The sequence below is a fragment of the Myxococcus virescens genome (genome assembly GCF_900101905.1).
Taxonomy (GTDB): domain Bacteria; phylum Myxococcota; class Myxococcia; order Myxococcales; family Myxococcaceae; genus Myxococcus; species Myxococcus virescens.
The window spans coordinates 21060-78363 of the sequence record NZ_FNAJ01000009.1; the positions used below are offsets into that span (position 1 = coordinate 21060).

At 65.8% G+C, this 57304-nt stretch carries 53 protein-coding genes, 1 tRNA gene and 1 pseudogene (1 of these 55 running past the window's edge); 24 read left to right on the plus strand and 31 right to left on the minus strand.

All coding sequences use genetic code 11. The features are described from left to right. The 17 genes from BLU09_RS24035 to BLU09_RS38895 form a co-directional block, all read right to left on the minus strand. Positions 1-215 (minus strand): hypothetical protein (locus BLU09_RS24035; RefSeq protein ID WP_090492080.1); only part of this gene is annotated, 215 nt, incomplete at its 3' end. Next, positions 212-736, minus strand: a complete 525-nt coding sequence (locus BLU09_RS24040) for a hypothetical protein (protein WP_090491847.1) — start codon at positions 734-736, stop codon at positions 212-214. The genes BLU09_RS24035 and BLU09_RS24040, both read right to left, overlap by 4 nt. Continuing rightward, positions 736-1374 (minus strand): hypothetical protein, encoded by a 639-nt coding sequence (locus tag BLU09_RS24045; RefSeq protein ID WP_090491848.1) that lies wholly within the window; start codon positions 1372-1374, stop codon positions 736-738. Before BLU09_RS24045 ends, BLU09_RS24040 begins: the two co-directional genes overlap by 1 nt. Before the next feature lies 1 nt (position 1375). Then, entirely contained in the window at positions 1376-1753 is a 378-nt protein-coding gene (locus tag BLU09_RS24050; RefSeq protein ID WP_090492081.1) for a hypothetical protein, read from the minus strand. 8 nt (positions 1754-1761) lie between these two features. Beyond that, positions 1762-1989 carry a hypothetical protein gene (locus tag BLU09_RS24055; protein ID WP_026114327.1) on the minus strand — a complete coding sequence of 76 codons (228 nt, stop codon included), beginning with the start codon at positions 1987-1989 and terminating at the stop codon, positions 1762-1764. A 101-nt stretch (positions 1990-2090) separates the two neighbouring features. After that, complete coding sequence (locus tag BLU09_RS24060) at positions 2091-2702, minus strand: phage major capsid protein (protein ID WP_090491849.1); 612 nt, start codon at positions 2700-2702, stop codon at positions 2091-2093. Between the two features lie 45 nt (positions 2703-2747). Beyond that, positions 2748-3440: a hypothetical protein gene (locus tag BLU09_RS24065; RefSeq protein WP_090491850.1), complete on the minus strand. Its 693-nt coding sequence runs from the start codon at positions 3438-3440 to the stop codon at positions 2748-2750. Then, a complete protein-coding gene (locus BLU09_RS24070; protein ID WP_090491851.1) occupies positions 3437-4789 on the minus strand; it encodes an XkdF-like putative serine protease domain-containing protein in 1353 nt (450 codons plus the stop codon). The genes BLU09_RS24065 and BLU09_RS24070 overlap by 4 nt, the downstream gene beginning before the upstream one ends. After that, complete coding sequence (locus BLU09_RS24075) at positions 4782-4967, minus strand: hypothetical protein (protein WP_090491852.1); 186 nt, start codon at positions 4965-4967, stop codon at positions 4782-4784. Before BLU09_RS24075 ends, BLU09_RS24070 begins: the two co-directional genes overlap by 8 nt. A 54-nt stretch (positions 4968-5021) precedes the next feature. Further along, the gene (locus BLU09_RS24080; protein ID WP_090491853.1) at positions 5022-6101 is read right to left on the minus strand and encodes a head morphogenesis protein; all 1080 of its coding nucleotides are present in this window, start codon (positions 6099-6101) and stop codon (positions 5022-5024) included. Further along, positions 6082-6363 (minus strand): hypothetical protein, encoded by a 282-nt coding sequence (locus BLU09_RS24085; RefSeq protein ID WP_090491854.1) that lies wholly within the window; start codon positions 6361-6363, stop codon positions 6082-6084. The genes BLU09_RS24080 and BLU09_RS24085 overlap by 20 nt, the downstream gene beginning before the upstream one ends. Then, a complete protein-coding gene (locus BLU09_RS24090) occupies positions 6360-8159 on the minus strand; it encodes a phage portal protein (protein ID WP_090491855.1) in 1800 nt (599 codons plus the stop codon). The genes BLU09_RS24085 and BLU09_RS24090 overlap by 4 nt, the downstream gene beginning before the upstream one ends. Further along, a complete protein-coding gene (locus BLU09_RS24095) occupies positions 8156-8359 on the minus strand; it encodes a hypothetical protein (protein WP_090491856.1) in 204 nt (67 codons plus the stop codon). Before BLU09_RS24095 ends, BLU09_RS24090 begins: the two co-directional genes overlap by 4 nt. 350 nt (positions 8360-8709) lie before the next feature. Continuing rightward, positions 8710-9096: a type II toxin-antitoxin system RelE family toxin gene (locus BLU09_RS24105; protein ID WP_244171989.1), complete on the minus strand. Its 387-nt coding sequence runs from the start codon at positions 9094-9096 to the stop codon at positions 8710-8712. Between the two features lie 595 nt (positions 9097-9691). Beyond that, positions 9692-9955, minus strand: coding sequence for a PRC-barrel domain containing protein (locus BLU09_RS24110; RefSeq protein ID WP_244171990.1), 264 nt, complete (start codon positions 9953-9955; stop codon positions 9692-9694). A 91-nt stretch (positions 9956-10046) separates the two neighbouring features. Continuing rightward, a complete protein-coding gene (locus BLU09_RS24115) occupies positions 10047-10865 on the minus strand; it encodes an acyl-CoA desaturase (protein ID WP_090491858.1) in 819 nt (272 codons plus the stop codon). Between the two features lie 209 nt (positions 10866-11074). Further along, a complete protein-coding gene (locus BLU09_RS38895) occupies positions 11075-11617 on the minus strand; it encodes a phage terminase large subunit family protein (RefSeq protein WP_244171991.1) in 543 nt (180 codons plus the stop codon). 418 nt (positions 11618-12035) lie between these two features. On the opposite strand from BLU09_RS38895, the gene BLU09_RS38900 reads away from it, so the two are divergent. After that, the gene (locus tag BLU09_RS38900) at positions 12036-12605 is read left to right on the plus strand and encodes a hypothetical protein (RefSeq protein ID WP_167371146.1); all 570 of its coding nucleotides are present in this window, start codon (positions 12036-12038) and stop codon (positions 12603-12605) included. Here the strand turns inward: BLU09_RS38900 and BLU09_RS24130 are convergent. Continuing rightward, positions 12521-13057, minus strand: a complete 537-nt coding sequence (locus BLU09_RS24130; RefSeq protein ID WP_090491861.1) for a hypothetical protein — start codon at positions 13055-13057, stop codon at positions 12521-12523. The two genes, BLU09_RS38900 and BLU09_RS24130, sit on opposite strands and share 85 nt — an antisense overlap. A 129-nt stretch (positions 13058-13186) precedes the next feature. Between BLU09_RS24130 and BLU09_RS24135 the strand changes: the two genes are divergently transcribed. Next, a complete protein-coding gene (locus BLU09_RS24135; RefSeq protein WP_090491862.1) occupies positions 13187-13801 on the plus strand; it encodes a tyrosine-type recombinase/integrase in 615 nt (204 codons plus the stop codon). A gap of 1039 nt (positions 13802-14840) precedes the next feature. On the opposite strand, the gene BLU09_RS24140 is transcribed toward BLU09_RS24135, so the two are convergent. The 6 genes from BLU09_RS24140 to BLU09_RS24165 form a co-directional block, all read right to left on the minus strand. Further along, positions 14841-15818, minus strand: coding sequence for an AT hook motif domain protein (locus BLU09_RS24140; RefSeq protein WP_090491863.1), 978 nt, complete (start codon positions 15816-15818; stop codon positions 14841-14843). An 8-nt stretch (positions 15819-15826) separates the two neighbouring features. Continuing rightward, positions 15827-16657, minus strand: coding sequence for a hypothetical protein (locus tag BLU09_RS24145; protein ID WP_090491864.1), 831 nt, complete (start codon positions 16655-16657; stop codon positions 15827-15829). Next, complete coding sequence (locus BLU09_RS24150; RefSeq protein WP_090491865.1) at positions 16633-16971, minus strand: hypothetical protein; 339 nt, start codon at positions 16969-16971, stop codon at positions 16633-16635. The genes BLU09_RS24145 and BLU09_RS24150 overlap by 25 nt, the downstream gene beginning before the upstream one ends. Continuing rightward, positions 16968-17627 (minus strand): 3'-5' exonuclease, encoded by a 660-nt coding sequence (locus BLU09_RS24155; protein WP_090491866.1) that lies wholly within the window; start codon positions 17625-17627, stop codon positions 16968-16970. Before BLU09_RS24155 ends, BLU09_RS24150 begins: the two co-directional genes overlap by 4 nt. Then, positions 17627-18802 carry a RecB family exonuclease gene (locus tag BLU09_RS24160; protein ID WP_090491867.1) on the minus strand — a complete coding sequence of 392 codons (1176 nt, stop codon included), beginning with the start codon at positions 18800-18802 and terminating at the stop codon, positions 17627-17629. Before BLU09_RS24160 ends, BLU09_RS24155 begins: the two co-directional genes overlap by 1 nt. Before the next feature lie 130 nt (positions 18803-18932). After that, complete coding sequence (locus BLU09_RS24165; protein WP_090491868.1) at positions 18933-19553, minus strand: hypothetical protein; 621 nt, start codon at positions 19551-19553, stop codon at positions 18933-18935. A gap of 1623 nt (positions 19554-21176) precedes the next feature. On the opposite strand from BLU09_RS24165, the gene BLU09_RS24170 reads away from it, so the two are divergent. The 5 genes from BLU09_RS24170 to BLU09_RS24190 all read left to right on the plus strand — a co-directional run bounded on the left by BLU09_RS24170 (position 21177) and on the right by BLU09_RS24190 (position 29368). Further along, positions 21177-22043, plus strand: coding sequence for a sigma-70 RNA polymerase sigma factor region 4 domain-containing protein (locus BLU09_RS24170; RefSeq protein ID WP_186818042.1), 867 nt, complete (start codon positions 21177-21179; stop codon positions 22041-22043). Between the two features lie 104 nt (positions 22044-22147). Then, positions 22148-22489: a hypothetical protein gene (locus BLU09_RS24175; RefSeq protein ID WP_020478973.1), complete on the plus strand. Its 342-nt coding sequence runs from the start codon at positions 22148-22150 to the stop codon at positions 22487-22489. 5 nt (positions 22490-22494) lie between these two features. Beyond that, positions 22495-23232 (plus strand): hypothetical protein, encoded by a 738-nt coding sequence (locus BLU09_RS24180; protein ID WP_090491869.1) that lies wholly within the window; start codon positions 22495-22497, stop codon positions 23230-23232. Positions 23233-23318: 86 nt separating this feature from the next. Then, entirely contained in the window at positions 23319-26138 is a 2820-nt protein-coding gene (locus BLU09_RS24185; protein ID WP_090491870.1) for a DEAD/DEAH box helicase family protein, read from the plus strand. A gap of 26 nt (positions 26139-26164) precedes the next feature. Continuing rightward, entirely contained in the window at positions 26165-29368 is a 3204-nt protein-coding gene (locus BLU09_RS24190) for a hypothetical protein (RefSeq protein WP_090491871.1), read from the plus strand. A 798-nt stretch (positions 29369-30166) separates the two neighbouring features. On the opposite strand, the gene BLU09_RS39070 is transcribed toward BLU09_RS24190, so the two are convergent. Further along, complete coding sequence (locus BLU09_RS39070) at positions 30167-30313, minus strand: hypothetical protein (RefSeq protein ID WP_186818049.1); 147 nt, start codon at positions 30311-30313, stop codon at positions 30167-30169. A gap of 97 nt (positions 30314-30410) precedes the next feature. Here BLU09_RS39070 and BLU09_RS24205 point away from each other — a divergent pair, with 97 nt between their 5' ends. The 5 genes from BLU09_RS24205 (at position 30411) to BLU09_RS24225 (ending at position 33775) form a co-directional block, all read left to right on the plus strand. After that, entirely contained in the window at positions 30411-30953 is a 543-nt protein-coding gene (locus BLU09_RS24205; RefSeq protein WP_090491873.1) for a DUF2924 domain-containing protein, read from the plus strand. Then, entirely contained in the window at positions 30950-31150 is a 201-nt protein-coding gene (locus BLU09_RS24210) for a hypothetical protein (RefSeq protein WP_090491874.1), read from the plus strand. The genes BLU09_RS24205 and BLU09_RS24210 overlap by 4 nt, the downstream gene beginning before the upstream one ends. Beyond that, positions 31147-32694 (plus strand): recombinase family protein, encoded by a 1548-nt coding sequence (locus tag BLU09_RS24215; protein WP_090491875.1) that lies wholly within the window; start codon positions 31147-31149, stop codon positions 32692-32694. Before BLU09_RS24210 ends, BLU09_RS24215 begins: the two co-directional genes overlap by 4 nt. A gap of 242 nt (positions 32695-32936) precedes the next feature. Further along, positions 32937-33113, plus strand: coding sequence for a hypothetical protein (locus tag BLU09_RS39495; protein WP_244171994.1), 177 nt, complete (start codon positions 32937-32939; stop codon positions 33111-33113). A 116-nt stretch (positions 33114-33229) separates the two neighbouring features. Beyond that, positions 33230-33775, plus strand: a complete 546-nt coding sequence (locus BLU09_RS24225) for a PspA (RefSeq protein WP_090491877.1) — start codon at positions 33230-33232, stop codon at positions 33773-33775. Positions 33776-33842: 67 nt separating this feature from the next. Here the strand turns inward: BLU09_RS24225 and BLU09_RS24230 are convergent, their stop codons facing one another. Both BLU09_RS24230 and BLU09_RS24235 read right to left on the minus strand, forming a co-directional pair. Further along, on the minus strand, positions 33843-34394 hold the full coding sequence (locus BLU09_RS24230; protein WP_143043190.1) for a hypothetical protein: 552 nt from the start codon (positions 34392-34394) through the stop codon (positions 33843-33845). A gap of 524 nt (positions 34395-34918) precedes the next feature. Beyond that, positions 34919-35299, minus strand: a complete 381-nt coding sequence (locus BLU09_RS24235) for a DUSAM domain-containing protein (RefSeq protein ID WP_090491879.1) — start codon at positions 35297-35299, stop codon at positions 34919-34921. Positions 35300-35554: 255 nt separating this feature from the next. Between BLU09_RS24235 and BLU09_RS24240 the strand changes: the two genes are divergently transcribed. After that, positions 35555-36724 carry a serine/threonine-protein kinase gene (locus tag BLU09_RS24240; RefSeq protein ID WP_090491880.1) on the plus strand — a complete coding sequence of 390 codons (1170 nt, stop codon included), beginning with the start codon at positions 35555-35557 and terminating at the stop codon, positions 36722-36724. Positions 36725-36731: 7 nt separating this feature from the next. Continuing rightward, on the plus strand, positions 36732-37115 hold the full coding sequence (locus BLU09_RS24245) for a hypothetical protein (RefSeq protein WP_090491881.1): 384 nt from the start codon (positions 36732-36734) through the stop codon (positions 37113-37115). A 195-nt stretch (positions 37116-37310) separates the two neighbouring features. Here the strand turns inward: BLU09_RS24245 and BLU09_RS24250 are convergent, their stop codons facing one another. Next, positions 37311-37658 (minus strand): helix-turn-helix domain-containing protein, encoded by a 348-nt coding sequence (locus tag BLU09_RS24250; RefSeq protein ID WP_090491882.1) that lies wholly within the window; start codon positions 37656-37658, stop codon positions 37311-37313. Positions 37659-37709: 51 nt separating this feature from the next. Then, a complete protein-coding gene (locus BLU09_RS24255; RefSeq protein ID WP_244171995.1) occupies positions 37710-38027 on the minus strand; it encodes a helix-turn-helix domain-containing protein in 318 nt (105 codons plus the stop codon). 258 nt (positions 38028-38285) lie between these two features. Here BLU09_RS24255 and BLU09_RS24260 point away from each other — a divergent pair, with 258 nt between their 5' ends. From BLU09_RS24260 to BLU09_RS38355, 7 genes and pseudogenes are all read left to right on the plus strand, one after another. Continuing rightward, a complete protein-coding gene (locus tag BLU09_RS24260; RefSeq protein WP_090491884.1) occupies positions 38286-40229 on the plus strand; it encodes a serine/threonine-protein kinase in 1944 nt (647 codons plus the stop codon). A gap of 73 nt (positions 40230-40302) precedes the next feature. Next, positions 40303-41223 (plus strand): DUF2381 family protein, encoded by a 921-nt coding sequence (locus BLU09_RS24265; protein ID WP_090491885.1) that lies wholly within the window; start codon positions 40303-40305, stop codon positions 41221-41223. 626 nt (positions 41224-41849) lie between these two features. Further along, entirely contained in the window at positions 41850-43346 is a 1497-nt protein-coding gene (locus BLU09_RS24270; protein WP_167371147.1) for a hypothetical protein, read from the plus strand. After that, positions 43336-44967 carry a CdiA C-terminal domain-containing protein gene (locus tag BLU09_RS24275; protein ID WP_244171996.1) on the plus strand — a complete coding sequence of 544 codons (1632 nt, stop codon included), beginning with the start codon at positions 43336-43338 and terminating at the stop codon, positions 44965-44967. The genes BLU09_RS24270 and BLU09_RS24275 overlap by 11 nt, the downstream gene beginning before the upstream one ends. 67 nt (positions 44968-45034) lie before the next feature. Continuing rightward, a complete protein-coding gene (locus tag BLU09_RS24280; protein WP_090491888.1) occupies positions 45035-45490 on the plus strand; it encodes a SitI3 family protein in 456 nt (151 codons plus the stop codon). 198 nt (positions 45491-45688) lie between these two features. Next, a pseudogene (locus BLU09_RS24285) lies at positions 45689-45918 on the plus strand (hypothetical protein); the annotation flags it as partial. A gap of 669 nt (positions 45919-46587) precedes the next feature. After that, a complete protein-coding gene (locus tag BLU09_RS38355) occupies positions 46588-50895 on the plus strand; it encodes an NACHT domain-containing protein (protein ID WP_143043191.1) in 4308 nt (1435 codons plus the stop codon). A 186-nt stretch (positions 50896-51081) separates the two neighbouring features. Here BLU09_RS38355 and BLU09_RS38360 read toward each other — a convergent pair whose 3' ends face one another. Then, positions 51082-52941 carry a hypothetical protein gene (locus BLU09_RS38360; protein ID WP_143043192.1) on the minus strand — a complete coding sequence of 620 codons (1860 nt, stop codon included), beginning with the start codon at positions 52939-52941 and terminating at the stop codon, positions 51082-51084. 1296 nt (positions 52942-54237) lie between these two features. Then, positions 54238-54310: transfer RNA gene (locus tag BLU09_RS24295), tRNA-Asn, on the minus strand. A 138-nt stretch (positions 54311-54448) separates the two neighbouring features. On the opposite strand from BLU09_RS24295, the gene BLU09_RS24300 reads away from it, so the two are divergent. From BLU09_RS24300 to BLU09_RS24310, 3 genes are all read left to right on the plus strand, one after another. Beyond that, positions 54449-55645 (plus strand): RsmB/NOP family class I SAM-dependent RNA methyltransferase, encoded by a 1197-nt coding sequence (locus BLU09_RS24300; protein WP_186818004.1) that lies wholly within the window; start codon positions 54449-54451, stop codon positions 55643-55645. A 108-nt stretch (positions 55646-55753) separates the two neighbouring features. Then, positions 55754-56665 (plus strand): S66 peptidase family protein, encoded by a 912-nt coding sequence (locus BLU09_RS24305; protein WP_090491891.1) that lies wholly within the window; start codon positions 55754-55756, stop codon positions 56663-56665. Continuing rightward, on the plus strand, positions 56662-57304 hold the 5' portion of the coding sequence (locus BLU09_RS24310) for a serine hydrolase domain-containing protein (RefSeq protein WP_090491892.1). 539 nt of this gene lie beyond the right edge of the window; 643 of the gene's 1182 nt are visible here — the first part of the coding sequence; the start codon lies at positions 56662-56664; the stop codon falls past the right edge of the window. The genes BLU09_RS24305 and BLU09_RS24310 overlap by 4 nt, the downstream gene beginning before the upstream one ends.

A 57304-nucleotide genomic window follows, 5' to 3' on the forward strand; every position in this document is an offset into this window, starting at 1 on the left:
ACGCCCTCCTCGTTGACGTAGGCGCAGGTGAAGGCGGCGCTGCTGTGCTCGCTGACGGCGTCGCAGTCGGCCAGCGTCTGCCAGTTGCCGTCGCCGTTGCAGATTTCGGCGACGTTGCCGGCGCACCGCGTGGACACCGGCGCGCACCCGTCCGGCGCGAGGCAGCGAGGGAGGAAGGCGGTAGCGAGAAGAGAAGTGAGCAACAGTGCTTTCATGCGAGTCCTCGGGCTTGGGGCCTGTCGTTGAAGGTGACGAGAAAGAGATTCCGGCGAGGACTCCGGCGGTGGAGGCCGAAGCCCATGGGGCGCGCCTCCGTCACGTACAGCCCAGGAGGCGTCCTCACGGCCTGCACGAGGGCGCCCGCGACATCGTAGAGAGCGCCCAGCCTGTCGCTGGGGCGGATGAGGGCGTCGCCCGTGGCCGCGTCGACGAGGCCGAGGCGCTCCAAGTCGCGGAAGTGGAAGACGAGCTCGAAGTTCGTCCGGGGGCTGTTGCCGGAAGGAGTCATGCGCAATGACTCAAAGGCATCCGGCTCCACCTGGCAGGGGACACGCACGGGCGGAAATTCGCGACGGAAGGCTTCGGCCAAGCCGTCGTCGTCCGCGTCCACCAGCACCGGCTCGCGGAAGTCCGCGTCGTACCCGCTGGCATGGAGGCCCGGGCCGGGCCCCGCCATGGCGGCGGTGTCCAAGCGGTGCAGCTCCGCGAGGAAGGGGAAGATGAGCCTGCCCCTCATCAGGCCGCTCCGGGCAAGGAAGGCTTCACGTAGGGCGAGAGCAAGAGGTCCACCTCCGGCTCTCCGGTGAGAGGCCGCACCGTGGGGCGGACACTGTCGAGGCGGTAGCTCTGCTCGCGCGTCCGCTCCTCCACCACCCGCCAGCGCGTGCGCTCCTCCAGGGAAGCCTCGTCCGCCAGCGGCGAGAGGCTTCGCAGGACGAGGAGCATGCAGGCCCGGCGGATGGCGGGCGGCGTGCACCCCTCTGACGTCCCGTCCGCCTCGGTGTAGCCCCACCGCGCGCCCACCATGACGTTGCCCTCGCCACGCGGGAAGACGCGCCCATGGCGGAAGGTGAGGCGGGGCCCGTCGAAGCCCGCGCCCACCGGGGCACCCACCACCACCAGGCGCTCCTTGGAGAAGGACACGTCCGCCCCGTACAGCGCCAAGCGGTAGAGGCGAATGGGCGGCACCGGCAGCCAGAGGGACGGAGTGCCGCGCCCGTCGAGGTGCAACGTCGCCGAGCGCGGCTCGAAGTACCACCCCGTCACCTTGTCGATGGTGCGGGTGGCCTCTTCCAGGAGGACGGCCAGGCGGGTGTCGCCCGCCATGGCCGGTGTGACGCCCTCGGCGCGCAGGTCGGCCACCGTGGCGTACACGTCAGTCCTTCTCCCGCTTGGCGCGGCGCGTGTCCTTCTCCTCGCTGGCCTTCGGCAAGTCCTCCGTCGTCAGCGTGCCGGCGGGCCGCGCCGCACTCAGCTTCAGCTCGTCGCTGGCGCTACGCTTCACCTTGGCCTCATCGGCCTCGGCCGCGTCGAGGGCCTTCGCCTCGGCGTCCGTACTCACGTCGAAGGCGAGCGGCGAGTAGGCGTCGCCGGGGAGTTGGTGCACGGTGCGCAGGTAGTCCGCCACCGGCTTCTCCACCCGGTACCACCCGCGCTCCTCCTGAAACTTGATGCCGGCATACGTGTAGCGCCGCAGCACGTGGCCGCGGCGCGCGTCGTAGGCCTTGAGTCGGACGAGATAGGTGTTGTCCATGGTGAGCCTCACAACTGCACGTTGATGGCCTTGGCCGTGCCGGACTCCTCGGCGAACTTCGCGTCGAAGCGCAGCGTGGCCACCACCTTCAGCGTGCCCTCGGAGATGTCCCGCGCAGACTCGATGCGAATCTGCCGCCAGATGCCGACGTGGATATTCTTGGGGTTGCAAAGCAACACCGCCGTGCGGTCATTCGTCGCGCCGAGGTTCTCCGGCCAGAGAGGAATCGGCCGCAACGGGACGCCCGAGTAGAGGACCGGCGCGTCGCCCTCGAGGAACTTGTCGCCGACAGCCGTGGCCCTCTCCGCCAGCGTGCTGCGGTAGTCCAGGTCCGCGTCTACGCTGGTAAGAGGAACCCCATGCTGCTCTTGTCGCGCAGGTGCTCCGAGGGCAGCGACTTGAGCAAGTCGCCCAGGACTTCCTTGGAGATGGGCGCGCCGGCCGCGTCCACGACGTTGCTGGTGGCCTGCTTCAACACGCCGTCCAGCGTGGCGAGGAAGGGGTCCGCCGAGGCAGTGTCCCCGTTGACGAGGATTTCCTCCATGTCGCGGGAGATGGCGTCCGCCATCATCTCCATGAGCGTCTGGCGCAGCTCGCCGCGCTCGATGGAGTCCTCCAGCACCTCGTCGGAGAGGCGCACCTCACCCTTGAAGAGCTTGGCGTCCAGCTCCACCTGGGAGAGGTCCGGCTTCACGCGCTGGGCGGCGGGGACGGCGGTGGCCTCCTGTCCCGGGCGGAGGATGCGGCTGCCGAACTTGAGCTTGGAGAACTGCTGCTTGGGGGCCGCCATCGGGACGACGGTGCACTGCTGCAGCAGGACGGACTGTTTAATCAGCAGGCGCATGAACTTCTGCGCCTGGGCGGGCTGGAGGATGCCGCCGCCGGCAGTGAGGTCGGCGAGGGCCAGGTCCGCCTTGGCCAAGAGGGTGCTGTTGTCGATACGACTCATGGGGATTCCTTGGGCGTTGAGGCTTCCTGGTGGCGGGTGGGGACGTCAGACGTCGTGGAAGGAGAGGGCCTTGTCGACGCTCTCCCGGTTGAGGGGCTTGTTGAGGTCGAGGGGCCAGCCGACGTCCTCGACGGTGGGCTTGGGCGGACGCTCCGCGGGGGCGCTGCTGTTGGGCAGGCCGTGCTGCTTCTCCACGCGGCCCAGGCGCTGGTGCTGCTCCTTCACGCTGCCCTCCAACGCGCGGACGGCGTCGGTGAGCTTCGTCAGGCCTTCCATGAGGCCGGAGGCGTCGGCGCCTGGCGTGGGCGCGGGCGGAGCCGGCTGAGCGGGAGGGGGCGCGGAGCTGGCAGTCTTCTCTCGCGCCTCGACGTCCTCCTCGTCTTCGTCCTCGTCCTCCAACGCGTCGGCCAGCGCGCGCAGGTGCTGGGCCACCTCCACCACGCGCACGCCGTCGATGCCGTCCGTGGAGGCCAATGCCTCGACGAGGGCCGTTACGGCTTCGAGTGCCTGCTGGGCTGAGGCGAGGAGGGCGTCATCGGCCTTGGAGGTGTCCGAGGCGGCGCTGGCGGCGCCCTCGGCTTGCGTGGCGTCCTGGGGCGCGTCGTGCATGTTGTCTCCGTCCCGCTTCACCAAGAGGAAGCGGTGCTTGTTGGCGGCCCTGTCCACGAGGGACACCTCCTCCACCACCATGTCGACGAGGCGGTGGACGGAAGCGGGGCCTTGGGTGGTGCTCGTCATGCGGCCTCCGGCTGGGAGTCAGCGGCAGGTGTGTCGGAAGGGGGCGGCTCGGTGGCGGGGGAGGCCTCAGGGAGACGGCGCGCGGTGCCGCCAATGCTGAAGCCCGTCAGCTGGCCGTCCTTCACGCGGCCCCAGAGCTCGTCTGAGAGGACACGCACGGCGAGCAGCCAGGTGCCCTTGCGCACCGGCACCTCGCCCAGGTTGAAGTCGACTGGGGCCAGGTAGCTCTCCAGCACCTTCACCTTCCCGTTGACGCGCATCTGGTGCATGAGCCCCAGGCCGCCGAACTCCTCCATGAAGCGGTGCGCGGCCTGGCGAATCTCCGCGGCGGAGTAGATGTCGCCCTGCGCGTCCACCGTCTCAGGCTCCAAGACGACACCCAGGACGTACCGCTCGTCGTCGGGCTCGACGCCCTTGAGGAGGGACGTCGTGGTGGCGAAGGGGGCGGTATCGGGCGACTCCTCCGGCTGCCAGTCGTCCACCGCGAAGTGGCCGTCACCCTCCAGCGCCTTCGCAGCGGGCTGGTAGTTGGAGACGAGGAGCTGCGTCAGCACGGAGGAGCCGCCAACGCCACGCATGGCGGCGATGGTGCGAGGCGTCCGAATGCGCTTCACGAGGAAGCCGGAGCCTTTCAGCATTCCGGGTAGCTTGCCCCGGATGCCATACGTCATGAGCCAGCGGCCCTTCAGCGACTTGAGGACGCCGTAGAAGCGCTCCTCGTCGAAGTCGCCCTCGCCGACGTCGACGTTGTAGCCAGGGTAGGGCGGGTCCAGGAAGAGGACGGTGTCCTTCCTGTCGTACTTGCGGACCACCTTCTCGTAGTCGCCGCTGTACACCTTCACGCGCTTGAGGCGCGGGGCGAACTGCTCGATGCGGGAGAGCGTCTTCGCTTGAGTGCCCGCGCCGTTGGGGCTGAAGCTGCGACCGCGCAGCTTCCCGTAAGAGAAGTGCGTCAGGTAGAGGAAGCGGTGCAGGCGCTCGACGTCACCCTTCGGCTTCGCGTCGAAGAGGCTCTTGAAGGTCTTTTCGTCGCCCACCCACGGCAGCTTTTTCAGCTTGGCCAGATTCGCGGGCGTCAGCTTCTGGATGAGCCGGTACGCGTCGGCGATTTCGGTGTCGGCGTCATTGATGGCTTCGACGTCCGAGGGCGTCTTCTCGAAGAGGACGGCAGCGCTGCCGGCGAAGGGCTCCACATACGTCTTGTGCGCGGGCAGCATGGCCACCAGGCGCTTCGCCAAGCGCTTCTTGCCCGCGGGGCTGCCCCAGATGGTTTTCTCCACAGGCTCGCCCTGGAGGGACTCCAGAACGTGTCGGGCCCGAGCGAGGGCCTTGGCGAGGGTGTCACCCATTGCAGAGGCCCTCTGGGTCGAAGCCCCACGTCAGCTCCCCGGAGGTGGGGAGATTGAGGTCGCGGGGCCAGACGACGGGCGTCGCCTCGGCCTTGGCCGTGGACGTCGACTCCGGCGTCGTCGTGCTGTCCTCCGGCGTCGGAGGTGAGGTGGGGGTAGGTGTCGAGGTTGCCTGCATCGCGTTTCGTCTCCGGAAGAGACAAAGGCCTGCGACGCGAAATCGGGGACATCACTAAGTGATGGCGAGCGTCGTGGTGCGGCAGAGGCCGTGGTACGGCGGGAAACCCACGCCCGCGTCCGCGAGCTGCCTGTCCGAAGCGAGGGCGCGGAACTCGCCGACGTCGTCGCGGGTGCCGGCGGCGGAGCGGAGCACCTCGGCCAGGCGCGTCTGTTGGCCGCCTCGGTTGACGTAGAGGAGGGCACGCCCGGTGTCCGCGTCGAGGCGCTCTCTCACCCAGGGCAGCTCCTGCTTCACATCCTCCGGGCGCTCAAGGGACTCCAGTCGTTCGAAGCGCTGGAGGGCCTCGCCTACGGAGAATGTCTTCCCGTGGAGGAAACGGCACACCTGGGTGGTGGCCTCGTCGAGGACCGCCTCGATGCGGTATCGGTGGATGCCGGCCTCTGCGTAGCTGCTCACCTGGGTGAAGGAGCGCCCCTGGGCGATGAAGTGGCTCGCCACCACCTCCCAATAGAAGGGGGCCCGCTCGATGAGCGCGCCGCGCGCGGCCCGCTCCAGGGATTCGGCGATGTCTCCTCTCCCCAGGCCCGCTTCAAGCCCCTCGGCCACGAAACGCCGGGCCTCCTGGCCGAAGGCGTCCAGCCGGCGCCCGTACTCGTCCCGGACGAAGTTGCCCTGGGTGCGGACGATGTGCTGGGCAATGCGCCTATCGACAGCGTTGAAGCGGGCGGCGAGGGCGAGGCCCTGCTCTCGCCGGGCGTGGCTACGGGTGGACGCCACCACCTCCTCGGCTGCGTCGCCGAGGGGGGCCTGGATGCGGGACGGGATGAGGGCCGTCTGCCGGCCGGCCGCCTCCAGGGCCTGGGCGACGAGGCGCCTGCGCTGAGCCGCCGTCGTCATCCTCCAGTCCACGTCGAGGACAGCCACCGCCTCCCGCATGGCGTCCACGTCGGCGCGCCCGACGGCGCGACGGAGGCGCGCGGCAAGCAGGGCTACGGCGCGGTCCATGCCCGCTGCGGTGCCGACGTCCAGGGCCTTGGCCACCGGCAGCCGCAGGACGTCTCCCAGGAGGGTGTCCGCCACCGCCCGCGCCTCGTGCAGGAGAAGGAGGCTGTCAGCGGGGGCCGTGCACACGGGGCACCTCCTGCGCCACCAACTCCACGGGACTGCGGCGCCTGGCGCGCACTTCGACTCCTGCCGGAGTGGGGGAGAAGACGACGTCGTGGCTGGCAGCGCACCTGTCACAGAGGGCGAAGACGAGGAGTCCGTTGCGCCAGAGCGTCGTCGTCTCCTCCAGGGGGCCGCGCCTTCGGCACATGCGGCACTCCAGGACACCTCGCTCGGCGTCGGCCTGGGCCTGGAGCACCCACGCGCGGTGGAACTGCTCGGGCGTCATGGGGCCCTCTCCGAGAACCAGGTGTCGAACTCCTCCCGGGGGACGGAGACAGACTCGGTGTCCATGTAGCGGCGCGCGAGCGCCAGGCGTCCTTGGGCGAGGCGCTCCTCCTCGGCCCGAAGCTCTTCGCGCAGCCCCAAGAGGCGCTTGGCCTCGCCCAGCAGCGAGCCCTTGTCCTTCTGAGGCGTCAAGTCGGTGGAGCCGGTTTGGATGCCCGCCAACGTGAGTGTGAGGGGGCGTCGGACCCAATCATCTGAAATCTTCCGGAATTCGCGGTGGAAGATGTCGCCGGCAAGGTGGCGGCCCTCCTCGGGTGTCAGTACGCCCACTCGGACCAGGCGCTCCACCATCTCCGTCATGCGCTCCGGGTCTCTCGTAGCCGTCGTCTGCGACCTGAACTTCCAGAAGCGCACGCCCATGTCGGCGAGCACCTTGCGGTTGAGGAGGAAGTCGAACTCGTCGCGCTCGGGCTGGAACACCTGGTCTTCAGCGAAGCGGAGCTGCGCCTCCGCCACCGAGCGGTTGAAGTCACGCCCGTCGCCGCGCAACAGCGGTGGCAGACGGAAGGCGCTGCCCACCTTGTCGATGTTGCGTTGGTCGTACTGCTGGAAGAGGGCGTCCTGCTGCTGGGCGTCCGTCAGGGGGCGCAGCTCAATCTTCGCGCGGCCTCCGTCGCCGGTGCCGGCGCCGTCCGCCTCAAGGATGAGGATTTTGTGGAAGTTGGCCTTCCCCTTGAGATTCTCCTCGATGAAGCGCTCGATGCGCGGCACTGAGGCGTCAGAGAGCCTTCCGCCCGAGACGAGCAGCGCCAGAGGGGGAACGCTCTTGTTGTTGAAGTAGAGGTAGTTGACCTCCTCCATTTGCCGGGAGCCGAGGACGGACAGCAGGGTGCCCACCCAGCGGGGAATGCCGTAGGGCGAGCGCGGCGAATGAATCGCGAAATGGATGAGCTCCGTGGCGGGCCCGTCCGAGGCGTCCGTGGCCTTGAGGGTGGCGACGTCCTGGAAGGTGCGGCCGGTGAGGCGGGAGATGACGCGCGAGTCCCCGAAGGACTTGAAGTACACCCGCTCGCTGCCCTGCACCTGGATGTAGCGGCGCAGGCGTCGACGGGTGGTGACGGTGTCGAAGCTGACGGCGGAGATGCGCACGCGCTCGCGCACCTCGACGGCCTCCTTGTCCAGGGGCAGGAGGCGCACCGTGTACGAGGGTACGTAGACGAAGCGGGCGATGTCGCCCTTGCCGTCGCGCAGCACCTCCCAGTAGGCGTTGCCCGTCACCTCGAGGTCGTGGCGGGTGCGTCGGCGCAGCTCGACGAAGCTGGAGTCGAAGCAACAGAAGTCGAAGAAGGACTCCAGGCGGGCCTTCTCCACCCGGGCCTGCTGACGCACCTCCTCCGCGTGAGCAGCGACTTCCTCATCCGTGGGGCGTAGGGACGTCCCCGGGGGCAGCGTGCCCGCATCATGGGCGGCGTCGCGCTCCAGGGCCATGGCGTCGGCCACCTTCTCCTGCGCCCCGTCGGCGTCGAAGTCGATGGCGGGCTCGAAGCGGTAGCCGAAGCCGTCGATGTTCGTCGCATAGGCATCGACATTCTGGCGAAGGGAATTGGAGTGCTCGACGAGGAGACAGAGGGCCTCCGGCTCATACGGAGGCTGCAGCGCACCCGCGTCGGAGAAGGCCAATGCCTCCTCGCCACCGGGGCGGCTGGCGGGCTCGTCGACGCGGGCGCCCACCACCACCGCCTTAAGGATGGCCTGGAGGCGCTCCTCGGCCTGGTGGACTTCAGCTGGCACCGTCACGGACGGTCCTCCACGTAAGCCAGGAGGCCCGTGGGGGTGTGAGAGACGGCGCGCACTCGCTGGCCGCGGGCCACAATCTCCACGCGGACTGCCTCCAGCAGTCCGTCGAGTGTGGAGGCCTCGACCGTGAAGCTCGGCCCAGGGTGTGGCGCGCCGCCCGAGCCAGAGGAGAGGACGAAGACTTTGACGTCACGCTGCACACGGGCCTCCCACGCGAAGTGGAGGCAAGGCGCGCGGTGGGAGGGGGGCCCTCGACGTGCGGGGGCGTTGGGGGGCGCGCGCCTCACCTCCAGCGAGGACAAAGGCCTCGAGCCCGATTTCGGGGACATCCGGTCGCGCGCTTTTCGGTCGGAAGTGAGTGACAGGCCGTGCCTCGCGAAACCAGGGTAGAGAGCTCACCAGGATTGGCGTCCGCCCCGGCTTCTGTCCCCGCAGGCATGGCGATGGTGCGCTGCGCGGTCACGAGCCACCGTGTCCGAGGGGCGGGTGGTGCACCGGTCGAACCACAAAAAGATGCAGCGACTGCCCGCCGGAGTTCGAGACCAGAGGCCTAGGGATTGTATGGGGGGCTGCCGCCGCCCTCATTGTCCCAGCCATCCTCCTGGTGTCCCGAGCTATGCCATTCTGCGGCGGGGGGCGCCTGGCGAGCGAGTGGACTCATGCTCCAGCATCCGAAGTCCAGCAACTGGAGGGTGCGGTCCTCAGCCTGGACGCGGTATGCAATCCACTGGTCGCCCAGGAATACCCGGTGCGTTCCTGGCGAGACGACCGCGAGTTCCTTCGCATGAGGGCGCTTCAGCTTGGGCGGGGACTGGGCTGAGTCTTCGGCCGCTGCAGCGAGCATGTCCAGCCGCTCCTGGATGGTTTGGCGCTCGGAGGGAGGAAGCTGCTCGTATGCCTCCGAGAGCTCAGGGACGATGGTGACGCGATAGGACATGTGAGATGCCTCGATGGGGGAATGGGCCTGCCATGCTTGCGTTTCGCCCGGGAGGTCCACGTGACTGAAGGGGGCAACTCAAAAGTAGTCATGGAGGAGTTCATTGCCGGCCGCAGCATCCCTTCATTTCCGATTTCCCCTAGGTGCCAACTTGGGCGGCCGCCCATGGCCTCGCCGAGCGAGGGCTTCGAATGAGGAATAAGTCAGGGGCTATCACTATCAAGTTGCCGACTTCGGCCCTTCGCTGACTGAGAGTTTCTACTCCAATCTGCATACCGTCGCTGCGCCCCGGCGTGTACTCTCTCTGGAGGGCGAGGGGCAATGCTCAGAACTTATCCGCAAGAACTCGGCGCAGAGGGCCGAGCCCGTTACAGTTAGAACTCCAAGATTGAGGAGGAGAGGTGCACAGCCACGAGAGGACACGCGGCGTGGTAGGGGATTGGTGAATTCACGCTCCCGGGCTCCTCGTGCCAACTGCCGAGAATGGTGGGGGCGCAGGGGGCGAGTGCTTTCTGCAAGCATTTGTGATACGTGGGTGCTTTTCCTCAAGCCCAGCCGTTTCAGGAGGGGCTCGCAGGCGGAAGGCTGGGAGTTGTCATGGGGAGTGGCTCATCCCCTCGGGTTGTGTTCCGTGCGAGCGCGGTGTGGACTCCAATGATAGAACCTGGCGAAGCTCGTCCACGGAGACTGACAACACCACGGTGTCGCTTATGGATTGGACGATACGTGTGGGCAGCTCGACCCGGCCGGCGTGGAAGAAATTCCAGAACGCACCAATCTGGTCGGCGGCTTCCGCGCGCAGCTTCACCTGAAGCTCCTCGACCTTCCAAGTCTCGGCGTCAATGGACAAGGCCTCCACGACCCCTATCTCTTGCCCCCCTGCGGCCACAACGGTACGGCCTGGGCGGATACGCTCCGAAAATCGCATATGCCAACTCCTTGCTACTTCATCAGGATGGCCATGCCAGCATGGAAATGCTGTGTTCCTCGCGATGCTTGGGCGGACGCTGGTCACGCTCGCCCGCTGCCTCAGGATGCGAGGGCGGGGCGTGCACTACCTGGATGAACTTCAAGCGGGCGAGCAGCCGCATGACCTGCCAGGTTGGATCCAGCTCGAAGCGCTTCGCGGCGAAGTCAGGGCTCGCCGGCCGGGCATGGTGGTTGTTCTGGAACAGCTCGCCCATGCACACCACGTCCAGGGGCAGCGTGTTGCGTGACTGGTCCCGGGTCGTGAAGTTGCGATAGCCGTACCGGTGTCCGCACCAGTTCACAATGGCGCCATGCACTGGCCCCATCACGAAGTGGGCGGGTAGTAGTGCCCAGTGCCATCGGCGCGTGGCGAAGCGCTTGTAGAAAAGGGTGTAGAGCGCACCGAATCCCAGGTGGGCGGTCCAGCTATTGAAGAAACGGTCCACGGTGGGCCATTCGGGGTAGCCACCGAGGAAGCGCGCCTCGGCCTGGATGCGGCCGGTGAGAAGGCCCCCGAAACGACGCGCAGTCTCCAGCATCATGCGCGGCAGGTGCTTGTGGTGCGCGGGCGAGTGCGGGTCGCGGACGGTGTCCGCATGGGCGTGGTGCTCGCGATGCAGGATGGCGTAGGCGCGTGGGTCGAGGTAGCTCGAACCTTGCACCAACGCGGCGCTCAGGTGCAGCATGCGTTCGGCGCGCGGAGTCATCGTGTACATGCGGTGCGCGGCGTAGCGATGCTGGAAGAGGCTCTGGAAGAGCACACTCAGCATCCAATGGGAGGCGAAGAAGAAGGGGACCATATTCGTACCAAACCCTGGCGTGTCACCCCTCAATCAGCTGATGCTTGATAACGGATGCAACACGCGGGCGGGCTACGGCTAGCAAGCCTGGTAGGCTGATATCCATGGCAGTCCCAGGCTGAACACGGGGGCATCCAGGGCGCAGATGGCGAGCCTGAACATTGCGGGGTGCGCGGACGGAGATTGGATGGTGAGGAAAGGGCTGCTGTTCAGCCAATCACCCTCACTCCAATCTCCGTGCCACCCCGGCGCTCGGGCGCACGCTCTCGCTGGCATGCAAGGGCTACGGCCCAGAACTTGTCCGCGTGCCCGCGGTTGCTGCGCTCGGCGTCGAAGGACACCTTCCCCGAGGGCAGCACGCGCCGCTTGATGGAGTGAATCTGCCCGACAAGCTCACGCTGGCGCGGCAGGGTGACGTCGCGGCGCTGGAGGAGAATCTTGAAGTCGGTGGCCCAGCGCTCCTTGGCCTCGTTGGTGAAGTTCTCCTCCACCACCTGGGGGAAGTCGCGGGCGAGGTTCTCGGCGAGGTTCATGCCGATGCCGCTGCGGTCGACGGAGAGGCGCGCCACTGGCAGGACGGAGAGGAGGCGCCGCAGGTGCGCCTCCTGCTCCGCGAAGGGCACGCCCTCGAAGCTGCGCAGCATGCGGCACGTGAAGCGCCCACCCGTCTCCTCGAAGACGGCCAGCTCCGAGCGGTCTCTGGTGCGACCCACATCGAAGCCCGCGACCAGGCGCCCCTGGGGCACGGGCACGTCGGAAGCGTCCTGGGCCAGCGGCAGCTCGTCGGTGGTGCATGGGAGGATGAGCTCGTAGGGGAGGAAGCTGTAGGACTCGTCGACGTAAAAGGCATTCGAACTCCTGCTGAAAGTCCTCCTGGGGCAGGGAGTCGAACTGCTCGGTGAGGACAGGGCGCCCGAAGCGAGCGACGCGCTCCTCGGTGGACATGAGAGGGGCCTCCACTGCGGCGCGCCTCACGTCCAGGCTGAAGAAGCGGCACAGCCACCAGGGCACGTGCTGGCGGGTGTGGTGCGGGTACTTGCGCAGCTCCTGGGTGTCTATCTCCCAAAAAATGCCGCGCCGGCCGAGCGGGGTGCTGCCCCCTGTGAGTTGCCCATGCGAGCGTAGGATGAGGGCGGTGCTGCCTGTATAGACTTCGCGGTCGTTGACCAGGTGCGCCAGCTCGTCGAGGTAGACATCGCCGCGCTTGCCGCGCGGAGGCTTGGCGGGAACGGAGATGATGCGCGAGAGGCGCCGGCCCTTGGCGTTGGACTCGAAGGCCAGCTCCGTCTTCGCGTCGGTGACGAGCTTCTTCTGGTAGGCGAGCGGCAGCTCCTCGTACACCTGCCGGGCGATGAGCACCTTCTCCACCGCGTCCGAGAGGTTGTACGAGACGAAGACGGCCGTGTGGCCGTCGCGCAGGTGGCAGCGGGCGAGGGCCTCGAGGGCGAAGAGGAAAGAGAAGCCCACCTGGCGGCTCTTCGCCACCCACCTGAATCGGGAGCGGTTGCCGAGAAAGGACTGCTGGTACGGCTCCAGCACCACGGGTTCGTTGTCGTACTGGCACAGCCCGGAGATGAAGCCCGCCTCGGTGGCGAGCCACTGGGTGAGGTCGTCCTCGGTGCGCTTGACGATGCCGAGCGTCACGGTGTCCTCCTTCAGCCGAGGCCGACGGTCATCGACGAGGAACGCGCGGCATCCTCCAGGACGCCGAGCACCTCGGGCTGCCAGAGGAGCTGGTAGGCGGAATGGTCCTGGAGGGTGCGAGGGACGGCCTCGGCGTAGTCCTGGCCCGCGTCCGTCAGCTCCCACTCTTCGTGCTCGTTGCGCCGCTGGAGGCCGCATGCCTCCAGGCGGAGGTTCATCTTCCTGGCGGAAAGCCCCACCTTCTGGCCGAGCTGCGTGGCGGTGAGCCGCGCGGGTGGCTCGGCGGCGGCCGACAGCCCCCTGCGATGGGGCTCCATCGTCAGCCCCGTGTCCGTGTGGATGGCGTCGAGCGCGCGGGCCGCTGCCAGCTCCGGCGTGAGGCCCGGGATGAACGAAGCGAGCGTCCTGGCCACTTCCAGGTGGGCCAGCACCAGGTCCTGGAGCGGTGAGACGGGGGCCAGGCGTGGCTGTGGTGACGGAGCACCTGACGCCGTGTGGCTGCCCGTCTTGCGGTGTGCCTCGAAGTTGAAATGGGCCAGCGGATGCACAGCGACTCCTCTTGGGGAAATGCCGAGGCCGCGCGGGGCCCGGCTCAAGAATGCACAGCGTGGTTAATGACTTGTCTTGTGGGGGCGACAGAGCGCGTATGGCCGCGTCCTCTTCACGAAGGAGTCGCCATGTCTGCCTATGCCGCTGTCGCCCGCCCACCGCGTACCCTTACGGAGAAGGAGGTGGCGCTGCTCTTGCGTGCCACGGGGTTGCACCGGGATGGATTCCGGGACCACTGCCTTTACAGCCTTGCGCTGGCCTCGGGCTTGCGTGAGCACGAGTTGGTCGCCCTCAACATCGGCGACGTCTTCGACGAGCGCGGGCGCGCACGCCGGCACGTGACGCTGACCGTCTTCAAGGGCAGCCGCAGGCACCCGGGCCCCCAGGAAGTCGTCCTCTCGGACACGGTGCGTGCGAAGCTGGAGAAGTTGCTGCGCCTCAAGCGCGCGCAGGGGCACGACGTGGGGCCCCAGGCGCCGCTCTTCCTGAGCCGCAAGGGCCTGCGCCTGTCCACGCGGCAGGTGCGCCACGGCTTCGCGGTGTGGCAGGAGCGCGCGGGCCTGGAGCGGCACCTGAGCTTCCACGCCGTGCGCCACACCGCATGCACCGGGGTGTACCGGCGGACGAAGGACATCCGCCTCACTCAGAAGTTCGCGAGGCAGCGAAGCATCGACTCCACCGTCATCTACACGCACCCCTCGGATGACGAGCTGGTGCGCGTGACGAACGACTTGCCCTGCTGATGGGGCACGCCGCCTCCGCGCTGAGCGCCCGCGAGAGCCCCTGGTTGGGCCGTGGTGCCGCGCGGAGGCGGTGAGGGGCGGCTGTGCGCGGAGCCCGCGCGGACCGCCCCAGGCGCATCCGGGGAAAGTGAACGGCGCGAAGCGTTCACTTACCGAGCGCAAATGAACAGGGGAGGGGTGTTCACTTTTTCGGAGATGACTCCCTCGAAAAGGGCCCCAGGTACACGCCCCGGCGGCGAGGCCCACACGAAAAAACGCACCACCCCCCACCCTGGCGTCAGGGGTAGGCGGGGTAGGCGTGCTGGCGTCATCGGTAGGCATGGTGGCGCCCGGCCGGAGCAGGCGGTGAAGGTGACTGGGGAGGAGCTGGGCCGCGCGACGGGCGGCAGGTGGCGCCAACCTGGGGAAAGCGGCCATGGGCCTCGGCGCTTCGGCCCCTCATGAGGCCTCGTAAGCGCGCGAAACAGCGTGGGGGCGGTGACGCCGAATGGCCGCCTTTACCTATTTTCGGCCATTCGGCTCGGCCCTGGTAACGGCACGCGCGCCCAGGTGCGCGCGGGGCGGAGTGTGGGGGCACGGAGGGCGTGGCTCGGAGTCGTGGGGCTCACGAGGAGGACAAAGGCCTGCGGCCCGAAGCGCTGGGGGACACGCGCGCACGAAAGGGGCGTCACGCGGCGACAGGCGCGGCGCGCGGGGCTGACAGGGGGCGCGCGCCAGGTGGGCCACGTGGCGGCCAGCGGGGCTTCGGCGGGGAACGGGCAAACGGGCCGGGGAAGTGAACGGCGCGCAGGAGTCCGGCCCGCTGGACGGAGTGTGCTTCCGGGCCCGAATTATGGCCCGGAGCGATACCGCGGCGCTCGAGCACCTGGTGGCTGTTCGCCCCAACCTCGCGAAACTACGGGGGCTGTGGCGCCAGGCGTGTGCATCCGCGCGCCAGGTGGAGCTCCCGGGGGAAAGTGAACGGGCGTGGCCTGGCCCGGCGAAAGTGAACGGCGAAACTGAACGCGAAAAGTGTCCGTTCACTTACCGGAGGGCGCTTTCAGACGGGGTCGGCGGGGGCCGCGACGCCCGTTGGAGGCGCCACGACTGCGTCGGCCTTGGGGCTTTCCGGGGCGGCTGTGTCGAGGTCCTCGTCGTCGCTACTCGACACCTCGGCGTCCACCTCGCCGCGCTCGGCGGGCGTCGTCTCCCGCGCGGCGCGCAGGGCCTGGGCGTGCCGGGCCTGCAAGCCCTCCAACGAGAAGGAGGCGTGCAGCTCCTGGCGAGAGTCGGCGCCGCCCATGAGGTACTCCTTCAGTCTCACGAGGGTGTTGAAGTCGGTGGGGTTGTCGACGCGCACGCGGCCTTCGGCGAGCGCCTCCTCGAAGCCGAGGAGGTAGCCGTCAATCATCTTCAGGGCGTCGTCCTTGGAGACGGCGATGGCGGTGGCGCGCAGTTCAATCAGCTTCTGGTCCGCTTTGGTGGCGATGCGCGTCTTGGCCTCCTCGCGGCGGCGCAGGCAGTTGTGCTCCCTGGAGTAGTTGGCGACGAGGGAGGTGGCGACGCCGAAGCGCTCGGCCAACTCGCGGTACGAGGCATAGGACGTCATGGTGGAGCCGTTGGGCAGCGTCTTCACGTCGCCGAAGACGAGGGCCTTGTCCAACTCGTGGCGCGGGAGCGCGGGCTCCTCGGACTTGCGGGGGCGGCCCGTCTTGCGCTTCGGAGGAGGAGGCGTCTCGTCCGGCGTGGGCGTCTCTTTCAACGCGAGCGTCTCGGCCGGCTGCTGGCCCGCGGCGAGGAGGCGTTTGCGGCGGCCGAGGCAGTCGTGCTGCTGGGCGTACCTGGCGACGGCGCTGTGGGCGACCCCGAAGCGCTCGGCCAGCTCGCGCAAGGAGGGGAAGCGGCGCTTCACACGTCCCCGCGTGGTGGGCACCTCCTCGCCTACCACGAGGAGCCTGTCCACCTCGTCATGCGGTAGCCGAGGGCCTTCGGACTTCGTGGGGCGCCCCAGCTTCTTGAGGGGCTTCTTCTGGGCCATGCCTTCCCTCAGCAGCCTCCGGGGGGCGGTGCTGCGGCGTCCACGTCTTGGGTGCGCAGGCGCTGCATCAGCCGCGTGCGCTGGCGCTTCAGCCGCTGGTACGTCCTCTCGGCCTCGGCGGCGTCACCTTCGACGAGACGGCTGACGTAGGCGCGCAGCTTCTCGCGCCGGACGACGGTGGCCATCAGGACTTCGACGTCGCTGCGAGGCAGGGTGGCCCGGGCGAGGTGTACCAGCACCGCATCCCTCCGCACGAAGCTCCGCCGGACGTTGGGCCGCCTGGGACTCTCCACCGGCGTGGCGGGCCGAGCGTCGGGCAACCACGCGGCGAGCTGCTGGGGCGTGTACCTGTCGTGCTGCTCCGCGCGCTCCTTGCGCAGGTACCGGAACACCTCGCGCGCCGTCTGCTGGCGCAGCCGGACTGCCGTCCAGTCCTGCCAGCGGGGGAGGGGGAAGTTGCGTGCGACGGAGAGGAAGGTGGCGAGGACGAGCTGGTCCAGGTCCTCCTTGGGCACGCCGTTGCTGTGGAGGCGGCGGCGCAGGTGGCGCAACATGGGGGCGTAGGCGGAGGCGAGGGCCGCCGTCCACGCGGTACTGGGGGAGTCCTGCATTTCGGCCACCAGGGCCCGGGTGAGGGCTTCGCGCTCCGGGTAAGTCTCCTCGCGTGCGTCAGCCATGGCGGCCAGCACCGATTCGAGCGTGGCGTGGCGCGCGAAGGCGGGCCGCCGCGTGCGCGCAGCCGCGAAGACGGCCTGGTGCCGAGGTGCGAGCGCCTCCACACGCAGCAGGCCCAGGAGGTGGCCGAAGAAGTCTCTCACCGGGGGCGTGCCTCCCACCACTCGCGCACCAACTCCAAGAAGTCATCCAACTGCATGGTGACGAGGGGCGGTTGCCCGTCGTCCTTGCACACAGCCAGCGGCCACCGGCCCGGCGGGCACGTCTCCACCGCTTGGCGCATGGCCTCCCGGACATTGGTGCGCCGATGGGCTTTCGATTCCACCCAGAAGCACGGCACCTCGACGTCCGGTACCTCTTCACCACTGCGGTATTGGAGGCCGCGGCGGATGAGGGCCTCCGGCATCGCCTCACGGAAGCGGTGGACGAGGGCGCGTTCCCAATCGGCACCCTTGCGACGGGAGGAGGCGCCGCTCATGAGACACCTCCCGACTCCTCTAGCAGCCGCTCCATGTGCCCGCCACGGGCCATGCGCACGGCGAGGCAGCGGGCCACCTCCAGCGCGCAGCGAGCGTCCGCCATGGCCCGGTGAGGCGTGGGCCGGTGGAGGCCGAAGCGCTTGGCCAGCGCGTTGAGGGAGAGAGACTCCACCTCGCCCGTGGCGAGCAGCGGCCACGCGAGGCTGGCGGTGTCGAGGCGGTGGTAGTCGACGGAGGGCAGGGGCAGCGCGGTGCGGCGGTAGCCCTCGGTGAGGAAGCCCCAGTCGAAGCTGGTGTTGTGGCCGGCCACGAGGGTGCCCGCCAGGAGCGGCGTCACGGTGGCCAAAACTTCCTGGAGCGGCAGCGCGTCCCGCCACTCCTCGTCGGAGTAGCCACACACAGCCAGGGCTTCGGGGTGGGCGTCGGCCAGCCGGGTGGGCTTCACGCGGGCCTCGTACTCCGCCAGCACCTTGAGGCTGCGGGCGTCGACGCGCAGCACGGCCACCTCCAGCACCTCGTGCCGGGAGGCGTCCAAGCCTGTCGTCTCCAAGTCAATGAAGGCGAGCGTCCGCAGGTGCTGCGGGATGCTCGGGAAGAGCGGCGGGGGGAGCGCAGAGACAGGGGTGGTGTCGGAAGCAGGGTGAGCGAGCAGCACTATGCGACCTCCTTGGCCCAGAAGCGGGGCGAGTGGTGTTTGGCGGCGAGGGAGTCCAGCTCGGCCTTGAGGAGCGCGACGCGCGCGGTGCCCAGGCGCTTGCCCGCGTCCTTCAGCAGCGCGTCGAGGGCCTTCTTGTCGACGCTGGCGAGGCGCTGCACCAACTCCTCACGGGGGAGGCCGGTGGCGCGGGCCAGCACCGCGACGGTAGGCTCCAGCGGGTAGTCGAGGCTGGTGGTGTTGAACATGCGGTAGCGCGTGCCGGCGAGGACGAGTTCGTCCTTCTCGGCGAGGTGGGCGCGGAGGACGTCCTCCAGCTCCGCCTTGCGCGCGCCGAGAATCTTCGCGAGGTGGGCGACTTCCTGGCGCTCCCGGGCGACGGACTCCAAGTCAGACGTGTCCTCGCAGACGACGTCACGCTGTCCTTCCAGCGCCTGGGCGTAGGCGGGGCAGTCGCGCCGGTGGTCGCAGTGCACGCAGTTGGGATTGAGGCGGGCGGGGAAGGACTCCGCCTTCTCCATCTGCTGGCCCAGCGTCTCGACGTAGGCGAGGGCGGCTTCCAACTGCTCCTCGGTGCGCGTTGTCTCCTGTCGCACGCCGTGGCGCAGCATCCACATGGACAGCCGCACCTTCTTCGCCCAGGGCCACACGCGGCGCGCGGCGAGGGCGTAGAGGCTGAGCTGGAGGCTGGAGTCCAGCTCCTCGCGGGTGAAGAGCTGGTAGTTGGACTTGTAGTCCATGACGTGGACTGTCTCGTCATCCACCCAGTCGACGCGGTCGATGAAGCCCAGGACGGTGAAGGGCCCCACCGGCAGGCGGAACTCCTTTTCCACGGCGAGGATGTCGCGGGAGTCCACGCGGCCCTGCTGGCGGACGAAGTCCCGGAGGATGCCGAGGCCCTGCTGGAAGAGGTCCAGGCCACTGAGGCCCGAGGCGGCCCACGCTTCACGGTAGAGCTGGAGGGCGCGCTCCTCGGAGAGCGGGCCCGCGTACTCGGTGTCGATGACTTCCTGGAGGAGCCGCTCAAGGACAGCGTGCAGCGCCTTCCCGAAGCTCAGGGGGATGCCGGGCTCGGCGGTGCGCTTGTCGAGGTAGTGGAGCTGGTAGGACAGCGGGCAGGCCTCGAAGCGGCTCAGCCGGCTGTATGACAAATGCTGGTTTCGCAGTCCGCTCATGGAGTGGGCCTCCTGGCCGAAGCAGTGGCGTGTCGCGAGACAGTCATCACGCTCTTTTCGAGAGACACATCAAGTCGAAGCAGGCAGACAGAGAGGCCCCTTGCGTGTGTTTCACGGGCGGGGGGCACGCTCATGGCGACACCTCGTCCGCGGAGGCTTGCCGCTTCTCGAAGGACATGACGCGAGAGCCAGGGAAGGCAGACAGGACGCGCACCAGGGTGGCGGCGTGCTCGGGGGTGAGCTCCTTTCGGGCCTGGCCGGTATAGGCCGGCACGAGCCACACCTCGCCGTAGGTTTCCGAGGCGAAGCACACCTCAGTACCGAGGGACTTGAAGCTGGCGATGTCCTCGTCGGTCAGGCCGCGCAGGGCGGAGAGCGGGGACTCTGCGTGCGCCGCGTCCAGCTCCTTCACATCGGGAGACGGAGCTGGTGGCGCGGGCTTGGAGGCGGGGGCTGGGGCGAGCTTCTTCGAGCCGGCCTCGCTCAGCGGAAGCCCGAAGAGATCCACCGCAGCCGGGGCAGGCTTCGCCGGAGGCACGGGGACAGGCGGCGCGGCCACGTCACGACGGGGGCGGGCCTGCCGGTTCACCTTCAGCCACTCGGTGCAGGTACCCACGCCGGGCAGGGTGCAGCCACCGCCATGCCGGTAGTGCAGGCAGTGGTTGCCCTCGCCGCGGACATAGGCTTCGCACGTCACGCCAGGCGGGCGTTGTTGAGCAGGGGTGGGCGGGAGGTGGTGTGTAAGGGCCATGCGCGGAGGTCGGCGGCGCGTGTTTGCCGATACATCCTAAAAGCACCCCATCCCTTCGATTTGGGACAAGAAATCTTTTTGCCCGATTTCTTTTTTGATTTTTCCGGGGCGAACGACACGCGGCCATAAGGCAGAGCAAAGGCCTCCGGCGCGATTTCGGGGACATGCCGTCACCGGGTGGCAGAAAGGTGGCAGCCGGTGGCAGGCACTTTTTGAAAGACTGCCACGAAATTCCCCAGTGAAAACAACGGAGTGGCAGTGGTGGCAATGGTGGCAGTGTTTTTTGGGGTAATGCACCCTAGGGGGAGTGAGACTTCGATTCCCCTATTGAATAGTGCCATTCAAATATGCGCGCGCGTCACGTAGGGGTACCTGAAAAAAGACTGCCACCACTGCCACCAAGAGATAAGTTATTGAAAAGAAAGAAGAAAAAGGTGGCAGGTGGTACTGCCACCCCTCTGCCACCCCTGCCACCTCTAAAACTTTGAGTGAAAGCGCTGCTGCGGGATGTGAAGTGCCCAGCCGAACCGACGAATCGCGGGGGTGAGTGAGGGGGATTGAGACGAGTCGCGGGAGTGACATGGCCTGGGGATGGCATCAGAACGGCCGGAAACGGCCTCCTGGCACGAGAAAGGGGCAGGGGGCGCCTTCCCCACTGGGGAGAGGGCCCTCGGCGATTCCTGGGGCTTGCTGGGCCGTTTTCCACCTGGGGAGGGCCAACGGAAGGGCCGCAGCCCCTGGGCGGTGGATGTGATTGAGCTGTGAGGGGATTGTGTTTCACGGAGTGCGCGTCCTGATTCATGGACGGCACGTCTCTGCCTGCATGGATGGCGGATGGAGCCGTTGGAGCTTCTCCCTCCCGTGTAGAGAGGGCCCCGGGCGGTGTCGTCTCGGCACGAAAGTCGCAGAGCGGCGCTCGCATGTCCCCGACGCTGAGACATTCGATTTTTTCACGCGCCGGCGCCGTTGCCCGAGAATCTGGGTGTGTCGGCATGGCCTTTAAATCTTGTTTAGCCGTGTATGCCAATGCTCGAAGGCTGCGTGGTGCGTGTGAGCTGCATCCCGCGGACAGGACGTGTGAATGCCCCCGGTATGGCGACGCCGGTACTGCGTTTGTGCGTGTTGTCGGGCTTGTCGCGCTCAGGTTTCGACATTTCGTCCGTAGTGTGCGGGCATGTATCAGCGGGGTGGTATTGAGGGTTGTGGAGAAGGTGCTGTGAATTCCGGATTCAGCGAGATGTGTGGAGCAATTGCGGCCGGCCTGGTGCTGTCGGTGGTGTTGGGTGTCCAAGTCGTCGCCCGGCTTCGGGCCGACGCGTGGGGGCTGGCTTGTCCTGCTCCTGTTGCCCAAGCAGTCGCTCCGATAGTCTCAATAGGGCTCGCTCGTTGCTGCCGCGGAGCCACTGGCCGCTGACTTGAGCCTGTGCCGCGTCTGGCCGAATCCCGATTGAGTCCCCACAGTGCCCTGGCGCTCCCACGAATACGGGAGTTGCTGGACGCTGACGTCACTTCTCCCGAGGGACTCGCCACTCTTCCCCATTCCGCTGGCCCTTGCCGAGCGCTGGGCCAGGACGACGTGCGCCTGTGCGTAGATGCTGGAACAGACTTCACGAGGAACTCGGCGTGTCCATTAGGACGGCCGAGGCGCAGCGCGCCTACCGCCTGCTGCGACGCAATTGGGAGACACTCGAAGACTTCGAGCAGCCAGAGGCCCTTGTCGCATTTCTCACCGCGCGCGAGGGGGACTCCCATGTCAAGGACGCAGTGCTTGCCGGCCTCGTCACGCTGACGCAGATGCGGGCGGAGTCCGGCTTCTTCACGGCGCTGTTGTGGCTGGGAGTATGGCCCGGGCTGGACGGCGTGTATCGCCGCTGTCTCAGGCGCTTTCGTGTCTCGCCCGCGGAGGTGGTTTCTTCGATTGCCGCGTCTTTCCTGGGACTCGTGGCGCGCGTCAACTTACCCAGCGTCCAGCGGGTGGCAGCAACACTCGTGCTGGGTACCGAGCGCGACGTCCTGAAGGCATTGAGCAAGGAGCGAGGGGCTGAACTCCATGGCGTGCTGGCAGCGCCGGGGAGCGGGGAGCCCCAACTGGACCTGCCAACACCTTCTGTGTCGCTCGTCCTCTCCTTCGAGTCGGAGGTGGCGGAGCTGCGTGCATGGCTTCTCCCTCTTGTTGGAGAAGACACGGAGCTGCTGGTGTCCGTCCTTCTCTATGAGGAGGGCTATGTCGAGGTGGGGGCGAGCCTGGGGCTTGCGCCCGCGGCAGCGCGCAAGCGCGTCCAGCGGGCCCTGTCGCGGCTGCGAAAAATGAAGAAAAAATGCCCGGAAAATTTCGTTGTCCCAAATCGCTTCGCGAAAGTGCTTTTAGTAGAGGTGAGATTTGAAACAACCTGGACGGGATTGAAGTCGCAGCAGGGCGGGAGACGGCGCGGTGGCCTGCAATGTCAGGCGGCTGATGTCCCCGATTCGTTACTGCCGGGCTTTGACTGAAGGGCGGGCCCATTCTCGGGCCTCATTCCGGAAGCGCATTCACGCAGCCTGTCTGCCCGGCGGACAGCGACGCCCCTGTATTGCCTACAACCTGGAAGGACTGAATGAAGACAGCTACGCGAAACAACTTTGAGCGCGATGAAACATTCGTGCGCTTCTTCGCGCGCATCGACGGACACCGTCTTCGGGTGGTGGGGCGCGACGATTCAGGGCCGGAGGCGGAGGGCAGTGGTGCGTGCCTCTGCTGCGAGTGCGCCGGGGCCGAGGCCAATGACTACGTCCGCATGCCGGGCCTCTTCCGCCGCTGGGAGATTCAGCACGTGGTGGACGCCGAAGCGGACTTCAACGTCGAGCCGGCGGGCTGCACCGCGGACGGCACCGAGTTGTTCTCGGTGTACCGGCGCGAGCGCCCTGCCTCCACCACACACTGCCAGAAGGAGGAGTGAAGCAGATGGCCAGCAACATGTGGGAACAGACGGCCGCGATGGCCAAGCAGCACGAGCAGCAGGGTGGTGCCTGGCTGAAGCTCGCGAATGACGGGGACACTGCCGTCGTCGTCTTCCTCGGGGAGCCGCACCCTCGCGAGGTGGTTTTCGTCGACAACAAGTTCGTTCCCTTCGACGAGGAGCTGAAGGCCCAGGGGCAGAAGCCCTCGCTGCGCGTGGCCCTCAATGTCGCCGTCTACGGGACGCGAGAGGTGAAGGTGATGGAGCAGGCCGTCACCTTCTTCAACACGCTGATGGAGTTGCGCGCGAAGTACGGGCTGGAGAAGTGGGCCTTTGAGGTGAAGCGGAGGGGCGCGGCCAAGGACACGAAGACGACGTACTCCATTCTCCCGGACCGGCAGCTCACTCCAGAGGAGATGGCGGCCTTCCAGTCGTTGCAGCAGCATGACCTGCCGAAGCTGTACGCGGCGGAGGCGGCTGGCGCGGCGAGCGGCGCGTCGCCTGCGGGCGCTCCCAGTGCAAAGGCGAGTGAGCCCATCGACGTGAAACTGGCCCAGGCGATGGCCACTGCGTTGAAGGCGCTGCCTCGCGAGGCCGTGGACCGCTTCCTCCAGAAGTTCAGCGTGCAGCGCATTCGAGACATCCCAGCGTCGAAGGGGGAGCTGGCGCGAGCCTTCGTTGATGCCCTCGTCACGGAGTACTCCCCGGAGAGTCCCGCGGACGTGGACCCCTTCGGGCCGTGAGCGCGCCATGCTGACCCTGTTGCCGTAGCCATGCGCGAAGGGGGCCTGTTGCGTGCCCCCGACGCGCTTCTCTGAGGAAGACAAGAATGGTGGAAGACTTCTCCGAAATGCGCGGGGACGGGGGACGTGTTGTCTCTCGCACCCAGGACTCCAGCGTAGGGGACGCGCCGTCCGCGCCTGCGCGCAACGTGGGCATGGGCACGCGGACGTTGCGCGTGCGCGTGGATTCCGGGCTGCGGCTCGCGGTAGGCGACGTGCCGCCCAAGGTTCTGGAGGGCCTCTGCCGGGCGCTCTCCCTTCCCAATCCCGCCTATTTGAAGCTGGTGCGGCTGCGCAAGCGCCCCGGGGCGGAGCCCCAGACGCTGTACTTCTTCCGCCAGCAGGAGCGGGAGTTGGTGCTGCCGCGCGGGGCCATTCACCTGCTGCGCCGGGCCGCGGACGATGCCGGGCTGACGCTCTCCTTCGAGGACGCGCGGGTGCTGCCGCCCAAGCGCCTGGCGAAGCTGCCGGTGGTGCCCCTGCGCGACTACCAGTCCGAGGCCGTGGAGCGCCTGGCGAAGGCCACCCAGGGGACGGCGGTGCTGCCATGCGGAGGCGGGAAGTGCGTGAAAAACGACTCCCTCATCTTCACTGACCGCGGACTGGTTACTGCCGCCGAGCTTGCCATCGGCGTTCCCGAGGAACATGCGGCCTTCACGGAAGTCGGCGTGGACACGTCGACGGGGCGTGCCACCACGAACGCTGTCTACAACGGAGGCCGCTCACCTACGAAGCGAGCCCGACTCGCTCTTGGCTATGAGCTGGAGGCGACTGCGGAGCACCCCGTTCGAGTGCTGCGTGAGGACGTCCTTGTCTGGGTGCGCATGGACGAACTCCACGTTGGGGACCGCCTCGTTCTGCGTCGCGGCAGCGAGGTGTGGGGTCGCTCCTCTCTTTCCGAGGCATTTCGCTGGGTGAAGCCCAAGTATGCGACGAGCTTGAAGCTTCCCAAGGGCCTGGTGCTCGATGAGATGGCGGCCGAGGCCTGCGGCCTCCTGGTCTCCGAAGGGACGCTCACCAAACGCCTCGTGACGGAGTTCACGAACGCGGACGCGGACAACGTTGGTTTCGTTTCCCGCTGGGCCGAATCCATCGGAGTCAACCTCCGACGTGGCGGGAGCGACTCAGTTCAGTACCTCATGCACTCAGTCGTGTTGCGTGAGTGGTTGGCGTGGTTGGGGCTCGACTACACGAGGGCAGCGGGGAAGTGCATCCCACGGGCCATCCGCCTGGGTGGACGCGACATCATGCGCGCCTTCTTGCGCGGCCTGTTCGATGGTGACGCGTCAGTCGACCCTCTCAAGAGCGTCATCGAGTTCTGCACCGCCTCCGAGCGAATGGCCCGAGAGGTCCAGGTCGCCCTCCTGGGGCTTGGGATTCTGGCTTCGCGCCATTCTCGCACCGTCGAAGGGTACGAGCAGCTGTACTGGCGAGTGACTATCACCGACGTTGCGACCTTCGAACGCGAAGTGGGGTTCTCGTCGAACTGGAACAAGCGCCGCCTCCGCGAGGCGGTGGCTCGTGCCGAGGGGCGATGCCGAAACCCCAACGTCGACACCGTCCCCATCAATGGACTGGTGGAGCGGCTCTATCGAGCGGCGCAGAAGAAGGTGTCCTGGAGCAGCCAAGAGGGGAGGATTTTCGGCAACTACGTCCATGGAGAGCACGCCCCTTCTCGTGCCGCGCTCGAGCGGATGGTGAAGCGCTGGAACTCGGAGTGTCCTGCGGAGTGCAAGCCCATCGAAGCCTTCCTCGAGCTCCAGGTGGCGTTCCTCGCTGTTGAGTCCATCGAAGATGGCGAGGCAGACGTCGTGGACCTCTCAGTGCCGGAGACGCACGAATTCGTCGCCAATGGCGTCGTGTGCCACAACACGATGTTGGCTCTCGGTGCCGTTGCCCGCCTGCGCACGCAGGCGCTCGTCCTCGTCCACACCTTGGATTTGGCGGAGCAGTGGCGTGAGCACGTGCGCGAGCGCCTGGGCCTGGAGGCGGGCCTCGTGGGCGCCGGGGAAGCGGAGGTGCGGCCCGTCACCGTGGCCGTCGTCCAGTCCCTGGCCCGGTGGGAGGGGACGAAGCTTGACGCCTTCCTCCATGGCTTCGGCCTGCTCGTCCTCGACGAGGCTCACCACATCGCCGCCAGCGCCTTCCACCGAATCGTGGACCGCTGCCCCGCGCGCTACCGACTGGGCCTGACGGCGACGCCCGAGCGGGAGGACGGGCTGACGCCGCTCTTGCGCCTGTACCTGGGGGCACCCCTTGCCGTCGTGAAGCACGAGGACCTCGTCGCGCGCGGTGTGCTGGTGGTGCCCGAGGTGCGCGCCGTGGAGACGGCCTTCGACTTCCCCTATTTCGGCGCGTCGGACTACGCGCCCATGCTGAAGGCGCTGGCGGAGGACAAGGCGCGCAACGACCTCGTCCTCGGGGCAGTGGCCCGCGAAGCGTGGGCAGGCCACCTGTGCCTCGTGCTCACCGGACGGGTGGACCACTGCGAGTTGCTGGCGCAGCGGCTTTCGGCCACGGGCTTGTCGGCCGCTGCCCTGACGAGCGGCGTGTCGCGCGAGGCGCGCAAGGCCCTCCTGGACAAGGCCCGCGCCGGGCGCGTCCGTGTGTTGGTGGCGACCAGCCTGGCGGACGAGGGGCTCGACTTGCCGCGCCTCTCACGCGTCTTCCTGGCGTACCCCGGCCGCGCGCGTGGACGCACCGTCCAGCGCCTTGGACGCCTCATGCGTCCGCACGAGGAGAAGAAGAGCGCCGTCCTCATCGACTTCGTCGACAGGAAGGTGCCGCTCTTGCGGCGCCACCATGCGGAGCGCCGCCAGCAGTACGCCACGGTGCTGGGAGTGGCGGCTGTGGCCAGCGCCCATTGAACCTCTACAGGGAGTGAACACCTTCGATGACGACACCTTCTGATACCACTCCAAGCACTCCAAACCCCGACGCCATCCGCGCCACCTGGCGGTGGCTGTCGCACGCACAGCACGGTGTGAGCGAAGTTCGTGTCATCCTCCCAGGTGGCGGTGGCATCGTCGGTCTGGGCTTCTTCGACAACGAGGAGGCCTTCGTCGCGGCCTGCGTCGAGGCCAACGCCGCCGGCAACGTGTACGTGGGCATTCAGCCTCGTCCCCGGCGCCTGCTGGAACTGGCCCCCAACGTCCTCCGCCCCTTGCGGACTGGGGCGGGCAGCAAGGACATCGAGGTGGTGACGGCCACGGTGGTGGACCTGGACCCCGTGCGCCCCAAGGACACGGCCAGCACCGAGGACGAGCTCTCGCTGACGCTCCAGGTGGCGGAAGCTGCCGCGGCCTGGTGCGAAGCGCAGGGCCTCGTCCGCCCGCGGCTGATGATGAGCGGCAACGGGGCGCAGCTCTGGTTTGCCCTGCCACCGCAGTCGCTGGAGGGCGAGACTCAGGAGCGCGTGCAGGCGGGGCTGAAGGCCTTCGAGGCCGAGGTGCGCGCCCGCTTCGCCACCGAGCGCGTGCACGTGGACTCCATCCACGACGTGGCCCGCATCATCAAGGTGGTGGGCACCGTCAGTCGGAAGGGCGCGGGGACGGCGGAGCGGCCTTATCGAGCAGCTCGGGCGCTCGCGGGCTTCAAACGCGTGGAAGACGCAGTCCTCCTGGAGCGCCTGCTTCGCGCGCCGGTGCAGCAGCCGGCGGCGAACCTGGCGCGTCCGGCCCAGGTGACGTTGCCGTTGGCGCCCTCCGCCCCGGCACCGCAGGGGGCGGTGAAGGCCCGCCGGATGGAGACGGGGGAGTACGACTGGGCGCAGCCGGTGGAGATGTGCGGCCCGGTGCAGCGCCTGTGGCAGGAGGGGGCGGAGGACCGGAGCGTCGCCATCTTCAACATGGTGCGCTTCTTCGCGCACAAGCAGCTCGGCCTCGATGAAATCACCGAGCTCGTCCTGGAGTACGACCGTCGTGGCCTCGGGAAGTTGAAGGGCAGGGACGGCGTCGGCTACATCCGCAAGGCCTACGAGAAGGTGATGGCCACCGCCCGCGAGGATGGCGCCGTGGCGCCGCCCTGCCACTCCCTCCAGGGCATGGGCTACTGCCGCGTCAACCGCGAGCCGGACGTGCGCTGCGAGCTCTACGACGTCGTCTTCGACATCGAGGCGGCTGTGGAGCGCCTGGCCACGGTGCCGGCCCAGGACGTGGAGTACCGCCTCAAGCCGATTCTGGAGGCCATCGCCCACCGTCCTCCGTCCGCGCAGGAGAAGTACCTGGGCCTGCTGGAGGTGCGCACGGGCTTGCCCGCGCAGAAGCTGCGGCTGTCCATGGCCCGCGCCGTGCGCACTTCAGCAGCGGGAGAGGGCGCGGAGGGCGCGGACTCCAAGGGAGGCGGAAAGGGCAGCAGCGGCGACGACACCATCGACGGCGAGGTGTACGAGGACGCGTACTGCTACTACACGGTGACGCAGCGGGGAGATGCGAAGGCGATTTCCTCCTTCACCTTCACCCCACGGGCCCTCGTAGAGACTGAGGAGGGGGAGGTATTCCTCGGAGACGTCCGCACGGACAAGGGCACCAGCGTGGAAGGGGCGCGGCTGCCGAGGCGTGCCTTCAACTCGCGCAAGGAGCTGCTGCACCACCTGCCCTCCATCCACACGCAGTGGACGGGGACAGACAACAACGTGCAGGGCCTGCTACGCGTGGTGGCGCGGCGTGCGGTGCCGCGACTGCCGGGCACCAGCGTCCTGGGGGACTTCAAACAGGGGGCGCACCACGTGTGGGTGGCACCCGGATGCACCATTGGGAAGGAGGGTTTCCTCTCTCCGTCGCCCGTGGCGTACCTGCCCAATGGGGCGTCACTCGAGTCGCGCGTCCGCTACGAGGCCACGGACGACGACAGCTTCCACGACGTGGCGCGCACGGTTTTCGAGTACCTGCCGCGAATCAACACGCCGCAGGTGGTGCTGCCCATGCTGGGCTGGTTTTTCGCCACGCCGCTGAAGCCGCGCCTCTTGGAGAAGGTGGGCTCCTTCCCCATTCTCTTCTCGTACGGGACGCAAGGCAGCGGCAAGTCCAGCACCTGCACGGAAGTCTTCTGGCCGCTGGCCGGGGTACCGGCCTCGGACGCCTACAGTGTGACGGAGACGGAGTTTGCGTTGGTGAAGCTGCTGTCCTCGACGCGCTCCGTGCCGGTGGTGCTGGACGAGTACAAGCCCCATGACATGCCGCCGCCGCGCCTCCACCTGGTGCACCGCTACATGCGGCGCCTCTACCGCGGAGAGACGGAGGAGCGGGGCCGGCCGGATTTGACGGTGTCCACCTACCGCCTGCAGGCCCCGTTGTGTGTCTGCGGAGAGACGCGGCCCACGGAAGCGGCCCTCGTGGAGCGCATTCTCCCCGTCAGCCCGGAGAAGGCGACGGTGCAGCAGCCGGCATACCGGGCGGCCTTCCGTGAGGTGACGTCTGTCCGCCTGGCCCTCTTCGCCCCTCGCTACATTCAATTCTGCCTGGGGCGGGACTTCGACGCGGACTACCGCCTGGCCCGCGCCGTCGCGGACGACTTCGTGAAGGGGCGGCAGGTGCCTCCGCGCGTCGTCGACAACGTGACGGCCATGCTGCTGGGCATTCACCTCTTCGAGCAGTTCGCCGAGGAGTGCGGCTACCCGTTGCCCGCCGACTTGGGCGCCCGTGAGGCCGTGGACGCCGTGCTGAAGGACGTCCTCGAGGAAGAGGAGGGCGTGCGAAACGCCCTCGACGTCTTCATCCAGAAGCTGTCCGTCATGGCGATTCAGGGCGAGCTGAAGCACCGCGTGCATTACGCCTTCGTCGAGGGACGGCTGTGCATTCACCTGGAGTCCGCCTACGACGCCTTCCGGATGTACTGCAAGCGCACCGACTACCGGGGAGAGTTGGTGGACACGAAGGCGCTGCGACGCCTCATCCATGAGAATCACCGCGCAGGAGGGTACGTCGTTTCCCCCAGTGCGCGCGTCTGCTTCGCCGGCAAGTCCCTGCGCAGGTGTGCCCTGGTGATTGACGTCGCGAAGGTGCCCTTCATCTCCGCGGAGGATTTCCCACACGTCGAGGAGGCAAGCCGTGGGTGGCGCGGCCAGGGCTATGGCTTCGCAGAGGAAGGGGCGTCTTGAGTGAGTGCTTTCGAGCGGGTGTTGGGGTGGAAACCCATTCTTGAGGTGGAGTCATGACAAGGCTGTCGCGTAGCAAGCTGTGGGCGGAGTTTCTTCAACGTCTAGCGTCGGAAATGGAGCCGCTGGCCCCCATGCTTCACCAGGGGCGGCGGCTGGTATGGCGGCAAGGGGAGTGGCTGAATTGGGTGACACTCTCGCGCCACTCCTGGCCGGACAGGCATTTCCCCGAAGCGCCACCGGTGACGCGGATTTCGATGAACCGATTCATTTTCGAACCCTCCGAAGCCATGCTCCGCCGGTTCGGCTTCAGCGGTGTGGGGCTCCCATTGGGGGAGCGGCGCCTGCGCTTGGAGTGGACTGTCTACGGGGAGGAGTTGCTTGCCTTCGCAAGCTGGCTGCCGCTGCTGATTCGTGGTCGGCTGAATGCGACGGAACCGATTCCGCTGCCCCCGCACCCGAGCCACGTCTTCAATGGGGGGTTGAGGAAGACAAGCTATGCATGGACGGCCACGGCGTGGGAGGCCTATGCGCGTTGGAAGCGAACGGATGCGAGCCTCCCATGCGTGGCGATTCCCGCCGGCCGGGTGAAGCCGGCAAGGCCCCTGACGAGAATACTCCGTCTTCCCCACTGAAGCGCTTCCCGCTGCAGCCCCTGCGGACCTCTGCAGGGGGCTGCGATGGCGAGATGAGGCTGCCTGGCGGGAGTGCCGCAGGTGCCACCTGTCTCCTCGATTTCGCTCTCGGGCCTTTGTCATGACGATGGATACACGAATGTCGAATCAGCATGAGGTTGAGGTTTCAGCCGCGGGGCGCTCCAGCACCCCGCGCCAGCGCCAGGACGACGCGGTGGATGTCCTCGCCGATGCCCTTTGGGAGTTGTGGCTGCGTCGACATGCGCAGCCGCAACGACAGGCGCCCGCGTGGGGTGCGGAGGAGAGCGCGCATGGCTGAGCCGCAGACTCTCGACTTGTCTTCTTCTGGGGACAGAGCGTCCATGGCTTTCGCCCGAGGGCGTGCTGCCCCGGACGAAGGAGACACCACCATGGCGAAGAAGGAGACGGCGCGCGCCGCGCGCAAGCAGTTGGCGGATGTGCCACAGCAACTGGCCGCGCTGGCCAGCATGTCGGTGCCGGATTTGGCGGCGAAGTACCTGGAGCTGTACGGCGAGCCCACGCGCAGCCGCAACCGGGACTACCTGAAGAAGCGCCTGGCCTTCCGGATTCAGGAACTGGCCGAGGGGGGCCTCTCCACGCGCGCCGTCGCCCGCATCTCGGAGTTGGGCGACAAGCTGCCCGAGCGCTGGCGGATGCGGCAGGTGGAGGAGACGAAGCCCGCCGAGCCGCCGCCTCCTTCTCCAGTCGCTGCGGACGGGCGCGACGCACGCCTGCCGCCACCGGGCACGGTGCTGACACGCGTGTTCAAGGGGACGCAGCACAAGGTGACGGTGCGCGAGGATGGGATTGAATACGAGGGCCAGCTTCACCGCAGCCTCTCCAGCGTGGCCAAGCTGATTACGGGCACGGCCTGGAATGGCTTCTCCTTCTTCGGCCTCAAGGCCGGCAGCACCAACGCGGTGACACCGTGAGCGGCCCCGCCTTCTTCCAGACGTACATGGGCCAGCGCTTCTACGAGTCGACGATGCCGCAGCTCGTCCGCCAGCTGACGCGCCTCAACGACAACCTGGAGCGGCTGGTGGCCGTGGCGGAGCAGCACGCCGGGCAGAAGCAGTCTTCGAGCGTCGAGCCGGTGCCGCCGACGACAGAGGGGGTGGAGGGTCCATGAGGAAGAGCAAAGCACCGCTCACCGAGGTGAAGCGCTGCGCTGTCTACACGCGCAAGTCGACTGCGGCGGGCCTGGAGATGGAGTTCAACTCGCTGGACGCCCAGCGCGAGTCCTGTGTCTCCTACGTGCAGCGCCAGCCCGGCTGGGCGTTGATGGATGAAAGCTACGACGACGGCGGCTTCACCGGCGCGAACATGGAGCGGCCCGCCTTCCAGCGGCTGCTGCAGGACGTCGACGCGGGGCGGGTGGACGTGGTGGTTGTGTACAAGGTGGACCGCCTCTCCCGCAGCCTCCTCGACTTTGCGAAAGTCATGGAGCGCTTCAACGCGGCGGGTGCCTCCTTCGTCTCGGTGACGCAGAACTTCTCCACCGCCGACGCGATGGGCCGGCTCACCCTCAACATGCTGATGAGCTTCGCCGAGTTCGAGCGGGAGATGATTTCCGAGCGGACGAGGGACAAGGTGGCCGCCGCGAGGCGCAAGGGGAAGTGGACGGGAGGGCGCGCGCCGCTGGGCTACGAGGTGAAGGACAAGCGCCTCGTGGTGAATGAGTACGAGGCCGTGGTGGTGCGGGAGGCCTTCGAGTTGTACCTCCAGCACCAGCAGGCCTCGGTGGTGTCGCGCCTCCTCAACGAGGCGGGGCGCAAGACGAAGCGGTACGAGGCGCAGAGTGGTACCACGCGCGCGGCTCGGAAATGGACGACGCAGGACGTGCTGCGCCTCTTGCGTAGCCCTCTGTACGCGGGCTTCGTACCCTATGGCGACGAGACGCACCCGGGCGAGCACCCGCCCATCGTGGAGAGGGCCACCTTTCACCGGGTGCAGGACATGCTGGAGGGCCCCGGCATTCAGTACCACGGGCGCAACCCCGACTACGTGCTGCGAGGCTTGTTGCGCTGCGGCCTCTGTGGAGAGGCGATGACGCCCGGCTCCACGCGCAAGGGCACGCGCGAATACCGCTACTACCGCTGCGTCACCCGGGACAAGCAGGGGAAGGAGGGGTGCCGGGCCGCTCCCCTTCCGGCAGCCGCGCTGGAGGACTTCATCGTCGCCCGGCTGCGGGAAGTCTCGGTAGGCGAGGGCTTCGCGGCGCAGGTACACGCCCGCCTCACGGCGCGGATGCAGGAGAAGCACAAGGCCCTGCGCGCCGAGCGCGCGCAGCTCCCGAAGGATCTGGCCAAGCGCACTCGAGAGTCCACGAAGTGGGTGGACTCCCTCACGAAACTGGAGGGCCCGGCCCGGCGCCTCCTGGAGGAGAAGCTGACGGCTGCGGAAGAGGAGGGCGCTGGCATGCGAAAGCGGCTGGCGGAGGTGGAGCGCGCCCTGGACGCCATTGAGGGGGAGAAGGTGGAGGCTGCGTGGGTGGCCCAGGCCCTGGGGAACTTCGACGCGGTGTGGGACGCCCTCACCTCTACGAATCGGGGCCGCCTGCTGCGGGCCCTCGTTGGCCGGGTGGTGGTGAATGAGGCGACGGGCAAGGTCGATGTGCATATGGCCCACGCGGGTGAGGCCGCAGCGACTGGGCACGAGGAGGTGGCGGCGTGAGCGTGAGCCCCGAGTCTCAGCCGGCGGAGGCCGTCCTCGTCAGCGCGCACTTCCACCGCGTGCGTCGCGCGAAGGTTCGACTCCGAGGGGGAGCACCACCCCCGCCGCGAGAGGTGGCGCGCCGGCCAGCACACGTCGCGCGAATGCTGGCCCTGGCGCACCACGTGGAGTCCGTCATTGGGCGGGGCCTCGTGGCGAGCGCAGCGGAGGTCGCAGGTCAACTCTGCTTTACCCGAGCGCGTGTGACGCACCTATTGGACTTGCTACTGCTGGCGCCCGACATCCAGGAGGAGGTGCTGTTCCTCGAGGCCGTGGAAGGGGAGGAGCCTCTCAGCGAGCGAGGCCTCCGGGCCATTGCACACGCGGGGACGTGGGAGGAGCAGCGCGAGCAGTGGCGTGAGGTGAAGGCTTCATTTTGAGACGGGAGTCCGGTGGCCTGGGCTCCTTGGTGTAGCGTGAGCGCAAGAGGCTGAATTGTTGTCCGCGTTGAGAGTGCGCGGGCTGTACGCCCCGCGCGGAAAGTGAGCGAGAGCACATGCAGAGCGACATGAAGAGCATCATCCAGGCTGCGGTGGCGGATGCGGTGGAGAAGACGATGGGCCGGCAGGTGGAGCTGCTGGAGCGGCAGCTGGAGCTGCTGGGGAGGATTACTCAGTTCCTGGGCATTGAGTCCGGCTCGGCTCATGCGGCGTCCGCGCCGCCGCGAGCCCCCGTGCCGCCTCCCGCGTCGAAGCGCACACCCGCGCCTGCGTCCACGCTCGCTCCGAAGCGCCCACCCTCTGTGCCCGTGCGGAAGTATGTGAGGCCGGAGGCTGCGCCGAAGCCCACGCGGGCCGGCCCCGCGCCCCAGAAGAGCCGCGGGCGCCCGCGCGCAGCGGGCCGCACCGCGACGGCCGCAGCCCTCAGCCCTGAGACGCCCGTCTCCTTCGCGGTGGGACAGGAGGTGCGCTACAAGCAGGGGCGGGGCGCCTTCAATGCGACGGTGAAGGCCGTCGACGAGAAGGCGAAGACGCTGACGGTGGCGCGCGTCTCTGACGGCAAGCAGGTGGTGCGCCCCTTCGACAAGGTGACGCCCGCCTGACTCTGGGCCGCGAAGCGCCCTCTCCGGAGGGCGCTCCTGCGGCAAGCAGCCTATCCGTCCTCTGCTTTTAGGAGGTCACCTTGACAGTGATTGCGTCGTAGTAGTCGCGATTGTCGCCGCCCTCGGTGATGAAGTGGAGCCGGATGGGCCGCCCGCGCTGGCTGCACTGCAAGGTCCCCGCCTGCCCGGCGTACTGCACGTCCTCGTTGGACGAGACCATGCCCGGCGCGGTGAACCACCAGTAGTTGACCGACCCCCAGCAGCCCTGAGCGATGACGACGTTCTCACAGACGATGGGGCCGTTGCCGTCATCCAGCGTCAAGGTGCCCCGGATGGCGAAGTTCAGCTCATCGGGGGCGCTCAGCTCCGTATGGGTGTGCAGCTTCGCTCCCGCCGGTTGCGCGTTGTACCAGTCCCCCACGGGCTTGCTGTGCTTGCGCCCCGCCAGGACGCTGAGGGTCGCTCCGCCCTGTGAGCGGACCCCATCGAACGGCTGTCCGGAGGTGATGGAATAGGATTGCAGTGAGAACTGCGCATCTTTCATCCCGCGGAAGGTCAGGGTGTTGGAGTGCTCCTTGACGCCGAGCTGCGACTGCAGCCCGTCTGAAGTGTTGCTCATGATGGTCATCCTCGGTGGAGTCGTTGGACGGCCTGAACCACTGCACTTCGTATGCCGCTCTCTCGAATGCGGGTAGGGGACTGACGACTGCGACGAGGAACCGACACCGCCGTCGGCCAGGACCCCTCACTGACGCGTCATCGACTCGGCCGTGACGCGTCAATCCTGGCCCTCGGGCGACTCGGGAGGAATCGGCTCGAAGAGCAGCCTTCCTGGGAGCAGGTCGGTCCCCCGGAGCTTCGAGAACCAGGCCCAGCCACGCTCCTTCATCAAAAAGGCTTCCACCCCGGCCCAGATTCTCTTCCTCAAGGCGCGCGATGCGCTCAAGCGCCGCATCCAGCAGCACCTCCAGCTTCGCGATTCGAGCATCCATGGCGTCGAGTTCCGCCACGAGTGGCGGCGTGTCACGCCTCGGCCACCACCGGCGAGCGCCATCCTGCCGACCGTCCGCTGCCCGGCAATCCCTTCAGGCAGCCACCAGCCGGTGAACGATTGCGGGAAGCACCCGGTGCTCGCTCTCCTTGCTACGGCTCGTTGGCCATGTTGTCGAGCTGCCCCTGAGCGATGGCGCGGTAGTGGGGCACGACTTCCACCTCGAGCACGTCCTGCATCTCCTGGCGGGCGCTGACGAAGTCCCCCTTGTCCTTGTGCTGGTACATCCGGTGCAACGCGTCCATGCGCCGGCGAGTGCCCTCGCGGATGCGCCGAGACTCCTCTTGCAACAGGCCCAGCGCTCCCTCTTCCGTAGCGAGCGCGTTCTTGGCTTCACTGTCGCTGATGCCCACCTCGGCGGCCGTGCGCTTCAGCAGCGCCTTCTCCTTCCGCGTGAGGGCCAGGCGCTCTCCTTCGGTGAGGACACGACGCGCCAGTGCGCGAATCGGCCCCCAATCAACGGCTTCAGTCACGATGCATGTTTCCTTTGCGGGCTGCCCAGCCCAGCGTGTGAGGCGGAGGCTGGGGTCTCTTTCACCCTGGATAGGGATAGGCGCGCTTGGGGTGGCCTGTTCGCTACGAGTGGTAGAGGGCTTCACAGGCCCCCAAAGGTCATGTTAATTCGACGGTTGAGTCAACTAGACCTTGTGGCCCCGGGAGATTTGCCGCGACGGCGAATCTCGGTGTTCGTGGGGGCCGCGCCCCCTCTTTCAGGAGGATTCACAGCCATGACGAAGCGTTCGGAAGATGAAGTGTCGACGGAGGAGTTTCCGTCCAGACTCTCCACCCCGCCTAGCCCCAGCGCGCCGCGCTTCCTCTTCGACGTGGAGGGCGTGCGTTACGAGGCGGTGCGGGAGGTCGAGGTGCGGTCGAATGGCGAGAAGCTCCTGAAGGTGGAGCGGCGAGTGGCGGATGGAGTCTTGGCTGGCCTCTCCCTGGTTCGCCGAATTGCCAGCCCATCCACGTACATGATGCGCAAGCGGATGATTGAAGAGGTGCAGCTGGCCTTTCGCCTCAATCACCCCAACATCGCTCAAGTCTTCCATATGCAGGTGGATGAGGAGGAGGACGCCCCCTACGCCATCATGGAGTACGTGGGTGGGCCCTCGCTGGAGACGCTGGTGTGTGCGGCGTTGGTTCGAGGGCAGCCCCTCTCGGAGGGCTTTGGCTTGTATGTGGGGGCGGAGGTGGCGGACGCGCTGCACTACGCGCACACGCTGACGTCAGAGAAGGGTGTGCCCCTGGGCATCGTCCACCGTGACGTGAGTCCCCGGCACATCGCCTTGGGCCTCCATGGAGAGGTGAAGGTGCTGGACTTCGGCTCGGCATTCTCGCTGCTGGTGGGGCGGGAGGAGTCGCCCGAGAATCTGCTGCGAGGGGACGTGGCCTACGCCTCTCCGGAGTACCTGCGCAAGGAAGGGCTGACGCCGCGCTCCGACGTCTTCAGTCTGGGGGTGTTGCTCGTGGAAGTCTTGACGAGCAAACACCTCTTCGAGGTGCGCGACGTCCCAGTGGTGGCGAAAGAGAGCCGGTTTGTCGCGGAGTCGCAGCCCTCGTTGCCGCTGCAGCAGATGCAGGCCCTCATGGAGGCGTTCAACCCGGACGTCGTCGAGAAGGCGGTGGGCCACCTCAGCCAGGACATCAAGGCGGTGTTGCACACCGCGCTGCGCCGCAACCCCGAGGAGCGCTTCGCGACGGCGGCGGACATGAGGGATGCGCTGCGTGGTGTCGCCCACGCCGAGCTCCGCGAGCCCTATGGGCGAGCGGAAGCCGCCAAGGAGGCCGCCCGTGTCGTGTCCGAGGGCGGGGTGCTGAGGGACTTGGTGGAGTTCGGCGAGGCGGGCATCTACCCGGATGGGCTGGAGAAGCACGAGTTGGGTCTCCCGAAGAAGGAGTAGGCCGCCGATGCTCTGCTTTCGCGTCCTTCGCAATGGCGAGCACCTCACCACCGCGGGGCTGCCGGACTTCGGAGTCCTCCACACCATCCTGTCGTGGGTGCGCCGCCCTGACGACGAGACCAGCGCCATCCCTGAATTCACACTCCACGTGGGCGGCTCTGAAGGTAGGGAGTACCGCGAGCACCTGACGTGGTGTGACGCGAACATCCGCACGGGCGATGTCCTCACCGTGGAGGTGCGTGAGGACTTGGAGGCCGACCCACCGAAGGAGCGCCGCCGCGACCCAGAGGCGGGGCTGGACGACGTTTCCCGCCTTCGTTTGCAGAAGACGCGCCTGGAGAAGTTACTCGCTGAGGTGGATGCGGAGTTGCGGGAGCGCGGCGCGGCGTAGCGGGGTGCCTCCTCCTTCGGACGGGGAGGCGCTCCGTCATCGCCGGGGTCCGCTCGGTTGGGGGCGCGCGTGCTCCGGTGCAGAGCCCCGAGGTATGGGGCTCTGCCCGCCAGGTCTGCTCCCTGCTTGGAGACGCCGGAGCGCCGGCCGCAAGCAGCCTGGCGCTGGAGGGGCGGGCGCCCACGGGGCGCAGCTTCAGCGGGCCAACTCGGTGGTGATGCGGACGAGGGCGTCCAGCTTCGCCGCATCGAGCTTCCGCGCGAGGAAGAGAAGGCGGCGCAAGGTGACGTCATCCTCCGGCCGAGTCCGTGCCCCTCTGTCGGAGGCTTCGGTGAGGCCCATCATGTCCTCCGGGGAGACCATCAACTCGATGCACAACTTCTTCAGCGTCTCAACGCTGGGAATCATGTGCCCGCGTTCGATGCGGCTGTAGACGGCTGAGGCCATCCCCACGCGCTCCGCGACTTGGACCTGCGTCAGACTCATCTGCTCCCGAGCGAGACGGGCAATGGCACCCAGGTGCGCTGCAAGCTGTTCGTTCATAGGTGCAAGTGAGTATACCTGAATTGCCAGTTGTCAAGGGAGTACCATCCATCAACGCACGTTCGGCAGGAGTTGGATGAGGGCGAGCGCCTGGTGCGCGTCCAACTGGCGCACACGGCGGAGCAGGGCCTCCTTGGCGGCGGTGACGACGTCCGGTGGCAGTGAGGCGGGGTAGTCCAGTAACTCGTTGGGAGTGGTGCGGAGCGCAGAGCACAGACGGTACAGCGTCTGGACGCTGGGAAGCATTCGGCCGCGCTCGATTCGGCTGTAGACGATAGGGGAGATGTCGATGAGTTGGGCAACCTCTGTCTGCTTCAGGCCTGCGCGAAGGCGGGCTGCGCGCAGGGTGCCGCCGACGATGCAGGGCAAGGGACGGGAGGGCTCCTTCGGAAGGGCGAAGCCACGGGCGCCAGGGTGGATGTACATTCCTAATAGACTGTACCTGATGGTCTAGTTGGATGCACCTTGAGATAGGCTTGAAACCCTCTGCGGCTGGTGGCTGGAGGTAGGGTAAGACTTCGCACGATTTCCCCGGGCTTCTGGTAACGTGGGCCGGCGTCCGGGAGGGAGTTGCATGCGCGTGGCCGCAGTCCTGCTGTCCGACAGAGTCTCCAGGCGGAGGTCGCCATGAGGGACAACGGCCCCCCGGCCGTGCTGTCTCCCGGGGACGTGGTGAAGGGCTACACGGTGGTGCGGCACCTGGACCAGGGCGGCTTCGGCACCGTGTACCTCGCGACTCAGGACGAGCAGCCCTGCGCGCTGAAGCTCGTGGAGCGGCAGCGCGTGGAGGGGCGAGTGGAGAAGGAAGTCTCCATCCTCCTGCGCTTGAAGCACCCCAACGTGGTGGGGATTCGCGGCTTCACCTACTGGCAGGCCGAGGAGCGCGACTTTGCCCTCATCGCCATGGAGTACGTGGAGGGGCGGAAGCTCAGCGCGTGGGTGCGGGAGGAGAACCCCTCGGCCCGGCGGATTGCGAAGGTGACGCTCGACGTGGCGCGGGCGCTGGCGGCCTCGCATGAGGCGGGAGTGGTGCACCGGGACGTGAAGGACGCCAACGTCATGGTGCGCGACGCGGACGGCCTGGCGGTGCTGGTGGATTACGGCATTGGGGACTACGCGGGCGCCCCCTCCGGTGTCACCCAGTCCATTTTGCCGCCCGGGACGATGGAGTACCGGCCCCCCGAGGCGTGGCTCTTCATACGGAAGTACTTCGGCCAGAAGGGCTTCCGCTATGTGTCAGTCCCGTCGGACGACGTGTGGGCCTTAGGCATCGTCCTCTATCGCCTCCTCACGGCGAGGCTGCCTTTCGACACGGGGGCGGAGGAGGCGTACATCCAGGGTGTCATTGACAAGTCACCTGTGCCCCCTCACTACGTCAACCGCTTCGTCCCGGAGCGGCTGGGCATGTTGTGCATGCGGCTGCTGGAGAAGGACCCTGCTGCGCGTCCCGACGCGAGCACTGTCTGTGCGGCCCTGGAGGAGCTCCTGTCCGGGGCGGAAGGGGAGGCGTGGGACACGCCCCTGTTTGACGCCTATGGCCCGAACTCGGCCACCACCGAGAACGAGGGCAAGGTGAACAAGCTGGAGCGGTGGGCGAAACGGCCCCTGCGCCAGATGCGTCGTGGCAAGGCGCTGGGGCCGGAGCTGCCGGAAGTCCCAGGCGAAGGCATGCCCGCGGCGTTGCCGCCCGAGGCCCCGCTGGCGCCTGCTGCCATGCGGCCTGTGGAGTCGCAGCTGCCGGGATTGGTGCTTGAGGCGGGGGTGGGGGCGGACGCCGCGCAGCAAGCGGCGCCTGTGGCTCCCGTCGTTGAGGTGGAGCGGCGTTCGCTCTTCTCGCGACTCAGGATGGGACGCGTGTTGGGCGCGGGGCTGCTGGCCATGGCCCTCGCGTCTGGGGCGTACTTCTCACAGCGGACGGCCTCACCGCAGCCGCAGGCCGTCACCGGCCAAGAAGTAGCGGCATATGCCAAGAAACCTCAAGCTGCCCCGGCCGCAGCTCCCACCGGGCCGGAGGCAACACCTGCGGCCGTCGCGCCTCTCGCGATGCTCCCCGAGGTGACTGCCACCGTGACGACACCCAAGAATGACACCCCTTCCTCCCCGCCAGCACCTGCCAAGAAGGCCGCAAGGAGCGTCCGCAGTGCCCTGGCGACGACGGCGCCCTGCGGAGCGCTGGCCTGCACAGGGCCGCAGGTGCGCCCCGCCCCGGAGCCCGAGCCGTGCCCCGAAGGCGCCACCAAGGGCATGAAGAAGCTCGGCATGGAGATTGGGGACGTGCAGGTCTCGAGCTTCATCCGAGGGCCAGCGAAATTCGTAACGGTGAAAGAAGGCACTGCACAGATCATCCTGGGCTCGGACAAGGCCACTCTGTCTGGGCGACTTACTATCGCCGACCGCGTCTATGTCCGACTGACGCGAGCGCGATTTCGCGGAGAGAGCTTCCCCGTGTGCCTGGAGGTGCTGGACAGCTCTCGCAACCGTGGACTGGAGATCGAAGGCGGCGGAGGGGAATCTGGTAAGGCGCGCGTGTTCTCTGCCGTTGGTGTCAAGGCAGTGAGCGAATTTGAGTGAAGTGTTGCTGTCTGGCAGACGTTCGTGAGTCGCCAGCGGCGTCGCCGCTGGCTTGGTCCAGGAGAAACGTCGAGTGCATCATTCCGTGTCGGCCGTGCTGCTTTCCCTCCTTCTCTCAGGAGCGGGGGCAGCTCTGGCGCAGTCGCCCTCATCCACCGTGGGGCTGAGCGTTCGCCGAATCGAGCTGGTCTCGGATGATGCCCAGCCAGCAGTTGAAGTGGCGGTGAGCCCGGGCCTCTCGACGGTGTTCCTCTTTGATTCGGAGGCGAGCCGAGAGGGGCTGATGCTTGAGGGACGCGAGCGTTTCGCGATGGTGGACGCTGGGCTCAATACCTTGCGCCTGATTCCGTCAGAGAAGATCTCGGCAGGAGAGCGGCTCAAGTTGACGGTGCGCTTTCGGGATGGGGCGGCCCCGGCGAGTGCGACGATTGTCCTGGTCGCACACCCAGCGAGGTCAGAAGCGCTCATTGAGGTCTATCGGCGCAAAAGGGGCATCGAGACATACCAGGAGGAAGTCCGGCAGGCTCGCCTCGAGGCCGAGCAGTACAAAGAAGAGAATGCACGCCTGCGCGCAGAGCGGAGTGCGCCCGATGGCGTGACGGGACTCATCGCGACATCAGTCCTGGACGGCCGCGGCATTGATTTCCGCGACGTGACCCAGGGTGTGTCCCAGGCCCCGGGAGGGGCCGCAGCCAAGCAGTGGGTCTATGCATATCGTGCAGCCCGCAGGGTGGCTGTCGAGGTCTTCCTCGTGTCAGGGGGGGACGCCCAACCGTGGACAGCGGTGGGGGCGATGCTCCGGGGCAAGGCCAACGAGGAGCTGAAGGTGATTCAAGTCTGGCAGTCCGGCCCTGTTGCCCCGGGCTCGGATGGCCAGCGCGTGGTGGTAGAGGCTGAGGTTGCATCGGAGTCTCCGCGGGGGAGCTTCACGCTCAAGCTCTGGGATGCAGATATGCGCCGCACCGTCACCCTGGGCAACGTCACCTTCCCTTAACTCTGCGGGCATTACCTCCAAGCCCTTTCGTGGGTTTCCGGCATTGGGGTTTGTTCCGAATGTCAAAATGTGGTCCAGTAGACTATATCTATTGGTGTAGTCCATTCTGGCGTGCCCCGGAGGGTGTGTTCCCCATTGTGCTGGAGTGCATGCGCGCGGCTGCGCGCTTTCTTGGTGACTGGGGAGAGCGCCCGGAGGGCGACGCGCTTGACCCACCTTCATAGCTCCGCATCGAAGTAGGCGTTGGGCTCTCGCGCTGCGCAGAGGACCCCCTGCGGCGCCACGTGAGGCGCGTGCTGGCGGAAGCCGTGCGCCGAGTAGCCATCGTCGGGCTGCGTGCCTGACGGACGCTGAGGAGCCCTTCCTCAGTCATCTCTATTTGCACGTTTGGAGTCATGAGCGGAGCCGGACCGTCCTGGCGCCGTGGCGTGACACGTCTGCCTGCTGTTGGGAAGGGCCGGGGCTTCCTGGCGCCGTGGCGTGACACGTCTGCCCATGACCAAGCGCGGTCAAGGTGTCGGTGATGACCTCAGTGCAATGCATCTACCCGTGACCCGGCGCCCTGTCGGACCTGTCAGGGAAACTTCGTCCTTCCGACTGCACGGGGAGTTTCATAGGAGGTGCACATGTCTCTGAGTCGGTGTTGGGCCGCGACGCTGATGCTGCCCTTGTTATTGCCCGGGATGGGGTGGGCGAAGGAATTCGCGGAGCCTCAGGCCGGCGAGGACGTGACCATGCCCGCCGAAGCGGAGGAGGGCACTCTACATCCGCGTCCTGACGAGAGCAGGCCACCTGAGCGAGGTGCGCCATCTGAGGTCGCGCCGACGCCGCCAGGCCGGGCCCCTGCCCCTGACGAATTGCCCGTCCTGCTCCCTTCGGCTGCGAGGTGGGGCTACCTGCTGCGCTTGGAGGCCACCACGCTGACGCTACTGCCCAGGCGAGGTATTGGCGAGGACGAGGGCTTCATTCAACTGGAGCCGACGCTGGTGATAGACGGCGGAGAAAAGTTTGGCCTCAACGCGGGTGCGCCGGTGCGGCTGCGCATGTGGGGAGGGGGAGAAGGGGCGGGCTTGGTTCGAAAGGAGGACTGGGACAGCCTGTCGGACTGGGGCCAACTGGTGCGCGCCCTCAAGCTGGGCGCGGACACATCCCCCATCGCGCTGTGGGTGGGGGCAATGGAGGGTTTTCACCTGGTATCCGGGCACCTGGTGCAGCGCTACTCCAACCGCACGAACCCGGACTACCACCCAGCGGGTGCCCTCCTCACCGGCACGCTGGGGCCTCTGTACATGGAGGCATTCTCCTCTGATGTGCTGGGAGCCCGTCTCATGGGTGGGGAACTCGAGTTAGACGTGCAGCATGTCCTCTTCGGCCGGCCGAAGCAGCCGGGGCGCTACACCCTCTCGCTCTCCGCCATTCATGACTGGGGACGTGGGGAGGTGAAGTCGGCCGAGGTGACGCTGGCGCACCTGGACGCGACGGCGGTGGTGCTGGTGCAGCGCAAGGGGCGGCGCGCCCTGGAAATGCACGTGTTTGCCGGATGGGGCGGCCGCCCCGGTGCAGGAGGTGCCTGGGGCGCCGTGGCCGGCGTCGGTGCAGACGCGGTGACACCGACACTGGACTTGCGGCTGCGGCTGGAAGCACGCCGGCAGCATGGAGGCTTTCGGCAGGGTTATTTTGGCGCGGACTACGAGTTGGCGCGGTTGCAGACGGCGGGCACTTCGGGCCTGCCGTTGGCCCACGCGTCCTTCCCGGAAGGGTACTCCGTGTATGCGGAAGCCATGGTGGCATGGGACGCGGTGTTGCTGGGCGAGGTATTGCAGCGCCACCTGCACCTCTCCATGGGCGCCGAGGCCTTCAGCTGGGGCCGTGTGGACGTGGACGGACGGCTGGCGGTGCAACTGCTGCACCGCAACCTGGAGGTGGCGGTGAAGGGACTGGCCGTGGGCATGCGTCAGCCGGGGGCCCGCTACCTGGCTTCTGGAGAGGTGCGCTGGCGCTTTTTGGGGGGACGACTCTATGCACTCGGGCAGGGCGGTACACTGCTGTACCCCACGGCGGAAGGCCCGCTACGTCCGGGGGCATTCGCGTCGCTCGGCATGGGGGTGGACAATGGCCGCTGAGTCTCTGGGCAGGTGGGTGGCCCTGTTGGGCACCATGCTGCTGGCGTCTGGGTGTGCCACGCTGACGCCTCTGTCCGGCCATGGAGTGGCGCTGGGCCAGGGGGCGCGCGTGTCGCGCGCCGGCACGTTGAGCAGCAGCGCGGGCAATACGTACTTGGTGGCCTCGTCCGCCGCCGCTTCGACGGACGAGGACGAGGAAGCGCGGCTTCGTCGTCGCCGCCCAGGGCGCGCCTCCAGGGGCACGGCCGTCATTGCCGCTTCTCCAGCCGATATGGCCGTGCTCGCGGTGGAGACGGGCATGCTGGAGGTGGACGCCTTCGAAAAGCTGTTGGTGCTGGCGGGCCTCGGCGACACCGACGTACTCCCTCCGCGCGTCAACCCCTTCACCCCAGAAGAAGCGGCTCGCCTGCTGGCATTGCTGGTGGAGACTCCGGTGACGCTAGGGAACTTCCCGCCTCGAATGGCCGTGGGCCACCTGCTACGCGAGGTGCTGGAGGGCGGAGAGGTGTCCCGGGCCGAGTTGCTGCGCCGGGTAGAGCGCTTCCAGGGCGTAGCAGTACTTCGACCGGACGGCTACCTGGCTTGGGTGCGCAATGGGCGCACCCAGCAGAGGGTGGCCGAGGTGGAGTGGAAGGACGGGGCCTTCCGCGCGCACGGCTTCGAGTTGGGCCGTTTCTACGGCAGCCAAGGCGGCATCTTTCGCCTCCTCGACGCCCAATTCCGGGAGCTGAACGAAGGGGCATATGCAGAGGTGTACGACGATGCGGACGTCGTCAGCCGCTCCTTGGATGGTGCGGAGGACGCCTTTGTCGAGCTGTACCACGCCCTGGGCCACTTCTTCACGTATCCGACGGACAGCATCCTCGCGTTGCGACATCTGCCCGCGGGCGTGGCCGCCCTCATTGCGTCTTCCCCCGAGTACTGGGAGCGCTTCCGGTACATGACGGCCGGCGAGCAGATGAAGGCAGTGGCCAAGCTGAGCACCACCCTGTTGATTGCCGGGGGCTCCGCCAACGGCGTCACGCGCACTCTGACAAGCGTCATGGGCGGCGCCGAAGCCATGGTGCCCGTGCTCTCGCTCTCCGCCCAGGGCGCCCTGGCGATTCAGCGTGTCGCGGTGCCGGTTGGGAAGATGGCCACAGTAGTGGGGGCAGGAGTTGGAACCATCGTTGTCCTCAGTCAGGCGGCAGGAAGTGGCGGTGGACCAAAGCTCAAGGGGAGCCTTACAGGGCGAAAAACCACCCCAGGGCCGCATGACAAGGATCCAGCCAACATTAAATCCATTCAGCGAGAGAATGAGTCGGCCGAGATTCTCGCAGAAAATGGATATCACGTTGAGCAGAACCCGGCTCCAAAGCCCAATGGCAAGGAGCCTGACTATAGAATCAATGGAGAGTATGCGGACTGCTATGCTCCAAATGGGAGGAGAGTGAGAAACATGTGGGACTACGTCAGGGAGTCCAAAGTGGAGTCAGGGCAGGCGGATCGAATTGTCATGAACTTGGAAGACACTCCTGTGCCAGTCGCCGAGGTTCGGGAGCAGTTTCTTAAATATCCAATTCAGGGGCTGAAGGAAGTGTTGGGCATCAAAGACGGGAAGGTCTCTTTGATTTACCCTTGAAGCAGGTGCTCGGGGTTCAATAGGGCTGTTGCTGATGACAGATAGGCTTGTCCGATAGGAGTATGTCATGGGTCTTGAGAATGGGCTTAAGTTTGAAACCGACATGGCGCCAATGCAGGCTCTTCGCCTCCTTGCCGACCAATTTTGTCTTTCATGGGGCGATGAATCTCATTTGATTGGACCCGCCCTATGGATTTGGGCCATTGGTCTCGATGAGGAGAGTCGGTCCCTGTTTGAGGAGGATTTCCACTTCAAGCCCAGCATGCTGGTCGGCTTCAGGCTCAATCCCAACAGCCCTGAGTATGCCGCCGGATGCCGAACTATGTTGCGCGCATCATTGCTCCTGCTTGAGCACGGCCGTGATGGTGTCCTCCTTTTCAATGGAGAGCACATCGTTTTGCAGCGCATCGGGGGCGTTCTAACGCTCAACGCCGACCGTGGAAACTGGACAGACGGCCTCCATTTGGCGAATGAGATCACTGTTCCCTACAAAATCCAGCCCCTAAATTCGCCATTGCTCTGATGCGCAATCCCGTCGCATTGCCCGCGATGCCCCACGCCCTTTGTTAAAATTGGGCGCAATCCGGCATTTCCTGACCGCAAAGAGGCTTGTCCTCCGTTGCGGAACTTCTTGAGGCTCCTCGCCGGCTGATAGCCTCTTCTCGTGAGGTGGATGTGAAGAAGCAATCGAAGCAGGACAGGACTGCGGAGCACAGTCCTGGAGCGACACGAGCGGGAGCTCATCGACGAGCGGGTGACGCCAGAGCGGTGGGGGGCTACCTGGGCAACGTGCTCGTCCGGCGCCTGGGCGGGCAGTGGATACCGCGCAAGAGGCTGGAGGAGTCCCAGGTGCGCGTCGGCAACCGCGTCTGGCCGCCCTTCCTCCGCGCCCGCCGGTACATGCAGTCCCGCCAGGCGCTGCTGGAAGGCTCGCTAACCCAGTTCTACTAGGAGGTGGAGCGGTATCGGAGGGAACTTAGAGCAAATGCTCCTCCCGCGTCAGGCGGTATTTGCTGGCGCGCAGTTCGCGGCATGGTCGGCATGGTCAGGAAATATTGTGGTCCAAGTCGCCGCATTGACGAGTCCGTGTCCCGAGTTCATCCCTTCACCTCCTGATTCTCTCGCACCGGCGCACGTCACGGCGACGGCCGCACAGGTGCATCTCTCGCTGGCATGACGCGTGTTGGTGGAACCTTTGGCGCAACGATGACGCTGCGAGCGTATTTGGGGTAGGCTCAGAGCTAGCAACTTGCGAAACCGCCCAAACCCTAAGGTAGCCGGGCACTTAGCAGGGCTATGCCGATGATGCGTCTGTGTGGGGTCGGGGGAGGGGCATGTTGTCGGTGGACGTGGCTTGTTGCTGGAATGTTCGTGCTCGCTAGAGGAAAGGAGTCGCAGAATGAGTGGGCGCAGAATCGCATCAACATTCAGTCCTACCGCCTTGCCGGGCTATTGAGTATTAGCTCTACTACTGGGTCGCATTGGGGGAATGCGTAGGCCGGGCGCACTGTGTTATTGTTCAGAGTACTAGCAATGAGCAGCCGTCGAGACAATTTTAATTCTAGAACCCTGCGTACTCTAGCAGCTCGGGTGGGCTTCCACTGCTCGAATCCCGACTGCATGTCATCCACTAATGGTCCGTCTCTGGATGAGGACCAGACGATCAACATCGGTGTGGGCGCCCACATCACGGCTGCCGCTCCCGACGGTCCCCGCTACGACAGGAATCTATCGTCAGCGGAGCGCAAAAGTGGGAATAACGGGATTTGGCTTTGTCAGAGCTGCTCAAAGCTGATTGATTCCGATGTGCAGCGCTACACAATTGAAACGTTGCGAAAGTGGAAGACAGATGCAGTTCATCGCGCGCAACAAGCTATTGCGCGCGGCCGTCCGTTGGGCAGTGTCAAGCCGCCATCTGAACTCGACGAGTCCGATCGGCAGTTTCTGGACGGTCTAGGCCTACCAAGCGACGACGCAGTGAAAACAGTTGGCGCACGACTTCGAGAGGCCTCGCGGAGTGACGTTGCGGCTTTTCAGGCGGCGCGCCACTGGCCAGCGCGAACGATTCTCCTGACGCTTTCGTTCGTCGGAGACCGCAGTCGCGCTATTTCGCTCGACGGCATCGCAGGCTTGGCTGCCTTGGCTGAGCCAGTTTCCATTATATCTCCACCTGGCACAGGTAAGTCGACCACTCTCGTGCAGCTCGCTGACAGCATGCTTGCTGGCAGTGGACCTGTTCCTCTGTTGATTCCGCTTGGTGAATGGTCCGACCGAGATGATGATTTCTTTGATTTTGTAATTCGGCGTAATTCTTTTTTGGGGTTCCGACGAGCCCATTTCATGCAGCTCGCCTACCACGGAATGATCACACTTCTGTTGGATGGATGGAATGAGCTTTCGCCGCAATCGCGACTGCGTGCGATTCGAGACGTTAGCGGGATGCAACGCGACTACCCGTTGCTTGGGATGGTTATCGGCACCCGCTTGCAGCCAGCGCGGCTTGCTGGCCCCATTGTTGAAATTCAGCCACTTTCTGAGGTTCAGCAATTTGAGCTTGCTGCTGCTGTTCGCGGTTCTGAGGGACTGGCCATCATTGATCGTGCATGGCGGACGAATGGAGTTCGTGAGCTAATTGCGACTCCTTTGTATTTGAATGCTCTGCTCGCGCTGCCGCCAAGTGGAAGCTTCCCGCAGACTAAAGAAGCCATCCTGCGCATGTTCGTCCGGGAGCACGAGTCCTTGCCGGAAAGGGCTGAAATACTTTATCGCAGTGCGCTGGGATTTCATACTGATATGCTGGTCGGTCTTGCAGTTGAGGCGAGCCGAACAGGGAGCACGGTGATTTCCGGAAGTAATGCGCGTCGAGCAATCTCGAGAATCACGAAAAGCCTTGTGGATGATGGTCAATTGGCTACGCAGCCTCAACCCAGTGAAGTTCTGGCTAGCTTGATTGATTCGCATTTGCTGATCCTGTCTTCAGATCGTGATGCTCATTCGGTCGCGTTTCAACATCAACAGTTTCAGGAGTGGTATGCTGCGGAATATGTTGAGTGTTTGATGCTAAAGGCGTCGGATGGTGACGCGTCAGCGCGGAAGCAGCTCAGAGAAGAAGTTCTGAATTGGGTGAGTTGGGAGGAGTCAGCGCTCTTTGCATGTGAGCGTCTGTCCCGCGTCGATAGTGCTGGAGCGCGTTCTGTCGCATTCGTCATTGAAGAAACGCTGGGTGTCGACCCAATTTTTAGTGCAGAGATAGTTTTTCGTTCGTCTGATGAGACATGGGGACTGGTGCGTGAACGCGTGCTTCGTTTCGCTGAATGCTGGCATCGAACTGGTAAGGTCGATCGTGCTTTGGCCTTTATGCTTTTGACCGGGAGGGCCGAATTTTCAGGCCATATTTGGCCGATAATTTCGCATCCAGACTATCAAATTCGCATGAGCGCACTCAGGGCGTCGCACCAACTGCGTCCGACCGTTCTCGGAGAAGATCGGGAGGTGCGGCTGCGTTCGTTACCCGCGGAGATGCGGATGGAGGTGCTCTCCGAACTCGCCAGCAATGGCGACTTCGATGGCATGGAGCTTGCGGCGGCGCTTGCTGCACATGACCCAGCCCCAGAGGTTGTGGTCGCGGTCGTACAATCATTGGAGTTCCGTAGAGCTGATCGGCATGTCAATCAAATCCTCCAAACAGCGCAGGAGGCTGTTTGGACGGCATTGGGCAATGCAAGGTATCCTGAGACATTTGCCGACGATGTACTCAACGAGAGACTTCTTCAATCGCGAGAGGTGGCACGGCGGAGTGAAACGTGTCCTCTACGGCTCCTTGCGCGATACTTATGGGATCGACCTCCAGACGCAGCCACAAGAGTTACTGAAATTATAGCTTCGCCTCAGTTCCAAATCGAGGGAGTGAACGCCCAGCACATTCTCGCGGACGCATTCGATGCTTTTCCCGACGCCGTCGCTAGTGGCGTTATTCAGCGCATTGTCCTTGGCTTCCCTCTACCTTTTCGCGCCACATCCTACCTCGGCAATGTTCCTCTTGTGGACCACGGACCGTTGGTGGATACCGTGCTTGCTCCAACGACGCCGGATAGTCACTTGCAGGTAGGAGTGGCAGTGGTTGGATCAGGCATTGTCGGTAATCTCATGGACCGCTTATTCGAACTCGATGAGCAGAGAGAGAAGACTAATCGCCACGACCAAGCGTTGCTCGATGCTCATTCGCGGTTGCGTCGTGCCATATTGGAGACGCGACAAGAGGCGTTTATTCCCGCCTTGTTGCTTAGAGCAGCGCAGAAGCAGCCTCACCGGATCGGTTTGATGGCGGAGTTGCTAGCTCAGCACGGTAATCGCGACAGCAACAGGCGGCCACCCATAGCTAGTGAGCACCGCTTAGCACTGCGTCATGTGCTGCAGCAGTGGGGTGAGGTCTTGTTTCATGCGCCAGCACCTGTCCGTTACGATTGTTCAAGATTGGCGCTCGCCGCTGAGAGGCTCGCTGATCCGGAGCTCTCTGAGCCGATTTTGCGCTTATTGGAGCGAGATCTCACCGATTGGTTCGCCGCACGTAGCGCTTACTTTTCCCAGCCTCGTGGTTCCATGCCTGGAGATGTTTCGACGAGCTATTCCAATGTTTATGCGCAGGCCTTTCAGTCGATGCGGCGGGATGGTGCGATCGCCGCCTTAATGAAGGGGCTGACCGACATGCGGTGGGGACTTAATGCGGCGGGTGCGCTACTTGGCATCTGGATACTTGACCATTCTCCAGGCAAGGCTAACCGCTATTCCGACTGGAGAGACTTCTCGCGGCATTGGCCTCGTCAATTGGAACGGCAGCAGTCAGTGATTCCGCTGCCGACATCTGAATTTGCGGAGCGCATATTTGAAGTAGTGCGCGAGTTTGGGCGGGAGAGTAATTCAGAAGCTGAACAGCAGTACGCCATCAACTTGGCTGTGACTGGGCTCGCGCTGCCTCACGGAAGTAAACGAGAAATTATCGACTCATTACTCGTGCTGCCTCAACCCATGGCCAGCAAGCTGCGGTTGCTGGTCGCCGTAGCAAAAGCTGGTGAAATTCTGCCGTCAGATTTGCTGTTTGAGGGGGTCGTGAACTTACTCACGGCAGCGCGGAATCAACCGTGGCGTCTCGATGCGAGCAGCGGGGACTTAATGGGCTGGCTTGAGCTTTTTTCGTTCTCAGATGACCCAGTAAAGGTGCTGGACGCCATTGCGTTGCTGCCGGAGTATCATCGTCGTCCAAGCCAACTCGAACGACTGTGTGCCGCCCTTCCATATGGGAATCCGGACAAGTCCATTGAGGTGTTGCACCAACTCGCCGAACGAGACCCTGCATTCGAACAGCATAGCGGCTGGCTGAAAGCTATGATCGACTTGGACACAGAGTCGTCAGCTCTCGCGATTCTCTCCCGTTTGTGCGACGGTCGACTAGGAAAGATTAATGATTTGAGTCTTAGTGCGGCGATGACTGTGTGGGCGAAAAAGTACCCAGTGTTGCGTGAGGTGATGATTAGGCAGTGCGAGATTTTGCCGGACGGCGAGGCTCGGTTGGTTGTTGAGAGGACGCTGTCGGAGTTGAGTGATGATGTCGCTTTTATGGCATTGTTTGGGCGGTGTTCGGCCGAATGTCGTAGTGTTCATGGTCTTTTGCGGCAGGTCCGGCGTCTCGCAATTGGCACGAGGCCTTCTGAGAAATGGCAAGGAGTCTACGAGGAATATGGATTGCCGTTGGTTGAGCTTCGCGCGCTGCTTTTTGGTATGACGGGGACGGGGGATGGCCGGGCAAGAGTTGCAGAGCAATGTCTTATTGAAATCGATGAGTGTCGAGACAAATACGGGCGCATCCTTGAGGAGCCCCGCCATCCAGACATCTCAGCCGGACGCCCATGGCCGTTGACAGTCGGATTTTGATTGGCTCCGTTCGGGCGTTGTCTAATGGAGGTGCAGATCGGTCCCCGTGGCCTTACGATGCCAAAGTTATAGTGGCGAATGGGCGAATGTAGAGACCAGGCGCACACGCCTTGGACACTTGAGGCCGGCGAGAAGCCTGCGTTGGCGAATAGTTTAATGCCTTTGCCGCGCGCATTGGCCGATGGATTATCTGCGTTGTAACTTCGAACGGATTCTGTACAGTCGGATAGACTGTGACGGAACGCCATTGATGACGCCCCGCACTCGGTCCAACTGGCCGCCGAGCACTGTGTCCTCGATTGCTCTCTTCGCGACCATTCCTGCCACTCGTGTCACCGTCTTGAGACCAAGGAGCTTCGAGAGCAGGTTGATCAATGCAGAGTGACCTGCTGAGGCCTGCGCGCCCGCGACAAGATCGCCTGCCACGTCGACACTTGAAGACTCAACAGCGTTGCGCGCAAGCTTCCGAACGCCGGCGTTGAACGTCTGAACACGCTCGCGTATCTCAGAATCCTTGGCTGGGTCGCTTCCCGTCTTCAAAACGTCGGTGACCAACGTCCGAAGTCGCTTTGTTTCGGGAGCATCGAAGATCTCGACATAGTCCTTGGCCGGTATCTTGGCGTGCGCAATGTCGAAGGCTCGGATGACCTCGTTAAGTTGGTCGCTGAATGCGCTCGAGTGTACTTCTCTCATCGGCCGAAAGAAGCTAGCGGCGTATGACAACATCGGCTCGGCAAGAACTAGCTTGGTGTGCAGGGATGCCTGGAACGCCTGTGCCAAAGCAATGTTGTGTATTGCGCTGAAGCCATCGATCATGGCCATGTCGCCTGATGGGCTTCTTGGCAGGAGGGCCAGTGCCTGAGCACCAACAATGGCAGGGGAGAAATGAGGCAGCGCGAGATGGCCATTTCTCCACATTGTGCCTTCGAATCGTTCTACTCCATGTAGCAAGCTCGATATGAAGCTCGATTGGAGCCGAGCGTCCGTGTCAAAGCTTAACTTGTCGAGTTCCTCAAGTGCGAGGTGGAGTTCCTCGGTGAGCTTTCTGTTTGCTGAAAGGAAGCGAATGTGGCGCGATTGGTCCCAGGCGTATCGGGCTGCCACGTAGTCTAACTCGCGCGGCTGGAGAAATGGCAGCGAGGGATCCTCCAGAAATAGCTTGGCGACTTTTTCGGGATAGCTGCCGAGTGAAAACTTGAAGACTGGAATGAGCTTTCCGAGACGACAGTAATCAATGAATTCAGACTCCGTTAGGTCGAAGAAATGGTTAAAGTAGTCCACTCCAGGTTGCACGTCCTGCGGAGGCAGCATGGTGTAGACGTGATCATAGATTGGGAGAAAACAGGCAAGCGGCGCTTGCCCACGCAGTGCCGAAGTGCAGAGTACCTTGCTCCCCGATAGCGAATCAATAAGTCGAATCTGTTCAGGGGGGGCGCCGTTGACTAGCTTCTTTAAACGAGTTGCGTACTGGTCATCATGTTCTTCTGTGAGTCGATTGATTCGACTTTCTCTTCGGGGGACGTGAAATCCTGCATTGATAAGCGCGTTTCGATGGTCGTTTGCGGAGAACGGTGCAATCTCGAATCGTAATCCTGTGTACTTGATTGCTTCCAGGGCGCGCCGGCACTCTTCGATAAAGGGAGCGGGTGCGCTCCCGTCATCCTGTGCAACAAGAACTTGCAGTGACTCAGTTCGCTCTTCCAGGGCCAGTCGTGCGAGCCGTGGAACAAGTCGAACGAGGGCCTCCATAATGCCGCTCACAGTGGGGTCGGTATCGTAACCCGCAACTTGAAGGCGACTTGGAATGTTGGCTGCGCCTGTCTCAGCACTAATGCTTCCTTCTTCAATGTGATAGCCGACGCCAGCGATGCCTACGTAGTGGAGTACTCGCTCAATTCGAGCTTTCAAAGTTGCGAAGTCTGCTTTGCTGTTTGGAACTATGGTGATTCGGACATTGAATGGTCCTGTTTCGGCAATTTTGACAGCATCTACGTCGGCGACGCGCGCCATGATTGCTCTACGAAGTTCGCTGGTGTTTCCCGACATGGTTGGTCCTCGGTTGTAGGCCTGGCATAGCCTAATTGAGTAGGTCTGCTCTTTGAACGGCTGACTACGGGAGGCTGCCGTTGCGCTAGTGAGCCAACCTGCTCGGCAGCCCGAACTTCCCTCGGAGCTGCAGCTTGCGCTCGCTTACAGGAGGAGTGCCACCTGGGAGCGTGAAGGAGTTCGGCCGATCAAGAATCGAAGACTTGATTTGGCTGGATGCCGGTCAAGCTGCTGGCATGGCGGCTCCGGTACGAGGCCGCCCAGCAGAACCCACGCGAAAGATGGCACTGCTCGCACTTGATGGTGACTTCACCGGCAAGAAGGCGCCGGTTGAGTTCACAGATGGCTGCCTCCGGCCTGGTTAAGGGGGCTCTTGGGGCGCTGGCTGCGGCAGGTGCTTCCGCGCACCTTCGCTCATGGTCCGGTGAGTCACCTGGTTGATGGCCCCGGGACTACGGTTCCCCAGCCGCATCAAGGCCCCTGGCGGCTTCCGGCGGTGCCCTTTGGCAGCCCTGACTCGACCGGAGAACCGTAGGATGGGAGCAATCAGTTCTGCTTCTCGTAGAAACTACTGTCGCGTCAAGGAGTTGGGTCTCGTCACAAGCGTGACTCCTGATGGTCCGGTTCCGTGATGGCATTTTCGAAGTCGCTAGTTCGGGGACCATCAAGCCAGGGCGCTCGAAACCAAGCCTCCATCCGGCAAACAACGTGCGCGGCAACACCAGTGAGGAGCGCGCGGAGCTTTCCGGGCTGCATTCTCGGTCCGGAGTCCCTTTCGGGGGCATGCGCCGAGCGTGGAGACGCTCAGATCGGCGGGGACAGACCCGTGGCGGTCGAGAAGCGCGGCCGAGACAATCTGAAATCCGTCTCGGAGAGTCTGCGCCGCGCGACGAAATCGTGAGTACTCGGTAACTGCCAGCCGCGTTTCGCTCTCTCGGTTAACAGGTGGCCCAATTTGGCATTCTGAAAAAGGGAAATGACGTAACCCCGGAAGGTACGACATCGAAAGCCCGGGATTGTCAGAGTCGGCTGCCCGCGGTGGTTAACAAAACTGTTAACCACTCTCGGCCTCTCTCTCCCCAAATCGGGCGAAAGAGCGCTCCAGAGAGCCCAATCGGTGGCGGAGGAGAGGGGGCGTCGCGCTCTGCGGGGTAGAGGGCCGAGAGCGCCCTCTTCAGCACCGCGAGCCAGAATCCCTTGGGATTCAGCGGCTTAAGGACGAAGGCCCCGCGATGTCATCGCGAGGCCCGTGTTAAACAAAAAGGGCCCTACCAGTTGGTAGGGCCCTTCAAGTAGCTCCCCGACGTGGACTCGAACCACGGACCTAGTGATTAACAGTCACCCGCTCTACCGGCTGAGCTATCGGGGAATATGTCCTCACGGCGGAACCGCGTTGCCGTGATGAGGCGCTTTCTAGAGAATGGTGCCCGCTCTGTCAACAGTCCCTTTTGATCCGCTCTCCCGGCTTCACCTCCAGCCCTGGTCCGCACTCGCCGGCCTGGGCCCCATGGCAGCCGATGCCATCGCCCAGGTGCTCGCCGGCTCCTCCGCCGAGCGCGTGCTCGACCGTACTCTGCGTGACCACCGCTCCCTGACCCGAGAGCAGCGCCAGGCCCTCAAGGAGGCCGTCTTCAACGTCGGGCTCTGGCGGCGCCGCCTCGGGTTCCTCCTGGGCCGCGAGGATGCCGCTCCTCCCTTCCTGCTCCATGCCCTGATGCACGGCCTCTCGGGCGTCCCGGCTGTGGAGTCCGCCGCCCTCGCCGGGCTCGGGGATGGAGCGCCGCCCCCGTTGGTTTCGGCGCTCCCCCCCACGCTCGCGCTCCGCGCCTCCCTGCCGGACTGGCTCGCCGACCATTTCGCCCGGGAGTTCGGTCCCGAGGCCGACGACTTCTGCGCCCACCTGAATGTCCCCGGGCCCATCACCCTCCGGGCCAACGTCCTGCGCACCTCGCGGGAGGCCCTTGCCGAACGGCTGCGCTCCGAGGGCGTCGAGACGCGCCCGGGGCCCTGGAGCCCGCTGGCGCTCCATATCGAGGGTCCCCGGCCCAACCTCTATGGCCTCCGTTCCCTCCAGGAGGGCCTGTTCGAAGTCCAGGACGAGGGCAGCCAGCTCCTGGGGCTCCTCGTGGAGGCCCGGCCCGGGGAGACGGTGCTGGACCTCTGTGCCGGCGCGGGCGGCAAGACGCTCCAACTGGGCGCGGACATGAAGGACTCGGGGCGGCTCCTGGCCTATGACCCGGACCCCGAGCGGCTCGACCGGCTCCTCCAGCGCTCCGCCCGGGCTCACCTCACCCGAGTCCAGGTGCTCCGGAGTCTTCCCGAAAGCCTGGACGCGGACCGGGTGCTCGTGGATGCGCCGTGCTCGGAGCTGGGCTCCCTGCGCCGGGGCCCCGACCAGCGCTTCCGCATCCTCCCGGAGGTGCTCACCCGGTTTCCGGCGCTCCAGGAGGACATCCTCCAGCGAGGGGCCCGCCTGGTGCGGCCCGGCGGGCGGCTCGTCTACGCCACCTGCACCGTCAACCGCGCGGAGAACGAGGACGTCGTCGCCGCCTTCCTGGCGTCTCGCCCTGACTTCCGCCTCGTATGGCCCGGGGCGGGGTGGCTCTCCGGCGCGTGTCTCCGTGATGGATTCCTCTTCGTCGCGCCCCACCGGCATGGCACGGACGCCTTCTTCGCGGCCGTCCTGGAGCGGTCGGCAGGGTAGGGGCGGGGGCGACAGGCGGTCGCAGTGTCCGAGTCCCGACGGACGGGGGGACTCAACGCTTCGCCCGCCCGGGCCTCGAATCACCGTGCCCCCCGGGCCCCGGGTGCTATGAAGCGCCCCGTGCGCTGGCTCAAGCCCCTTCCGCTCCGTCCTCGCGACGCCGTGCATGTCGTCGCCCCCTCCGGGCCCTTCGACCGCCCGAGCTTCGAGGCCGGCCTGGCCGTCATCGCGGAGCGCTACCGCCCCGTCCACGGCCCCGACATCTTCGCCGCCCACCGCTACCTCGCGGGGGATGACGCGCGCCGGGGCGGGGAGCTGTCGCGCGCCCTGCTGGACCGTGACGCCCGCGCCATTTTCAGCGCCCGCGGTGGCTACGGCAGCGCCCGGCTCCTGCCGGACCTGCCCTTCGCGGACGCCTCGCACGCGGCCTTCGTCGGCTTCTCCGACCTCACCTCCGTCCACGGTGCGCTCCAGGCGCTGGGGCGCGTCTCCTTCCACGGGCCCGTCGTCACGCAGCTCGGCCGGCAGCCTCCCGCGGTGCGCGAGTACCTGTTCCGACTCCTCGAGTCCCCCGAGGCGCCGCCCCCGCTGGCGGGCTCGGCGACCTACGTGCCCGGCATGGCGGAGGGGCACCTCGTAGGCGGCAACCTGTCCGTGCTGTCGCGCCTCATCGGCACCTCGTACATGCCGCCGCTCGACGGCGCGGTGCTGCTGCTGGAGGACGTCACCGAGCGCCCGTACCGCATCGACCGCATGTGGACCCACCTGCGCCTGGCGGGTGTCTTCTCCCGCGTGCGAGGCATCGTCCTGGGCGACTTCACGGGGTGCGAGGAGAAGGGCGCGGACTACTCCAGCGCCGACGTGCTCCGTGAGCTCGCGCGCGAGGCGGGCCTTCCCTGCGCGGCGGGCTTCCCCATCGGCCACGGTGACCTCAACTACCCCGTGGCGCTCGGCACCCAGGTCCGCCTGGACGCGGACGCCGCGCGCCTCACCTTCCTCGAAGGAGCCGTGCGGGCATGAGTGGCGGTACCCACCCCATCGCGATTCTGCAGAAGGTCCTCGATGACGCCTGTGACCTGGGCGTCTTTCCCTCGGCCCAGGCCATCGTGCTGCACCGGGGCGTCCAGGTGTTCGGCGGCGTCGCGGGCAAGGTCTCCGGCGACACGCGCTTCGACCTGGCGTCGCTCACCAAGGTCATCAGCACCACCTCGCTCTTCCTCCGCCTGTGGACGGAAGGGAAGGTGGGGCCGGAGACGCTGGTGTCCCGCTACTTCCCGGGCACGCCCGTGGGCGACGCGGGCGTCACCGTGGCGGACCTGCTCTACCACCGCTCCGGCCTGCCGCCCTTCGTGCCCTTCTTCGCGCAGGCGCTCACCGCGCACCCCGAGCTGCTGGACGCGGACTGTCCCTCCGCCCTGCGCGCACGCGTCCGCGACGAGGTCATCCAGGCCGCCGCCGCCACGCCGCTCGCCGCCGAGCCCCAGACGCGCGCCGCCTACAGCGACGTGGGCTTCATCCTCCTGGGCGAAATCCTCTCGCGGGCCGCGGGCGCTCCGCTGGACACGCTCTTCTCCCGCCACGTCGCCGAGCCCCTGGGCCTCAGCGCCCGCTTCCACCGCCTCACCGACTTCCCCGCGGACGCCATGCCCGCGCCCACCG

Coding starts and splice junctions, on each gene's coding strand:
- BLU09_RS24300 (WP_186818004.1), top strand. CDS start 54,449: ATGGCAGCCGATGCCATCGCCCAGGTGCTCGCCGGCTCCTCCGCCGAG.
- BLU09_RS24280 (WP_090491888.1), top strand. CDS start 45,035: ATGGGTCTTGAGAATGGGCTTAAGTTTGAAACCGACATGGCGCCAATG.
- BLU09_RS38355 (WP_143043191.1), top strand. CDS start 46,588: ATGTCATCCACTAATGGTCCGTCTCTGGATGAGGACCAGACGATCAAC.
- BLU09_RS24270 (WP_167371147.1), top strand. CDS start 41,850: ATGTCTCTGAGTCGGTGTTGGGCCGCGACGCTGATGCTGCCCTTGTTA.
- BLU09_RS24260 (WP_090491884.1), top strand. CDS start 38,286: ATGAGGGACAACGGCCCCCCGGCCGTGCTGTCTCCCGGGGACGTGGTG.
- BLU09_RS24230 (WP_143043190.1), bottom strand. CDS start 34,394: ATGAGCAACACTTCAGACGGGCTGCAGTCGCAGCTCGGCGTCAAGGAG.
- BLU09_RS24070 (WP_090491851.1), bottom strand. CDS start 4,789: ATGGGTGACACCCTCGCCAAGGCCCTCGCTCGGGCCCGACACGTTCTG.
- BLU09_RS24185 (WP_090491870.1), top strand. CDS start 23,319: ATGGTGGAAGACTTCTCCGAAATGCGCGGGGACGGGGGACGTGTTGTC.
- BLU09_RS24085 (WP_090491854.1), bottom strand. CDS start 6,363: ATGACGCCCGAGCAGTTCCACCGCGCGTGGGTGCTCCAGGCCCAGGCC.
- BLU09_RS24275 (WP_244171996.1), top strand. CDS start 43,336: ATGGCCGCTGAGTCTCTGGGCAGGTGGGTGGCCCTGTTGGGCACCATG.
- BLU09_RS24245 (WP_090491881.1), top strand. CDS start 36,732: ATGCTCTGCTTTCGCGTCCTTCGCAATGGCGAGCACCTCACCACCGCG.
- BLU09_RS39070 (WP_186818049.1), bottom strand. CDS start 30,313: ATGCGCGCTCTCCTCCGCACCCCACGCGGGCGCCTGTCGTTGCGGCTG.
- BLU09_RS24225 (WP_090491877.1), top strand. CDS start 33,230: ATGCAGAGCGACATGAAGAGCATCATCCAGGCTGCGGTGGCGGATGCG.
- BLU09_RS24305 (WP_090491891.1), top strand. CDS start 55,754: ATGAAGCGCCCCGTGCGCTGGCTCAAGCCCCTTCCGCTCCGTCCTCGC.
- BLU09_RS38360 (WP_143043192.1), bottom strand. CDS start 52,941: ATGTCGGGAAACACCAGCGAACTTCGTAGAGCAATCATGGCGCGCGTC.
- BLU09_RS24140 (WP_090491863.1), bottom strand. CDS start 15,818: ATGGCCCAGAAGAAGCCCCTCAAGAAGCTGGGGCGCCCCACGAAGTCC.
- BLU09_RS24160 (WP_090491867.1), bottom strand. CDS start 18,802: ATGAGCGGACTGCGAAACCAGCATTTGTCATACAGCCGGCTGAGCCGC.
- BLU09_RS24040 (WP_090491847.1), bottom strand. CDS start 736: ATGAGGGGCAGGCTCATCTTCCCCTTCCTCGCGGAGCTGCACCGCTTG.
- BLU09_RS24205 (WP_090491873.1), top strand. CDS start 30,411: ATGGCGAAGAAGGAGACGGCGCGCGCCGCGCGCAAGCAGTTGGCGGAT.
- BLU09_RS24165 (WP_090491868.1), bottom strand. CDS start 19,553: ATGGCCCTTACACACCACCTCCCGCCCACCCCTGCTCAACAACGCCCG.
- BLU09_RS24190 (WP_090491871.1), top strand. CDS start 26,165: ATGACGACACCTTCTGATACCACTCCAAGCACTCCAAACCCCGACGCC.
- BLU09_RS24075 (WP_090491852.1), bottom strand. CDS start 4,967: ATGCAGGCAACCTCGACACCTACCCCCACCTCACCTCCGACGCCGGAG.
- BLU09_RS24105 (WP_244171989.1), bottom strand. CDS start 9,096: ATGTCCTATCGCGTCACCATCGTCCCTGAGCTCTCGGAGGCATACGAG.
- BLU09_RS24215 (WP_090491875.1), top strand. CDS start 31,147: ATGAGGAAGAGCAAAGCACCGCTCACCGAGGTGAAGCGCTGCGCTGTC.
- BLU09_RS24250 (WP_090491882.1), bottom strand. CDS start 37,658: ATGAACGAACAGCTTGCAGCGCACCTGGGTGCCATTGCCCGTCTCGCT.
- BLU09_RS24240 (WP_090491880.1), top strand. CDS start 35,555: ATGACGAAGCGTTCGGAAGATGAAGTGTCGACGGAGGAGTTTCCGTCC.
- BLU09_RS24180 (WP_090491869.1), top strand. CDS start 22,495: ATGGCCAGCAACATGTGGGAACAGACGGCCGCGATGGCCAAGCAGCAC.
- BLU09_RS24060 (WP_090491849.1), bottom strand. CDS start 2,702: ATGAGTCGTATCGACAACAGCACCCTCTTGGCCAAGGCGGACCTGGCC.
- BLU09_RS24115 (WP_090491858.1), bottom strand. CDS start 10,865: ATGGTCCCCTTCTTCTTCGCCTCCCATTGGATGCTGAGTGTGCTCTTC.
- BLU09_RS24050 (WP_090492081.1), bottom strand. CDS start 1,753: ATGGACAACACCTATCTCGTCCGACTCAAGGCCTACGACGCGCGCCGC.
- BLU09_RS24135 (WP_090491862.1), top strand. CDS start 13,187: ATGTCTGCCTATGCCGCTGTCGCCCGCCCACCGCGTACCCTTACGGAG.
- BLU09_RS24065 (WP_090491850.1), bottom strand. CDS start 3,440: ATGACGAGCACCACCCAAGGCCCCGCTTCCGTCCACCGCCTCGTCGAC.
- BLU09_RS24150 (WP_090491865.1), bottom strand. CDS start 16,971: ATGAGCGGCGCCTCCTCCCGTCGCAAGGGTGCCGATTGGGAACGCGCC.
- BLU09_RS24175 (WP_020478973.1), top strand. CDS start 22,148: ATGAAGACAGCTACGCGAAACAACTTTGAGCGCGATGAAACATTCGTG.